Here is a 57217-nt window from a genome sequence, read left to right as displayed (position 1 = left end):
CAGCCGGTCCGGCGGCATGACGTGGACGCCGGCATCTTCTTCTCCGACATCGTGATCCCGCTGAAGCTGGCCGGCGTCGACGTGGACATCGTTCCCGGCGTCGGGCCTGTCCTCGGCGCCCCCGTGCGCACTGCCGCAGACGTGGCAGCGCTGCCGGAACTCACCGATGAGGCGCTGGAACCCATCCGTGAAGCGGTGGCCCTGACGGTGGCGGAGCTTGGATCCACGCCACTGATCGGGTTCGCCGGCGCCCCGTTCACCCTTGCCGCGTACATGGTGGAGGGCAAGCCGTCCCGCGACCACCTGGGCCCGCGGACCATGATGCACGCGGATCCCGAGACCTGGCAGGCGCTCACCAACTGGGCAGCAGACGCGTCCGGCAAGTTCCTCCGCGCCCAGCTCGAGGCCGGCGCCAGCGCGGGCCAGCTCTTCGATTCCTGGGCAGGGTCGCTGGGCCTGGCCGACTACCAGGCCAAGGTTGCTCCGGCATCGGCCAGGGCACTGGACCATGTCCGCGGACTCGGCGCCCCGCTGATCCACTTTGGCACCGGGACATCCGAGCTGCTGGTGGCGATGCGGGACGTGGGCGTCGACGTCGTCGGTGTTGACTACCGCCTTCCGCTGGACGAAGCCAACCGCCGGCTCGGCGGAACAGTTCCACTGCAGGGCAACATTGATCCGGCGCTGCTGGAAGCCCCCTGGCCCGTCCTGGAAGCCCACGTCCGCCAGGTCCTGGAGGCAGGATCCGGGGCGCCCGGGCACGTGGTGAACCTTGGCCATGGCGTGCCCCCCGAAACCAATCCCGAAGTCCTGACCCGGGTGGTGGAACTCATCCACTCAGTGGAGCCGTAGCCATGCAGGCATCCCGCAAACCCGCCGGCACGTCCGCAGCAGCGCCGGCAGGCCGGCCCGCCGGCGTTGTGGTTGGAGGGGGCATCTCCGGGCTGATCGCGGCCCGGGACCTTGCGCTCGCCGGTTTCGACGTGACAGTGCTGGAGGCGGCTGAGGACTTTGGCGGCTGCGTGGGAACCCACCGCGTCGCCGGGCTGGACCTGGACAGCGGAGCCGAGTCCTACGCCACCCGCTCTCCGGCCGTGCCGCAACTGCTCGAGGAACTGGGGCTGCAGGAGCGGATCGCTTCTCCGGATCCCTCCGGCGCCTGGCTCCAGCTAGGCGGTCCGGACCCCGCGAAGGCGGCCCAGCGGATGCCCCAGACCGGGCTGCTGGGAATCCCCGCCGATCCCCGCGCTGACGAGATCGCCCAGGCGATCGGCCGGACGGGCGTGGCACGGGCGGCCCTCGACCGCGTGCTTCCCATGGCGCCGCTGCTGCGCCGCGAGAAGGTCAGCCTGGGTGAGATTGTCCGGTCGCGGATGGGGGAGGCCGTTCTCAAACGGCTTGTCACTCCCGTGGTGGGAGGCGTCTATTCGGCGGATCCGGATGTCCTTGATGCTGATTCGGTGGCGCCCGGACTGCGCAAGGCCATGGCCGAGCACGGTTCGCTGGGAGCGGCCGTAGGTGCCATGCGCCGGGCGGCACCGGCCGGATCCACCGTTGCCTCCCTGCGGGGCGGCATGGGAACCCTCACCAGTACGCTCGTGGAGAACCTCCGCGAACTCGGCGCTACCCTGCTGGCCGGTACGCCGGCCACCGGCATTGAACGCAGCGGGACAGGATTTACCGTCACCACCGATGCCGGCACGCAGACCGCCGACGCGCTGGTCGTGGCCGCCGACGGCCCGGCCGCCGTGGATTTGCTCACGCCGTCGGTTCCGGACCTGGCGGCCTTCCGCCCGGGCCCAGGCCCCGGCGTCGCGCTGGTGACGCTGGTAGTAGACAAACCAGAGCTTGACGCAGCGCCGCGGGGGACGGGAGTCCTGGTTGCCCGTGACGCCGAATCCGTGCAGGCGAAGGCACTGACGCATGCCACTGCCAAGTGGCAGTGGCTGGCAGATTCAACCGGGCCCGGTACACACGTGCTCCGCCTGTCCTACGGGCGCGGTCTTGGGCCCGGGCAGGAAGCCGACGTGACTGCCCTGCGCCCGGACGGGGAACTGTTCGCCGCTGCCCTCGCGGATGCGTCGGTCCTGCTGCAGGTGCCGCTGGAGGAAGCGGACGTCATCGATTGGGATGTTGTCCGGTGGGTCGGTGCGCTGCCCTCGGCCACCGTGGGCCATGCGGACCGGGTGGCGTCCGTGCGGGCCGCCGTCGCGGAAGTCCACGGCCTTGAAGTTGTTGGCGCGTGGCTTGCCGGAACGGGCCTGGCGGCCGTCACTGCTGATACCCGTTACCGCACCGCGCACCTGGCCGAAGCCGTAAAATGGTAAAAATGTTCTACGCTTTGTAGAAGTTCCTTATTCGCCTAAGCCTGTCCAAACCGGCAGACTGTAAGTCATGAGTGAGTCCATGGGTCAGAACGCATCAGCCGAAGTCGAAACACAAGAACAGTTCTTCACACTTTGGACCGTTTTCAAGCGGTCAGACCTTCCGCGTGAAACCAGCGACGGCGCCCTGGGCGCTTTCGAGGAACTCGTAGGCAGCTTTGCTGCCGAGAACGTCACCCTCCGCGGAATCTACGATGTTTCCGGCATGCGTGCCGACGCAGACATCATGATCTGGCTGCACGGCGGCCAGGCCGAGGCGCTGCAGGCAGCGCTTCGCAAGGTCCGGCGCTCCGAACTGTTCGCAGGCACGGAGATCGCCTGGTCTGCCATGGGCGTCCACCGCGACGCCGAGTTCTCCAAGAACCACTGGCCGTCCTTCGCCCGCGGCATCGACCCCGAAGCCTGGATCTGCGTCTACCCGTTTGTCCGCTCCTACGAGTGGTACCTGCTGCCGGCCGAAGAACGCGGCGCCATGCTGCGTGACCACGGCATGCTGGGCCGGGACTTCCCGCAGGTCCTGGCGAACACCGTCGCTTCCTTCGCCCTGAACGACTGGGAGTGGATCCTGGGGCTGGAAGCCCCGAACCTGGTGGACCTGGTGGACATGATGCGCCACCTGCGGTCCACCGAAGCGCGCAACCACGTGCGCGAGGAAATTCCCTTCTACACCGGCCGGCGCATCTCCGCCGCCGAAGTAACCGAGGTGCTTCGATGACTTCCCTTTCAACCCCCGCAGGCTTTGATCCCCTGGAAGGCGTCAGCGAGGACGGTGTCATGGCCCCGGCCGAATACGACGCTATCCTGCTCGCCTCCTTTGGCGGACCGGAAGGCCAGGAAGACGTTATTCCGTTCCTGCGCAACGTCACCCGCGGCCGCGGCATCCCCGACGAGCGCCTTGAGGAAGTGGCTACCCACTACCGGGCCAACGGCGGCATCAGCCCCATCAACGAGCAGAACCGCGCGCTGAAGGCTGCGCTGGAAGGCGAGCTGGACCGCCGCGGAATCCAGCTCCCGGTTCTCTGGGGCAACCGCAACTGGGCCCCCTACATCAAGGACGTGCTGCAGGAAGCCCACGACGCCGGTTACCGCCGGCTGCTCATGGTCACCACCAGCGTGTACTCCTGCTATTCCTCCTGCCGCCAGTACCGCGAAGACCTGGGTATCAACCTGGTCGAGACCGGGCTGGACAAGACGCTGCGGGTGGACAAGGTCCGCCAGTACTTCGACCACCCCGGTTTCGTGGAGCCCTTCGTCGAAGGCGTGCGGGATTCCCTGGCCAAGGTACGCGAACAGCTTGCCGCAGCAGGCAAGGACAACGGGAAAATCGAAATCCTGTTCTCCACGCACTCCATCCCCACCGCCGACGCCGAGGCCGCCGGCCCGCGCGACGTCGAGTTCGAAGAAGGCAGCGCCTACGTTGCCCAGCACCTGGCAAACTGCCGTGCCATCATGGACCGCATCCCGGAAGCCGCCGGCCTGGACTGGCAGCTGGTCTACCAGTCCCGGTCCGGCTCCCCGCACACGCCGTGGCTCGAACCGGACATCAATGACGCCATCGACGAGCTGCCCGCCAAGGGCGTAGAAGGCGTCGTCATTGTGCCGCTGGGCTTCGTCAGCGACCACATGGAAGTCATCTGGGACCTGGACACCGAGGCCATGGAGACCTGCTCCGAGCTTGGACTGGCGGCACACCGCGCACCGACACCGGGCATCCACGAGAAGTTCGTTGCCGGCATCGTGGACCTGATCTGTGAGCGCACCGTTGAAAACAACATCGCCGACCGCCCTGCGCTGACGAACCTCGGCCCGTGGTACGACGTTTGCCGTCCCGGCTGCTGCGCCAACCTGCGCGGCGAAAAGCCGACCATCGCCGGCGTTGACTCGACGGTGGGAAGGCAGTAGTGGCGCACTCCCCGGTGCTGATTGGCACCCGCGGGTCCGCCCTGGCCGTCACGCAGACCACCACGGTGGCTAACACGCTGGCAGACCTGGGCGGCTTCGACGTTGACCTGGTCCGTGTCCGGACCGAAGGCGACGTGAACCGGGCTGCCCTGTCCCAGATTGGTGGCACCGGTGTCTTCGTGGCGGCGCTGCGGGAATCCCTGCTCGCCGGGGACTGCGACGTCGCCGTGCATTCGCTGAAGGACCTGCCCACCGCCGAGGCCGACGGACTCATCATCGGGGCCATTCCGTCACGTGTGGACGTGCGCGATGCACTCTGCGCACGGGATTCCCTGACGCTGGCGGAACTGCCTGCAGGCTCGAAGATCGGCACCGGCTCGCCGCGCCGTGCAGCACAGCTGCGGGCTGCCCGACCGGACCTGGAAATCATTGACATCCGCGGCAATGTGGACACACGCCTGGGCCGCGTAGCCGGGCTGGTGGAGGGCGCACCCGGTGACCTCGACGCCGTCGTGCTGGCAGCCGCCGGACTCAGCCGCCTGGGGCGCCTGGACATGGTGTCCGAGTTCCTGGACCCGTCAGTCATGCTGCCGGCACCGGGGCAGGGCGCACTGGCCGTTGAGTGCCGCACCGCGGACGCCGCCGAAGGGCCGCTGAGCCGGGCACTGGCTGCCTATGACGACTCGGCCAGCCGGATGGCCGTGACGGCTGAACGGTCCCTCCTGCAGCGCCTCGAAGCCGGCTGCACCGCCCCTATCGGTGCGCTGGCACGGGTCACCGATCAGGGCCTCGCGCTCGAAGCCGTAGTCTGCAGTGACGACGGCACGCAGGTGCTCCGCCGGTACTCGTCCACGTCACAGGCCGATGAGGACGGCGCACGGGCCCTGGGTATCCGGATGGCCGAAGAGCTCCTCGCAGCAGGCGCCGCGGACCTCACCAACCTGGCGTCCTAAGCAGCCGGAGACCGTACGCATGACCGGAGACAGCGGTATGGACACGCCGTCCGCAGCCGGACCCGGACCCCGCCCGGCGGAGAGCCTGGCCGGCGCGGAGGTTGTCCTGCTGCGTTCCCCGGACCGTGCCGGACCCATGGCAGGGGAACTGCGCTCCCGCGGTGCCTCCGTGCGGCTGATGCCACTGATCGATTTCCAGCGGCCCTCGGACACCGGACCGGTGTCCGAGGGCCTGCGCGGCCTCGGACAGGGGGAGTTCGACTGGATCATCGTTACTTCCGCAACTACTGTCCAGGCCCTCCGTGCAGCCGAAGCTGCCGGGAGCGCATTGGCCGTGCTCTGCCGCGGCACCCGCGTGGCTGCGGTTGGTTTAGGCACGGCCCGGGCGCTGAAAAGTGCGGGCATCGTTCCGGACCTGCTTCCCTCCGGGGACCAGTCTGCCCGCGGTCTGGCTGCGCTTTGGCCCGCTCCGGGACCTGGGCGGAACCGCATTTTCCTGCCGCAGGCAGATATCGCCAATCCTTTCCTGCGGACGTCCCTGTCCGCCGCCGGCTGGGACGTTGTTGCCGTGCCTGCCTATGAAACCGTGGACTACCCGGCACCCGAGGAGCAGCGGATCATGCCGCGGACAGGCGCGCCCGGAGCGCCCGGAGCGGAAGTGCTGAGCCCCGCGGACTACCGCGCCTGGACTGCGGCACGAGGAGGCGCTGAAGCGGCCCGAAACCACGCCGTCGTCGTCACCTCCCCGAGCACCGCGAGGCGGTTTGTCCGTGACGCCGGGCCGGATGGAACCGCGCTGCTCGTCGCCATCGGGGACCCCACGGCTGCCGAACTGGCACACCTGGGACATCCAGCGGCAGCCACGGCAAAGCATCCCACCCCCGCCGGCATAGCCGACGCCGTCGAAGCGGCACGTGCCGCCCAGAATTTTCAACACCCTGACCCGGAAGGCAGAGAACAGCCATGAGCTTCCCCCAGCACCGCCCCCGCCGGCTGCGGACCACACCGGCCATGCGGCGGATGACCGCCGAATACCGCCTGGACCCTGCCGAGCTCGTGCTTCCGGCCTTCATCCGCGAAGGCCTGTCCGAGCCGAACCCCATCACCTCGATGCCCGGCGTCCTGCAGCACACCACCGACACCCTGAAGCGCGCTGCCGCTGAGGCGGTGGAACTCGGCGTCGGCGGCATCATGCTCTTCGGCATTCCGGCAGAACGCGACGCCGCAGGCAGCGCCGGTACGGATCCGGACGGCGTGCTGAACAAGGCCATTGCGGATGTGCGCGCCGAGGTCGGAGACGACCTGGTGATCATGAGCGACGTCTGCCTCGATGAGTTCACCGACCACGGCCACTGCGGCGTGCTGGATGCGAACGGCGTCGTGGACAATGACACAACCCTTGAGATCTACGGCCGGATGGCCGTTGAACAGGCGCGTGCCGGGGCCCACGTACTGGGCCCCTCCGGAATGATGGACGGCCAGGTTGCCGTGATCCGGCAGGCCCTCGATGAAGCCGGGTTCCAGGACGTCTCCGTGATTGCCTACGCCGCGAAATACGCGTCAGCGTTCTACGGCCCGTTCCGCGAAGCAGTGGACTCGCAGCTCAAGGGCGACCGCCGCACCTACCAGATGGACGCCGCCAACCGTCGCGAGGCCCTTTTGGAAGTGGAGCTGGACCTCGAAGAAGGCGCCGACATGGTCATGGTCAAGCCGGCCATGAGCTACCTGGACATCCTTGCCGACGTGGCCGCGATGTCCCCGGTTCCGGTAGCGGCTTACCAGATCTCCGGTGAATACGCGATGATCGAAGCTGCGGCTGCGAACGGCTGGATCGACCGCCGCCGCGCCATCGAAGAATCCGTCCTCGGCATCAAGCGTGCCGGCGCCAACATCATTCTCACGTACTGGGCCGCCGAGCTGGCCGCCTGGCTGAAGGAAAGCAAGTAATGACCCAGACTGTCTCCTCTGAAGAGCTCTTCGACCGCGCCCGTGCCCTGATGCCCGGCGGCGTGAACTCACCCGTGCGGGCATTCGGCTCCGTTGGCGGTACCCCGCGCTTCCTGGTGTCCGCTAAGGGACCGTACGTTACCGACTCCGAAGGCCGCGAATACGTGGACCTGGTCTGCTCCTGGGGTCCGGCCCTGGTGGGCCACTCACACCCGGACGTCCTGGCAGCGGTGCACTCAGCCGTCGACCGCGGGCTCTCCTTCGGAGCGTCCACGCCGGCTGAGGCCGAACTTGCAGCCCTGGTGATGGACCGTGTGAAGCCCGTCGAGCGGCTGCGTATGGTCTCCACCGGCACCGAAGCCACCATGACTGCAGTCCGCCTGGCCCGCGGCTTCACCGGCCGCAACCTGGTCATCAAGTTCGCCGGCTGCTACCACGGACACCTCGACGGACTGCTGGCCTCCGCCGGGTCCGGAGTAGCCACGCTGGCCCTTCCCGGTTCTGCCGGCGTCACGGCAGCGACGGCCGCGGAAACCCTGGTGCTGCCGTACAACGACGTCGCTGCCGTAGAGGCCGCCTTCGCCGAGCACGGCGCGAATATTGCCGCAGTCATCACGGAAGCAGCGCCTGCCAACATGGGCGTGGTCACCCCGGCGGAGGGCTTCAACGCCGCACTGTCCCGCATCACCACCTCCCACGGCGCGCTGCTCATCCTGGATGAAGTCCTCACCGGTTTCCGCACCTCGCCGGCTGGTTACTGGGGACTGACGGGGGAGAAGGAAGGCTGGGCGCCGGACCTTTACACCTTCGGCAAGGTCATTGGCGGCGGCATGCCCGTGGCAGCCCTCGGCGGCCGCGCGGACGTCATGGAATACCTGGCCCCGCTGGGTCCGGTCTACCAGGCAGGTACACTCTCCGGAAACCCGATCGCCATGGCGGCCGGCGTCGCCACGCTCACCGCTGCGACGCCTGAGGTCTACGCGAACATTGACGCCCGCTCCGCGCAGCTGTCCCAGGCTGTCTCCGAGGCACTCTCCGCAGAAGGCGTGAACCACACCGTCCAGCGCGCCGGGAACCTCTTCAGCATCGCCTTCGGCACGGCGGAGCACGGGGTGCACGACTACGCGGACGCACTGGCCCAGGAGGCGTTCCGCTTCAAGCCGTTCTTCCACTCGATGCTGGATTCCGGGATCTACCTGCCGCCGTCCGTCTTCGAGGCCTGGTTCCTCTCCGGCGCGCACGACGACGCCGCGATGGACCGGATTCTCGCTGCCCTGCCGGCCGCAGCGAAAGCGGCAGCGGCCGCCCAGCCGTAGTACCCCCCCATCGAGATGACAGAAACTGCTCGTATCAGCTCTGATACGGGCAGTTTCTGCTATCTCGATGAGGGCGGCTAGCCCAGGACGTCCCGGCGGTTCAAAGCCCACACTGCCAAGGCCGTGAAGAGAGCGCAGGCAGCGGCGAGCAGCCCCAGGCCGGTGACATCGAAGCCTTCCGCCAGAGGGTCGTTACGGTAGGCCCAGGAATACGGTGAAAGGTTGCGCAGCCAGCCCAGGTCCGGGTTCTGGTTCGCCAGCGCGTTCATGACGTACCCCGCAGCCGCTACCGCGGCGGCGGTGCCCAGGGCCACGGTCCGGCGGCCGGTGAGGGCACCCGCTGCCATGGCAACGCTTCCGGACAGATACCCCAGTCCAAGCCAGGCCGCCTCCGCTGCCACCACGTCTGCGGCGTCCAGCCCGAGCTCGGAGGGGCCATTGAGGGCCAGCACCACCGCCGCCGTCGACACGGCAAACCAGAGCAGCCTGGTCAGGATCCCCAGCGCTGTCTCCAGCGCATAGTGAACCCGGCCGACGCCATGGGAAAGGACGAGTTCCAGCCGTCCGGATTCCTCGGCACCAGCTATTGCCGTGCTGCCCCAGGACACCGCAGCGGCAGTGACGAGGACGAACCCCAGGAGCCCGAAAAACGTGGCCTGGACGTAGCCCGGTCCGGAGAGGATGTCCTCGTAGCCGAGGGCATTGACAAGCTCCGGAGGCAGCGAGCTGATCAGGCTGCGCATGTCGGCGCCGTTCATGGAGGGGTAGAGCGGCAGGTACAGCAGCAGCACGGCAGCAAGGGCCAGGGTCCAGACGAGCGTGGAGCGCCACGTGTCGATGACCGTCCTGCGGAAGATGGGCAGGGGCCTTGGAGCCAGGGTTGCCGGCGGGCTCATCCCGGACCCCTTTGCACGTCCCGGGCAGCGGCGTCGGCGCCGCCGTACAGCTGCAGTACTGATTCCTCGAGGTCCGGCTCTTCCACCGACAGGTCCAGGATCCGGTGCCGGGCGAGCACCTTGATGAAGGCATCAACGCCGCCGTCGAGCGTGCCGCGGACACGGGCAGTGCCCGCCTGCCAGGTGACGCTTCCCCGCAGTCCCGCGGCGGCGAGTTCATTTTCCAGCATCTTCTCCGTCCCACTGGCCGGCGCCAGTGAAGCCCTGACATGGCGCAGGCGGTTGAGGCGCAGTGAGGCTACGTCCCCCTGCGCCACCACTTTGCCCAGCGACAGGACGGCAACCTGGTCAGCGCTTTGTTGGATTTCGCTGAGGACATGGGAGCTAAGCAGCACGGTGCGGCCTGAGGTGCGCACCTCGGCGACCATTTCCAGGAACTCGCGCTGGACCAGCGGATCGAGTCCGCTGGTGGGCTCGTCGAGGACCAGCAGGTCCGGGTCATGCATAAAGGCCTGTACCAGGCCGAGCTTCTGCCGGTTGCCCTTGGACAGGGTCCGAACCGGGCGGGAAAGGTCCAGGCCCAGACGCTCAGCGAGTGTTTCAACGCGTCCGGCAGGAACCGGTGCGCTGATCTGCGCGAAGTGTTCCAGCACTGTCCGTCCCCGGGCCCTGCTGCTGAGCCGGAGGTCTCCGGGAATGTAGCCGATCCGGCGCCGCAGGGCGGGGCCGCCGGAGCGGGGAGGAGTCCCCAGGACGAGGGCCTGGCCTGACGACGGCCGGATGATGTCCAGGAGCATCCGCAGGGTTGTGGTCTTGCCGGAACCGTTGGGGCCGATCAGTCCGAAGACACATCCCGGCTGGACCTTCAGGTCCAGTGAGTCGACGGCGGTGCGGGACCCGTAGCGCTTGGTCAGCGCGCGGGTTTCTATGACCGGCGGCATGCGGCACCTCCCACTCGGCAATGGACATCATGCTAGCGCCGATGCGGGCAGGTTGAACTGCCGAGATAACAGAAACTGCCCGTATCCGGACGGATACGGGCAGTTTCTGTCATCTCGATGAGGTGGGGTCCGGTGCTAGAAGGCCGGAGTCACGTCACCGTTCGGCCACTGCTCTTCGATGAAGGCCTTGACCTCCGGGGAGTGCAGCAGCTCTTCGAGCTTGTCGATCCGTGCGTCCTTGTTGCCGGTCTTCCAGACAAGCAGGTTGGCGTACGGGTTGTTCTCGAGGGACTCCACCAGCAGGGCATCATCGGTGTTCAGCCCTGCATCAAGGATGTAGTTGCCGTTGATGATGGCCAGGTCCACGGTGGGGTCGGAAAGATCGTTGACCAGCAGTTCAGGCTGGTTCTCCACGAAGTCCAGGTTCATCGGGTTCTGCTCGTCGGTCAGGGAGATGACCGAGGCGTCGTCCGGAACGTCCTTCAGCAGGCCAGCTTCCTCAAGCAGGCTCAGTGCCCGGGCCTGGTTGGACGGGTCGTTGGTGATGGCAACACGGGCGCCGTCCTCGACGTCGGCCATGTCTTCATGCTTTTCGCTGAACACGGCGTAGGGCTCAATGTGGATGCCCTCACCGTGCTCGAAATCGTAGCCCTGGTCAGCGATCTGGGCTTCGAGGTAAGAAAGGTGCTGGAAGTAGTTGGCGTCGATCGAGCCGTCGTCCAGCGAAATGTTCGGGGTCACGTAGTCATCAAAGGGAACTACTTCGAGGTCCAGTCCGGCGTCGGCAGCCAGGTTGTCCGCGACGTACTCCAGGATGACGGCGTGCGGCTGCGGGCTCGCGCCGACAGTCAGGGTGACCGGGTTGGCGGGATCGAGACTCTCAACAGCGCTGGAGGAGGATTCGGAACCCCCGCAAGCCGTCAGCGCCAGAGCCGCGGCCACGCCGGTGGCCACGAGTGAAAATGCTTTCCGCATCGGATGCGTTTCCTTTCGAAGGTCCTGCCGGTGAGTCACAGGCAGGCTGTTGTGCAGCTAGCGGCTACTGGCTGCAGGTCCCGTCCGGCGGCCAGCCGCCGGACGGGAAACTTGTGGGTGGCGACGTCAGGCGCGGGTCCTGGCATCCCCGGATGTCTGTGCGGAGCCCGCACCACCTGCCGGCATGGCAGGTGCCGCGGTCACGGCAGCACGGGAGGAACGGCGACGACGGCGGCCGGCGCCTGCTGCGGAACGGTGGTCCACGCGGCGGGCTGCGAAGTCTCCGGCAAGCTGGATGATCTGCACGATTGCCACAATGATCACGATCGTGACCACCATGACCGCAGTGTCGAACCGCTGCACGCCGTAGTTGTACGCCAGCCGGCCCAGGCCACCGCCGCCGATGATGCCGGCCATCGCGGAGTATCCCACCAGGGTCACCAGCGTGGTGGTGAGGGCGGCCACGAGGCCCGGCAGCGCTTCGGGCATCAGGACCTTGCGGATCACCTGCATCCGGGTGGAACCCATGACCAGCGCGGCGTCGATCTTCCCGCCCGCAACGTCACGCAGGGAGGTCTCGACCAGCCGCGCGAAGAAGGGGATGGTGCCGATGCTCAGCGGAACACAGGCAGCCAGGGGACCGATGGAGGAACCAGTCACGATCCGGGAGAACGGGATCAGGATCACCATCAGGATCGCGAAGGGGATGGACCGGGTGATGTTGACGATGACGTCGGAGAGGATCCGGTTGGTCACCGGCATGGGCCGCAGTCCGCCGGGGGCCGAGGTATGCAGGAAGATACCCAGCGGCAGGCCGATCAGCACGGTAAAGAAGCCGGAAACCCCAACCATCAGGAGGGTGTCGGTGATGGCTTCGGGCAGGGCCTTGGTGATGCCGGGGTTGTTGGCCAGTTCTTCAAACAGGTTCACGCCGCCACCTCCACTGAGACGCCCTGGCCGGCCAGGTAGGCCTGGACTGCAGCCATATCGATTCGTTCATCAAGCTGTACACGAAGCCTTCCGAAGCGCTGTCCGGAAAGGGTCTCGACGCTTCCTGCCAGGACATTGACGTCCGTGTCGAAGCGCCGGGTGAGTCCGGAGAGCACCGGCTCGGTGGCGTGCTCGCCCACCATCAGCAGTTCCACCACGGGCCCGCCGGGCACCGGGGGAGTGGGAGGCAGCGGGATGAGGGCCTTCGCCAGGCGTCCGCCCAGATGGGAGGCGACCTCCTGGAGAGGTCCGTGTTCAACGACGCGTCCGGCTTCAAGCAGCGAGACCGAATCGCAGATCCGCTTCACCACGTTCATTTCGTGCGTGATGATCAGGACGGTCAGTTCCAGCCGGTTGGTCAGCTCGGAGATCAGATCCAGGATCTCGTCCGTCGTGCGGGGGTCCAGGGCCGAGGTCGGTTCGTCACAGAGCAGGACATCGGGGTGGGCGGCAAGCGCGCGGGCGATACCCACCCGCTGCTTCTGCCCGCCGGAGAGCTGGGCCGGGTAGGCCCCGGCAAAGTCCTGCAGTCCCACCAGGGCCAGCAGTTCCGTGACGCGTTCGTCGATCTCCCGCTTGGGGGTGCCAACAAGCTCCAGGGGGTGGGCGATGTTGGCCGAAGCGGTGCGCGAGTCCATCAGGTTGGCGTGCTGGAACACCATGCCGATCCGGCGGCGCGCCAGCCGGATTTCGGAATCCTTGACGCTGGTCAGTTCCCGGCCGTCAATGGTGACGGTTCCCGACGTCGGGCGGTCCAGCAGCGTCAGGCAGCGGACCAGCGTGGACTTGCCGGCACCGGAGTGGCCGATGATGCCGTGAATCGAGCCCTTGGGCACGCTCATGCTGACCCCGTCCAGGGCAACTACATCGCGGGAGCCCTGGCGGTAGACCTTACGCAGGTCAGTAACTGTGATCATTCATCCTCAATGTCTGCTCAACGTTGATGGTGCTGTATGCGTGCAGGAAACAGTCCGGGGGAAGGGACGCCAATGGCCCGGCTGTGCGGGAAGTGCCTGCCAATCGCGTGACACGGGGCGCGTGATACCACGCCCGGGCGCCATCAGCGCCTGACACTGTTGTGAATAGGTCAATGTTACGCGGGTAATGCCCGCAGCCTGAAATCCGAGCTGTCTTCGGCGGCGGGGGAGCGGCGCTGGACTAGTACGGGGCCAGTTCGAGCACCAGCTGGCCGCCGGCTTCCTCTGCCAGGACGGGCACGGCCGCGGCCGGGACGGGTTCGATCCGCAGGGCATCCGCAGCCGCAAATGGTGCGGGGGAACCTGACGGGGCGGGCTTCAGCGGCCAGCTGCCGTCAATGACCGCCTCCGGATCACGACGCCGCAGGTAGGCCTGGAAGCTGGCCGCCTGGTCCGCGGCCCACTGCACCTGCAGGGCATGCATGGTCCCGGCATCCTGGCCCATGAGCGGATAGGCGCCGGCCACCGCGGCTCCCACCGCCAACGTGGCCATGACATCAGCGGCGGACGTGTGGGCATTCTCGAAGGCCACTGAGTAGTGTTCGGCCATGGCCGTCAGGGTCCGCTTGCCACGGCGGAAACGGTCTGCCTGCTTGTCCAGGATGTAGGGGTCGATCACGGGGAACGGCGTCGGCGCAGTGCATCCGTGCCGCTCCGCCTCCCGGGCGAGGACCGTGAAGTCGTAGGCGGCGTTGAACGCGAGAACAGGAATTCCGGCAGCGAACGTGTCCGCGAGGACGGTGCTGATCTGCCGGACCGCCTCAGCGGCGTGCATGCCTTCGCTGCGGGCCTTATCGGTGCTAATGCCGTGGATGGCGGCGGCCTCGGCCGGAATCTCGACCCCGGGGTCCACCAGCCACTCATGGTGCGCGAGGACGTTCCCGGACCCGTCCACCAGGATGATCGACGCCGTAACGATCCGCGCCAGCTGGGGATCCCGTCCCGTGGTTTCCAGGTCAAAGGACGCTCGGGGGAGTTCGTGCCAGCTCAACATGTAATCAAACCTACCGGCGGGCACTGACATAACCCCGAATCAGCGCGCCGGGCGTCGCTAAGCTGGATGCATGCGGGAGGACTATACGGAGGCGGTGCTGGCTGTTGCTGCGCTCATTCCGCCGGGACGGGTGCTGGCCTACGGAGACATAGCCGAGCTGCTTGGCGCGGGAGGCCCCCGGCAGGTGGGCTCGGCGCTGGCACAATCGGGAGATTCGGTTCCCTGGTGGCGCGTGATCCGCGCATCCGGTCAGCCGCCCGCCTGCCACGGGAACCGTGCCTGGACCCACTACCGGGAGGAAGGGACGCCGCTGCGGGGGCAGGCGGAGCCGGACGGAACAGGCTACCGCGTGTGTATCCGCGAGGCGCGCTGGCAGCCCGACGACGCCGGTTGGGAAGCTCTCGATGCGCTCCGGGAGGCGCTGGCCAGGGCCGGCGCTGAGAAGTCCGGCGGGGCAATGTCACCGGGGCATGGTGAAGTGGAGGTATGAGCATCAACCTGCGGCTGGTTCCGCCCGCGGCGGCCGGCCTGCCCGCACCGCATCTGAGCGCGGACCAGCGTGCCGCCGTTGAGCGTCCCGCCGGGAACGGCCCGCTGCTGGTCCTGGGCGCCCCCGGCACCGGAAAGTCCACGGTGCTGGTCGAAACCGCCGTACAGCGGATTGAGCGCGGCGGACTGGATCCGGCCGGTGTGCTGCTGCTGGCGCCGTCGCGCCTCGCGGCGGCAGCGCTGCGTGATGCGCTCTCTGCCCGGCTCGAGCGCACCATCAGCGCCGCACCGGCCCGCACCTGGGCCTCCTACGCTTTCGACGTCATCCGCCGGGCCAAAGCGGAAGGCCTGCTGCCGCATGTCACCCGCGCGCCCAAGCTGCTCTCCGGTGCCGAACAGGACGTCATCATCAAGGAACTCCTGGGCGGGCACGGACAGAACGGGGTGCCCCAGCTACCCTGGCCGGAGTCCCTGTCGCTCGCCCTGGGCACCCGCGGCTTCCGGCAGGAAATCCGCCAGCTCTTCGACCGCGTGATCGAACTTGGGCTGGCCCCGGAGGAGCTGCGGGAACTTGGCCGCCGCTACGGGAGACAGGACTGGGCTGCCGCGGCGTCGCTCTACGGCGAATACCGGGACGTCCTGGACCTTCGCATGCCCGAGGCGTTCGACCCCGCCGGGATCATCACCACCGCAACGGACATCCTTCTGAGCGAACCGGAGTTCCTGGCCGCCGAGCATAACCGGCTCCAGCTGATCCTCGTTGACGACCTGCAGGAAGCCAACGGAGCCATCCACCGCCTGCTCGGCGTGCTGGCCAAAGACCGCGACGCCGTGGTCACTGCCAGCCCGGACACGGTCGTCCAGGGGTTCCGCGGAGCCCGCCCGGAGCTGCTCGGCACTCTGGAGCAGGAGCTCGGCGCGGATCTGAGGACCGCAGTGCTCAGTACCCAGCACCGGATGGCGGGACCAGTCGCCGCCGCCTGGCACCGGACAGCTTCCAGGATCTCCGTGGTTCCGGGCCTTGCCCCTGCGCGAACCACTGCTGGACGCACGGACAGCGGCGAAGACGGTGAAGGCACGGAACGGGCCGGGAATGCTCCGTCCACTCCTGCGTCAGCGACGGCCCACGTGGTGGACTCGCCCATGCATGAACAACGCTATGTGGCGCAGCGCATCCTCGAAGAGCAGCTGCTCCGCGGACGCCGCCTCGAGGACATCGCCGTCATCGTCCGGACCGGCGGGCAGCTGGCCAGGATCCAGCGTTACCTGATCAGCCAGGGGATCGAGGTGCGGGTACCGGTGGCGGAAAAAGCTGTCCGGGACGAGGCCGCCGTGCGTCCCCTGCTGGACGCCTTCGCCGTGGTGCTCAACCCCGGCCTCCTGACGCCCGAGCTGGCTGTCTCCCTGCTGACCTCGCGGATTGGCGGCGCAGGTTCGCTGGATCTTCGCCGGCTGCGGCAGGCACTGCGCCGCGAGGAACTCCGGGCCGGGGGCGGGCGCAGCTCTGACGCCCTCCTCGTCGAAGCGCTGGTGGACCCGCTCTCCGATTCCGGGCTTGCGCTCGCCGGCCTGGGCTGGGAAGCCGGGTCGGCGAAACGGCTGTCTGCCATGCTGCGTGCCGGGAAACAGGCGGCCCAGCAGCCTGGGGCTACCGCCGAGACCGTGCTGTGGGCCCTGTGGTCCACGTCCGGCTGGTCAAAGAAGTGGGCCGAAGCTGCGCTGTCCGGAGGATCCGCGGGGCTCCGCGCCGACCGGGACCTGGACGCGATCATGGCACTGTTCCAGACAGCCGAACGCTACGTAGACCAGTTGCCGGGCTCCACGCCTGAGCAGTTCCTGGACTACCTGACCAGTTCCGAGCTGCCTATGGATACCCTGGCGGCCCGCGCACAGCAGCGCGACGCCGTCGAACTCCTGACCCCGGCCAGCGCAGCCGGCCGGGAATGGCCGGTGGTGATCGTCGCCGGCATCCAGGAAGGCGTCTGGCCCAACCTCCGGCTGCGCGGCGAACTGCTGGGCAGCGGAGACCTGGTGGCAGCCGTCGAGTTCCCCGACACCGATTACCGCAGGACCCGCAGCCCGCAAACGCTGATGCAGGGCACAAGGTATGACGAGCTGCGCAGCTTCTCCACTGCGCTTTCCCGTGCCCGCGATGTGCTGGTCTGCACTGCCGTGGCGTCGGAGGACGAGCAGCCTTCCCAGTTCCTGGACCTGGTGGATCCGCTTCCCGACGGCGTGGCCGTCCGTGCCCGCACGGAGGTCCTGCGGCCGCTGACCCTCCGCTCCCTGGTAGCGGAACTGCGGGCCCACGCCCAGCAGGCCCGGACCCATCCGGAGGACGCCGGCGAAGCGGCGCAGCACCTGGGGCGTATGCTTCGGCACCCCGTGCCGGTCCCTGGTGCACACCCGCGCACGTGGTGGGGCCTGCTGCCGCTCTCCAGCACCGGTCCGGTGCTTCCCCCGGAGGCGCCCATACCGGTCTCGCCCTCAAAGGTCGACGCCGTGACCAAGTCTCCGCTGAGCTGGTTCGTCTCAGCGGTTGGCGGAGAACAGGCCACCGACTTCGCCCGTTCGCTGGGAACACTGGTGCATGCGATCGCGCAGGAGATGCCTGATGCGACCGGTTCGGAGTACACGGAGGAACTCCGGCGCCGATGGCCCTCACTGGGGATGAAGGATTCCTGGGAAGGCAAAATGGACCTCAGGCGCGCCGAGGCCATGGTGGGTAAACTGGCGGAATACGTCATCGAAATGCGCAGGGGTGGCCGGAGCCTGGCCGCCGTCGAGAAAGACTTCGAGGCATCCATTCCGGTGGAGGTGCGCGGTGAAGTCCGCACAGCCCTGCTGCGCGGACAAATCGACCGGCTGGAAAAGGACGCCGCCGGGCGGGGCTACATCGTGGACCTCAAGACCGGGAAATCTGCCCCCAGGAAGGCGGACCTTGAGGGACATCCGCAGCTGGCCGCCTATCAGGAAGCGGTCCGGCAGGGCGCCCTGGAAGACGTTCCCGCAGTTCCCGGAGGCGCGGCACTGGTGCAGCTGGGAACCTCTGCCAAGGGCGTGTCCGTCCAGGAACAGCCTCCGCTGGGTCCGGAGGACAAGAGTGCCCTGGCCATGATCGAAGAAGCTGCCGCCCTGATGTCGGACAGCACGTTCGACACCGTTCATGATCCGGCCCGCAGCGGATACGGCGGCCACGGCTGCCGGCTGCCGGAAATCTGTCCGCTGTGTACCGAAGGAAAGCAGGTCACCGAATGACGCTGGATGTGAGCAGCAGTGTGGAGGCCGGCACAGGGTTCGTGCCCCAGTACTCTGCCCGGCAGCTGGCGGAGATGCTCCATGACGGTCCGCCGGAGGGCGTGCAGTACCCCACGGACGCACAGCGGGAGATCATCGAGGGGCCGCTTGAGCCCCTGCTGGTGGTGGCCGGCGCCGGGTCCGGCAAGACGAAGACCATGGCAGACCGCGTTGTCTGGCTGGTCGCGAACAAACTTGTGGCCCCGGAGCAGATCCTGGGCGTGACCTTTACGCGAAAGGCCGCGGGGGAGCTGGCAAGCCGCATCCGCGGCAGGCTGCGGCTGCTGGAACGGAAACTCGGCGAGGACAGCAAGGACGCCCAGCTCGAAGCGGCAGTGTCCACCTATCACTCCTACGCCAACGGAATCGTGAACGACTACGGCCTGCGGATCGGCGTCGAGCGTGATTCAGTCATGCTGGGCGGCGCCCAGTCCTGGCAGCTGGCCAACGAAGTGGTGGAGGCCTACACCGGCGATTACGAACACTTCACCGCCGCGAAGTCCACGCTGGTGAACTCAGTGCTGCAGATGGCCTCCGAGTGTGCCGAGCATCTCCTGACTCCCGCCCAGGTGCGTGCCGAGATCCAGGCCCATCTGGAGCAGGTGCTGGCGCTGCCGTACCAGGCAGGCAAGACAAAGGCAGCTGCCAAAGGTGTTCGGGACCTGGTGGGCAAGCTCCAGACCCGCATCTCAGTGACCGAACTCGTGGAGGCCTACCAGCGGGCCAAGGCCGAGCGGCGGCAGCTGGACTTCGGAGACCTCGTGGCCCTGGCCGCCCGGATAGCCAAGGAGATCCCCGAGGCTGCAGAAATGGAGCGCGCCAAGTACAAGGTGGTGCTGCTGGACGAGTTCCAGGACACCTCCCACGCCCAGATGGTGCTGTTCTCCACCTTGTTCGGCGACGGCACTCCGGTGACGGCAGTGGGGGATCCGCACCAGTCGATCTACGGTTTCCGCGGTGCCTCTGCCGGCCAGCTCGGGACGTTCCGGGAACACTTCCCGCGGTTCCTGCGCGAGGGCGGCCGGGCCCCCGCCGGCGTCGCCAACCTGTCTGTGGCCTGGCGGAACTCGACATCGATACTGGCAGCCGCCAACGCCGTTTCCGGGCCGCTGAACAAACCCGCGCCGTGGCCCGGGGCCAGGACGCCGCTGGACGTTCCGGAACTGGAGGCCAAGCCGAAACCTCCCGTGGGCGACGTGTTCCTGGGCCGGTACCTCAGCGAGAAAACGGTGACCCTTCCGGACGGAACGGTGAGCATAGGCGAAGCCGAAGCCCTCGCCGCGCAGATCGCGAACCTCCGTGACTCCTGGTTCCGGCACCCGAGCCATGAGACGGACGGGCGGGGCAATACGCTGCCGCCGACGGTGGCGGTACTGTGCCGCGGCAAGAAACAGTTCGACCCCATCCGCCGCGCGCTGGAAGACCTGGGCATCCCCGTGCAGATCGTGGGCCTGGGCGGCCTGCTGTCCACACCGGAGATCGTCGACCTGCTCGCCGTACTGCGTGTGCTGAGCGATCCCGGACGTTCCGATTCGATGCTCCGCATCCTTGCCGGGGCGCGCTGGCGCATTGGGCCCGCGGACCTCATGGCCCTGGCCGACTGGTCAAGGCACCTCGTCCGGGTCCGCGAACGCGCCATGAACGTCCGGGAAATCGCGGATGTGCATGGACCTGACGAAGGCGGTGCCGCCGTCGTCGAAACCGACCTTGCGGAGGCCGGCAGCCTGGTTGAGGCGGTGGACTACCTGCCGAAGCCCGGCTGGACCTCCAGCGCTGGCCGCTCGCTCACGCCCGAGGGGTTGGAACGGCTGGGCCTGCTGCGGGACGAGCTGCGGGAGCTGCGCGCTTATGTGGGGGAGGACCTCACGACGCTCATCGGCGAAGTGGAGCGGCGCATCCTGCTGGACATTGAGGTTGCGGCCAAGCCCGGCATCAGCATCCACGAATCCCGGCGGAACCTCGATGCCTTCATTGACGCTGCCGCGACCTTCAGCGCCTCGGCGGACCGCGTGGACCTGGCCGCGTTCCTGGCCTGGCTGGAAGTAGCGGACGAGGAGGAGAACGGACTCCCTGTCACCGCCCTGGAAACCTCGCGGGAAGCTGTCCAGCTGCTGACCGTACACGCCTCCAAGGGCCTGGAATGGGACGTGGTAGCCGTGCCCGGCCTCTCCGAGGGCCAGTTCCCGAATGACAAGGACTCGCGCTGGAGCAGCGGCAACGCCGCTGTTCCGTGGAACCTGCGCGGTGACGGGCCGGACCTGCCGCAGTGGGACTGGGAGCAACCGGACCAGAAGTCCTGGCTGGACGCGGAGAAGCTTTTTGCGGACGACGCCCGGGCCCATGCGGAGCGTGAAGAGCGGCGCCTCGCGTACGTGGCGTTCACCCGCGCGAAGGACATTCTCTTCTGCACCTCAAGTGCCTGGGGCGGTGGACGGAGCAAACCCACCGAGGCCTCGCGCTACCAGCTTGAATTGTATGAGCTCGGCAAGTCCGGTGCGCCCGGATTCCATCTGCTGTCCTGGCTCGAACCGGAAGACCAGGGGGATGAGAACCCTGCCAATGCAGTAACAGAGCGGGCCAGCTGGCCCAAGGACCCGTTACCGGCGCAGCGGCGGACAGCGATGGAAGCGGCAGCAGCGGCGGTCCTCGCCGCAGCTGCTGCCCCGGCGCAGACCGCTCTTGACCCCGAAGACACCGCGGCCGGCGAGCAGCCCGGTTCCGGCAACGTAGAAGCTGAGGGTGTCTTCGAACCCCGGCGCTGGGGCAGGGACGTTGAACTCGTCCTGGCGCGGCACCATGCCCCGGACGAGGTGATGGACGTTGAACTCCCCGCCCACATCTCGGCCTCCATGCTCGTGGACCTGCAGGACGATCCCGGGGCCGTCACACGCCAGCTGCGCCGCCCCGTCCCGCGCGAACCGGGAATGGCGGCACGCAAGGGAACCGCGTTCCACGCGTGGATCGAGGAGTACTTCGGCCGCAGCGGCATGCTGGACATTGACGAGTACCCGGGTGCAGCCGACGCATATGTGGACGAGGCTTACCAGCTCGACGACATGGTGGCCACCTTCGAAGCATCTGAATGGGCGTCCCGAACCCCTGCCTACATCGAGGTCCCCGTCGAAACGCGGGTGAATTCAGTGGTGGTCCGCGGCCGCATCGATGCAGTCTTCCAGGATGAGGACGGCGGCTGGGACCTGATCGACTGGAAGACCGGCGCTCCGCCATCGAAGGAAAAGCTCGCGGTCCGCTCGGTGCAGCTGGCGGTCTACCGGCTGGCCTGGTCCCGGCTGAAGGACGTTCCCCTGGAGAAGGTGCGTGCAGCGTTCTACTATGTGGCCGCGGACAAGGTCATCCGTCCGCACAACCTGCTGGGGGAAACCGAGTTGGAGCGGATCATTATCGACTCGGCCGGGCAGGGAACGGCCTGACACATGACAGTGCCGCCGTCCGGCAAGGACGGCGGCACTGTCATGTGTTGCCGGAAACGTGCCTAGGGGGTGGCCCTGCGGAGTGTTCCGTAGGAGCCCGCTGCCAGGACAACCCCGGCGAGCAGCAGCCAACCGGTGAGGGCGAGCGGCGTGAGCTGGACGAACCAGGCGCCCACGGCCGGCCAGGAATCCGTCCACGTGGCCACCGCCACTCCACCGAGAATGAGAAGACCGAAGGCGGTCAGGGACGCTACCAGGCCAAGAACCCGCCAGCGCTGGTACACGGTAGCGAACCAGAACCCGAACATGAACAGCAGGATTGTCAGGGCGAAGTAGAGCAGGATCTGCGCAAACCAGGGCGATTCAGCGATCCAGGGAAGGGCGAAGATATGCCCGTCCACGCCCCAGCCGTCGGTAGCCTGCTCCGCCAGGCCCAGCAGCCAGTAAATGACGCCCACGGCCATCGACAGTGCGGTGTACAGCCCCAGCGTCCCCAGGTAAAACGAACGGCGGCTCACGCTCATTGCCTGTGAGAAGGGGAAAGCCAGCATCATCGACTGCACGCCGATGGCGAGGAAGTACCACATCAGGGCCTGGCCGGAGAAGGCGAGCCGGGTGGCGCCGTCGTCATTCGGAATGACGGCCAGGATGGCCAGGGCCAGCCCGGTGGAGGCCACGAGCACAATCGCCGGGACGCCAAGATAGATCCACTTGTTCACCATCTGCATGCGGGCAACGGCCCAGGCGCGGTTCATCGTGCCACCTCCACGTTCGTGTCCGCTGCGGCGGGGGAACCGAAGCGTTCGTTGGCTTTGAGGGTCCGTCGGATGATCAGCTGCTGCAGCGAGACTGGTGCAAGTTCAAGTCCCAGGGACTCCGCCCTCTCCCTGTCCCCGGCCTGCAGCGGTGCATCAACCGTGACCGAGGCCAGCGCCCCGAGCCCCTCCCGGCGCAGAACGGGCCGTCCGGCAACGAACTCCTCCACGACGGTTGATTTTCCGGCTACCGCGAAGGCAGAGCCCGTGATGGCCTCTACCTCGTCATCCATCACGATCCGGCCGCGGTCGATGACGATGACGTGCTCCAGGAGGTTGGCCACCTCATCGATCAGGTGTGAGGACAGAATGATGGTGCGCGGATGGTCCGCGAAATCGGTGAGCAGGCGGTCGTAGAAGAGCTGGCGTGCCACGGCATCCAGGCCAAGGTACGGTTCGTCGAAGAATGTCAGCTCGGCACGCGAGGCCAGCCCGATGATCACGCCCACCGCTGAGAGCTGCCCGCGTGAGAGTTTCTTGATCCGGTGTTTTTTTGGGTTGGGCAGCTGGAAGTCTTCCAGCAGGCGGTCGGCCAGCGGCGCGTCCCAGTTCGGGAAGAAGAGGGACGCGGCGTCGAGGGCGTTCCTGATAGTGAAGTCGTCCGGGTATTTCTGCGACTCCCGCACGAAGCACAGCCGGGAGAGGATCTGCTCGTTCTCGAACGGGTTTCCGCCGAATACCCGGACTTCCCCTGAGCTGGCAAATCCCTGGGCGGTCAGGATGGACATCAGGGTGGTCTTTCCCGCGCCGTTGCGGCCCAGGAGCCCGTAGATGCGGTTTGGGGCGATGTCGAGATTGACGTCGTCAAGGGCCAGCTGGTCCTTGTAGCGGCGCGTTAGCCCGCGGGTTTCTATGACGTTCATGGTGCCGGGGTCCCTTCGTGTTCAGCGGCACTGCGATGGATGAGGGCGGTAAGTTCCTCCACTCCGATCCCGAGCTTCCGGGCTTCGCTATGGAGAGGCTGCACGTACTGGCGGTAGAACTGGTCCTGCCGCTTGGCGAGGACGGTTTCCCGGGCGCCGGGTGCCACGAACATTCCAATTCCGCGGCGTTTGTAGAGCAGCCCTTTCTCAACCAGCAGGTTCACGCCCTTGGCGGCCGTAGCCGGATTGATCCGGTAGAACGCCGCGAACTCATTGGTGGAGGGCACCTGGCCCTCTTCAGGGAGCACTCCGTCGAGGATGTCCCCTTCGATCCGCTCGGCGATCTGCTGGAAGATCGGCTTGCTGTCATCGATCACTGAATCCTGCTCACCTTCGCTGGTTAATTACTTGACCAACTAACCACACAACCTCGGGAGGGTCAAGCGCCGGTTCGCATCAGTTTCATTGCACACAAAAAACCCGCCTGCGGCGGCAGGCGGGTTTTTGTGTAAAGGATTGAGGGGGCAGCCGCTCGTGCTGATGTGTCCTAGGGCTTTGCGGCGTCCTTGCTGTCTGCGGTGGCCTGACCGGCCTCCGCATCCGTCCCGGTGCCCGCGCTCTCGGAGAGCAGCGGAAGTGCCGACGTTGCCGGCTCGGCCTCGGCAGCGGCGCTGCCGGACCCGGACGGAACGGGAGCCGCAGCATCCGTTGTTCCGCGTTGCTCGGTGCTGCCGGGGGATGCGGCAGAAACGGACGCGTCCTTCGTATCGGCTTCCTGGGCAGGAGCTTCAGCTGCTTTCTGTTCCGGAATAGGAGCAACACTCACCTTTCCGCCTCGGCCGCTGTCCTGGTCAACGGGACCCGCGTTACCGGCCGGGGCCGCAACGGCCGCGGTTGCTGCGGTGGCCGGGGATGCTCCGGGGGCCGGGGATGCAGCCGGAGCAGCGGACGGCGCCGCCGAGTCCGCCGGCACCACGGGAGCATCAGCAGCTTCCTGCTCGGCAGCTTCCTGCTCGAGGATGTCCGCCTCCAGGGTGGCCAGCATCTCCTCGGCCTCTTCAACCATTGACTGGTTCTCGGCAGCGATGCCGCGCACCAGCCACTGGGCCAGGGCGAACTCCGCTGACAGGGCGGCGCGCCTGATCAGGTGGGGATCAACGGCGTCGGGCCGTGCCTCGACGTATGCGTGGTGGACGGTGTCCGTGAAACCGGAATTGTTCGCCGCGATCAGCCAGGCGAAATCGTCGGCGGGATCGCCGATCCGAAGGTCGGTCCAGCCGTTCACCGCGCTGACCCGTCCTCCCGAGACCAGCAGGTTGTCCTCGTGCAGGTCTCCGTGCACCACGGTGGGGCTAAAGCGCCACAGCGCCACGTCTTCCAGGGCGTGCTCCCAGCGGCGCAGCAGGGTCGCCGGGATCTTGCCGGTCGTCGCAGCCTGGTCCAGTTCGTTGAGCTTGCGCTGACGGAACTCGTTGGCGGTGTAGCTGGGCAGGTCCGCGTTGTTCACCAGCGACTGCGGCAGGGCATGGATCGCAGCCATGGTGCGGCCAATGTCTGCTGCCAGTTCGGCCCCGCCGCCGGCAAGTTCGTCTATGTCCCGGGTGGAGCCGGGCAGGTGGGAATACACGAAAGTGCACAGCTGGCCCTGGCGGACGGTGCCGGCAACGTAGGGGAGGGCGAAGGGCAGTTCCGCCCGGACGCCGGGAACGAAGGCACGCAGGACCAGCAGCTCGGTCTCCAGGCGCATGCTGGCCTCAACGTGCTTGGGCGAACGCACCCGCCACTGTTTGCCGGCGTCGTCCACGAGGAGAGCGGAATCGAAGTCCGGGGCGTCGTCGGGCGAACCGGCCACGCCGGTAAGCGCCAGCGCCGGTACGGCGGCGCTGGCCAGGGCTGCCAATTCCATGGGTGTGCGTTTCACACCTTCAACCGTAGGGGCAGATGTGTTGGGAGTAACCCATAGGCACCCGGCGAGTCGGAAGAGCGTGAGGAAAAACTCAGGGTTTGGCGCCCGGGTATCCACCGGCAGCGGACGGCTTTCTGATTGGGGTCCCGCAGTAAGTACGGTAGGGGTATGAGCAGTCCGTTACGCACGCCAGAATCCCCGCAGCTTGGACGGCTGCCGCTTGCGCGGGGCGCCATCGACCGCGGCAGTGAGCGCAGGACCTCCGAGGAACTCTTCGCGGAAATCCGGGACCTTGAAACTACCCGCGTCCTGTACTTCTCCCTGGGCAAGGCCCTTGTCCGCGAGGACGCCCTGGTGCTGGACCCTCCAGGGCCGGACGGGTTCGGCGAGGAACCGGTATACCTTGGCCGGACGCTGGAGGACGGCACGGTTCCCGCGGGCGCGGACATAGTTATGGTGACCCTTGCCGAGCCCGACCCTGCCATGGAACGCGCCGGTGCCAGGTGGGCAGGCCTGCGGGACGTCGCGGTCATCCTTGGTTCATTGGATGCGGGACTGTTCGTCGAGGCCTGCGCCGTCGCCAACTGGCATGCCACCCATACCCACTGCCCGCGCTGCGGCGCCCCAACCCGGATGGAACAGGGCGGCTGGGTCCGCCGCTGCACCGAAGACGGCAGCCAGCACTTCCCACGCACGGATCCCGCCATCATCGTCGCCGTGACCGACCCAGCGGACCGGATCCTCCTGGGCCGCGCCGCAGCCTGGCCGGGCAACCGCTATTCGACCCTTGCCGGCTTCGTTGAACCGGGGGAGTCGCTGGAAGCCGCAGTGATCCGCGAGGTGGCGGAGGAATCCGCCGTCGTTGTTCGGAATCCGCAGTACCTGGGCTCCCAGCCGTGGCCGTTTCCGTGTTCGCTGATGCTGGGATTCTGTGCCGAGGCGGACGGCACTGAGCCGCAGGCCGACGGCGTCGAAATGGCAGATGTCCGCTGGTTCACACGCAGGGAACTCACCGAGGCCGTTGCCGCCGGTGAAATCGGCATACCGTCCTCCATCTCGATTGCCCGGAACCTGATTGACCGCTGGTACGGCGGACCCGTTCCGGAGCCGGAGGCCGGGGAATGACAGTAGACACACTTGAAGCCCGTATCCTCGCGGGGCTCGACGACGAGCAGCGGGAAGTTGCAACCTCGCTCACCGGTCCGTTGTGTGTGCTGGCGGGCGCCGGCACCGGCAAGACCCGGGCCATCACGCACCGCATGGCTTACGGCGTCCACTCCGGCCTCTACAAGCCGCAGCAGGTACTTGCCGTTACCTTCACCGCGCGCGCTGCGGCAGAGATGCGCACCCGCCTGCGGGACCTCGGCGCCGGCGGAGTGCAGGCCAAGACCTTCCACGCGGCGGCGCTGAAGCAGTTGCAGTACTTCTGGCCGCAGACTGTCGGCGGTCCGCTCCCGGGGCTTCTGGACCACAAAGCCCAGCTGATCGCCGAGGCAGCCCGCAGGCTCCGGCTCTCCACTGACCGCGCGGCGATCCGCGATGTCGCCGCCGAAATCGAGTGGGCCAAAGTTTCCATGCTCACGCCGGACAGCTATGTGCGTGCCGCGGCAGGCAGGGATGCTCCTGCCGGATTCGACCTGACCACCGTCTCCCGCATCTTCCAGTCCTACGAGGATGTCAAGGTGGACCGCAACGTCATCGACTTCGAGGATGTCCTGCTGATCATTGTGGGCATCCTGCAGGAGGACCAGCGGGTGGCGGCGACTGTCCGGGACCAGTACCGCCACTTCGTGGTTGACGAGTACCAGGACGTCTCGCCGCTCCAGCAGCGGCTGCTGGACCTGTGGCTGGGGGAGCGGGACGAACTCTGCGTGGTGGGCGATGCGAGCCAGACCATCTATTCCTTCACCGGGGCAACCTCGCGGCACCTGCTCGAGTTCACCCACCGATTCCCGGGCGCCGACGTCGTCAAGCTGGTGCGCGATTACCGCTCCACCCCGCAGGTGGTGAATCTCGCGAACCGCATCCTGGCTGCCCGAACCGCCGAGGGCGAGCGCTCGCGGAACGCGCCGCCGTGGCCCGAACCGCTGGAACTCATCGCCCAGCGCCCCGCGGGCCCTGAGCCGGTCTTCACGGAGTGCTCCGATGACGAAGCCGAAGCGGGGTACGTTGCCGGACGCATCCGCAAGCTGCTTGACGACGGCGTCGAGGCCAGCCAGATCGCCGTCCTGTTCCGCACGAACGGGCAGTCGGAAGCCTACGAACAGGCTTTGGCCAGTGCTGGGATCGGGTACCAGCTGCGCGGCGGAGAGCGGTTCTTTGCCCGCCGCGAAGTGCGTGATGCCATGCTCCAGCTCCGTGCCGCAGCCCGGTCAGTGGGCAACGAACCGGTGCCGCAGCTGGTAAGGGATATCCTGGCCAACCTCGGGTACACCGCTGACCCGCCCGCCGGGGGAGGGGCAACCCGGGAAAAGTGGGAATCGCTGGCAGCCCTCGTCGCGCTCGCTGACGAACTCCACGCCAACCGGACCCAGGACCCGGACAGCATCTTCACACTGGCTGACTTCACCGCCGAACTCGAGGAGCGGGCCGCGGCCCAGCATGCCCCAAAGGTCCAGGGAGTGACCCTCGCCAGCCTGCATTCCGCCAAGGGCCTCGAATGGGACGCCGTGTTCCTGGTGGGGCTGAGCGAGGGCCTCATGCCGATTTCCTTCGCGGACACACCCGTTGCCGTCGATGAGGAACGGCGCCTGCTGTATGTGGGCATCACCCGTGCGCGCGTGCACCTCTCCCTCTCCTGGTCCACCGCCCGCACCCCCGGCGGCAGGGCCAACCGCAAGCCGTCCCGGTTCCTTGACGGACTTCGTCCGAACACTGCCCGCGACGCCGGTGCGCCCCGGCAGGCACGGCAGACACGGAAGAAAGTCACGGGACCGGCCAAGTGCCGCGTCTGCGGATCCCTCCTTACCAGCGGGGCCGAACGCAAGATGGGCCGCTGCGGGGACTGCCCGGCAACGTATGACGAAGCCACATTCGAAGCCCTGCGCGAGTGGCGGCGGGAGGCCGCTGCTGAATCCGGGGTTCCGGCTTTCGTGGTCTTTACCGACGCCACACTCGTTGCGATTGCCGAAGACAAGCCGCCGACCCTGAACCGGCTGGCGACGCTGCCCGGTGTTGGCCCGTCCAAGCTTGAACGCTACGGTGAGGCCGTGCTGCAGGTCCTGGCCCAGAGCCCCCAGCTCTGACGCGGGGCCGGCTGCCAACCTGCCCGGTTTAGGCCGCAGCGGCAGACTGCAGCCGGCATCCGCAGCCGGGATGGAAATCGAGAGACTCAAGGCCCACATGGCCGTCAGCGGCGCGGAGCTGGAGCACCGCGGACCACGTGACGGGTTGGGCAACGCCGTCGATGAAGCCCAGTGCCTGCGCGGCGGCCGCTGACGCCGCCAAGGCCGCCGATGCCGTTTCCTCGCCTCCGGGACCTGCGTCCCGGGAGGCCTCCCGCGCATCGGCAGACAGCACGGCCGCCGATGCATACCAGCCCGGATCCGCGTCGCCCCGGTGCCTGTCCAGGCAGCCCAGGCACGGCGTCGTTCCCGGGACTACGAGTGGTCCCACCTGGTATCCGTACTGCTGGACAGCCACCGCCAGGTGCGGGTGCTCAAGCTGGCCCGCAGACGGCGTATGCCGCGGCGCGGGCTGGTCCGACGCGAGGATGGTTAGGTTGGCAGCACTCCGCGGACCGCTGGCCGGCCAGGGAACCTGCAGGACGCGCACCGTCGGATCGATCCGGTAGAGCTGCCTCTTTAAGGCCTGGTAACGCGGCATGCCAATGTCAGTGAGGGCATATGCAGGGCCGACGTCGCTGGGGGAGACAACGGCCGGATCGCCCAGCAGCACGGTGCCAATCCCGGCAGCAGTGAGGATCCTTGACGCCAGGGCCCCGCACCGTCCCAGACCCAGCAGCTCCACGACGGCGGCACCACGCAGCGCGAGCGGATCCAGGGCATCCCGGCCGTAGACGGCGGAGAGGCGTTCGGCGTCGGGCCGCAGGCGTTCCTCGCGCAGCGGCGGCAGGACGCGTCGCCTCTCGGGCTGCGCCAGGAGCACAGGGGCCAGCACCCGGAGCAGTTGTTCCTGCCGCTGTCCGTCCAGTCCGGCTGCGGCTCCGGCCGCCGGTTCCGCGCCGTCGGACACGCCCTGCCGCAGGGCGTTGATGAACGCGTGGTCCCCAGGGGTCAACCCGGCCAGCAGAAGGGCACCTTCACCAAGTCCAAACTGCCTGCGGTCAGGACCGAGGTCCAGGACGTAGATACCCGGGTTGATCCGCATACCGTCTCCTTCGGTCATGGATGTGCTTGTGCCGGAGCACCATGTAAGCACGGACGCGATCGGAGCGAGGGAGTTTTCCACAGGTTTCCGAAGGGTCGGCGGCGGAGAATACTGTGGAGACATGCCTTCTCCATCTGTTCCCGCCACCACACGGGCCGGACTGCCCATCGAAGTCCGGCGTTCGGCACGCCGGAAGCGGACGGTGAATGCCGTGTTCCGTGACGGCGTCGCCGTCGTTTCAATCCCCGCACACTTCACCAAGAAGCAGGAGGCGGAGTGGGTGCAGCGCATGGTGGACAAACTGGAGACCCGGACGGCGGCGGCTCCGGCGGCCGATCCCGCGGCAGGCGGCTCAGGGCTGGAAGAACGCGCGGCAGAGCTGTCCCGGCGGTACCTCAACGGCGCCGCGCGGCCCGTCTCCGTGCGCTGGGTGGCCAACCAGAACTCACGCTGGGGCTCGGCGACGCCTGCGCGGGGAACGATCAGGCTTTCGGACAAGCTGATAGGCATGCCCGGCTGGGTAGTGGACTACGTGCTGCTGCACGAGCTGGCACACCTGCTTGAGCCGTCGCACGGCCCAAGGTTCTGGCGCCTGCTTGAGTCCTACCCCCACACGGAGACAGCGAAGGCCTACCTGTCAGGCGCGGCCTATGCCAGTGCCCGGGGGCTCAAGGGGGACATGGCCGAGGGCTAGGCAGCCGGCCCGGCTTTCCCGCCGCCGTCGCTGCCCGGCTCATCTTCGCCGGGATCTTCTCCGGGCTCCGTTGCGTCCCCGGAAGCGTCAGCAGAACTGCTGCCGTCGGCGGCTTCGTCTGCCGGGGGTTCGTTGAATCCGCCCTCAAGCAGGCGGCGCAGGGCGGCGTCGACGTCGGAATCCGACGCATCGAGCAGTTCCCGGCGCTTACCGAAACCGGCCGGATCGTCCAGGTCCTCGGAGGTGGGCATGAGGTCCGGGTGCTGCCAGATTGCGTCACGTCCGTCGATGCCGCGCTCTTCGCGCAGGAGCGCCCAGAGTGCGGATGCATCGCGCAGCCTGCGCGGTCGCAGCTCGAGGCCTACCAGTGACGCGAACGTGTGCTCGGCCGGGCCGCCGCTGGCGCGGCGGCGGCGGATCATTTCCCGCAGGGCTTCCGCGGAGGGAAGGTTCGAGGTTGCCGCAGCGGTGACCTCATCCACCCAGCCCTCAACCAGTGCCAGGGCGGTTTCGAGCCGTTCGAGTGCCGCGGCCTGGGCCGGGGTGCGCTCGGGCTGGAAGACTCCGCCGGCCAGTGCTTCCTGGATCGATTCCGGATTGGCCGGATCGATGTCCCGGGCCACGTCTTCGATCTTGGACATGTCGATGTGGATGCCGCGTGCGTAGCTCTCGATGATGCCGAACAGATGCGGGGCCAGCCAGGGTGCATGGGCGAACAGCCGGGCATGGGCTGCTTCGCGGACTGCCAGGTAGAGGCGCACCTCGGCGTCGGGGACATCCAGGCCCTCGCCGAACGCGGTGACGTTGGCGGGCAGGAGTGCCATGGTGCCCTCGGCGAGGGGGAGGCCAATGTCAGTGGAGCTGAGCACTTCCCGGGACAGTGCGCCCACGGCCTGTCCCAGCTGGATGCCGAACATTGCCCCGCCCATGTTTGCCAGCATGGAGGAAGCGCCGCCCATCATGGACTTCATCTCCTCGGGCATCTGGGTGGTGATGGCGTTGGACAGGGCCTGGGAGATGCTCACGGCCACGGGCTCGGTCAGACGGCGCCATGAATCCATGGTGGCCTCCACCCACTCAGCGCGGGACCATGCCCTGCCAAGGCTGGTGGTTGAGGGGAAGTCGGTCACCGGATCGAGCCACATCTGCGCAACGTGGAGTGCTTCATCCACCTCTTTTGCCTGTCCCGGCGTCACGGAGGGGTCCCCGCCGGCTGCCGCGACCCGCCGGGCGTTGTCCTTCGCCAGCTGCCAGTTGACCGGCCCTTCGGACGGGGCACTGAACATCGCCTGGACCTGCTGGAAGATCATGGCCATGGCGTTGGGGTCCGAGGGGAGTCCGGCGGCCTTGGCCAGCTCCTGGGGATCAATGCCGCCGGCCTGTCCGCCGCCAAAGAGGCGGGCGAGCATCTCGGACAGCGGATCCTGGGGAGTGTCCCCGTGGTCAGAGGGATTTGAGCTCATGGGTACCACCGGTCCTGTGGAAGTTCTAGTGCAATGGCAGCCAGTGGGTCACCGGCTGCGTGGATTCCCACGTTACCGGGCCGAACAGGGCACTGTCCCGCATTCACCGGATCCGTTCGCTGTTGGCAAAGGAGCACGTGGGAGAATGGCCCAAGACATCGTGCAGGGCCGGGAAAACCGGGCGTTCCACGGCGTTGATCATCTTCCCCATCCCGGCGCCCGGCCGGGTACCGGCCAGGCGCCGCAGGAAAGGACAGCCGATTGCGTTCCCCGAACGATGAATCCTCCGCTGGTAACGAGACGGAAGGCGCCGGAAACGGCATCCCGGCTGCAGCCGCGCGGCCGTCACGGCGGTCGCCGCGCCGGCGGGCACTGCTGGTGGCCGGTGGAACCTCCCTGGTCCTGGGCGCTGCCGGGCTGGTCATTCCAGCACCCTTCGTCCTGGAATCGCCCGGCCCCACTTTCAACACCATCGGGGAAATCGGTGACAGCCCGCTCATCACCATCGACGGCGAGCAGACCTATCCCACTGCCGGGGAGCTGGCGCTGACCACCGTGTTTGTGTCCGGCGGCCCCAACGGTGCCGTGAACATGGGCGAGGTAGTTGCGTCCTGGCTCAATCCCGAGGATGCCGTACTGCCGGTGGACTTCGTTTATCCGCACGGAACTACCCGCGGGGAGATCCAGGAAGGCAACGCCGCAGCCATGACGTCCTCCCAGGAGTCAGCCGTCGCGGCTGCCCTGGACCAGCTGGACATTCCCTTCACCGAGGAACTTTCAGTCGCCGGCATCATGGAAGACGCACCCGCCGAGGGGGTCCTTGAAACCGGGGACGTCCTCCTGTCGGTGGACGGCACCGAGGTGACCGGTGTCGAATCGCTGCGCGAATCCCTGAACGGGACGGAAGGCTCGCCCGCCCGGATCGCCATCCGCCGGGACGGGACTGAACAGACCGTCGAGGTGACGCCGGTGCTGGGGGAGAACGGCACCTACCAGATGGGGGCCTACCTGAGCATCGACTACACCTTCCCGTTCGACGTCGCCATTGCGCTGGAGAACGTTGGCGGCGCGTCCGCGGGAATGATGTTCGCCCTGGGAATCATCGACAAGCTGACCCCGGGGGAGCTGACCCAGGGCCGCAGCTTTGCGGGCACCGGAACCATCGACGCCGACGGCCAGGTGGGGCCGATCGGCGGCATCGAACAGAAGATGGTGGGTGCGGCTGACTCCGGCGCGGAATTCTTCCTCGCACCAAAGGCCAACTGCGACGACGTCGTCGGAAACATACCCGAAGGACTGGAGGTAGTCAGCGTGGAGACTCTTGACGAGGCCCTCACCGCCGTGGAGACCCTTGCCTCGGGCCGCGGCGCGGACGGCCTGGCACGCTGCACGGACGCCGGCTGAAGCCCCGGCAGACGGCTGCCGGGCCTCCGGATCGAATCACGATCCTAATAAGGTTCGTTCGCCGGTGCCTTATAAGTGGCAGTGCGCGGGATTAACAGGGCAGAATAAGGAACCACGGCAAGAAACGGGCAGGCCGTCGGACACAGGGGTCGTTAGTTGCTTTGCTACCGAGGCAGCAGATCCGTAACTCGCCGAGCTGTCGCAGGTGCCGTGAGCCGACGTACCGAACGATGAGGTAACTGTGACTTCCGGACCTAATGGCCCATTTTCCCGACCGAGCCCCAGCACCACCCGTCGGCGGCGCAGCCCGCTGATTGCCACCCTGATCGTCGTCGCCGTACTGGTGATCGGGTTTGTCTACTTCTCCCAGGTCTACGCCGACGTGCTCTGGTACAACCAGCTCGGCTTCCTTGAAGTCTTCGTCAAGGAGAACCTGACCCGGATCGCCCTCTTTGCGGCGGCCTTCGTGGTCATGTCCGTCTGCGTCTACTTCAGCATCCGCGCCGCGTACTCCTCCCGGCCGATCTACGCCCCGGACAGCGCGCTGCAGGACAACCTGAACCGCTACCAGGCCCAGCTTGAGCCCGTCCGCAAGCTCCTGATGATCGGTATTCCGGTAGTGGTGGGCGGATTCGCCGGCACGGCCGCCATGGCCATGTGGGAGCAGGCGCTGCTGTTCTTCAACCGCAAGGACTTCGGGCAGACCGACCCCGAGTTCAACATGGACTTCAGCTTCTACCTGAACACGCTGCCGTTCATTGGTTTCATCGTCGGCTTCCTGATTTCAGTCGTCGTGATCAGCGGCATCGCCGGACTGCTCACCCACTACCTCTACGGCGGTATTCGCCTGGAGGAGAAGGGCGTCTTCGTCAGCCGCCCGGCACGTATCCACATTGCCGTGATTGCCGCTTCCTTCCTGCTGCTGCAGGCCGTGAACTTCTGGCTTGACCGCTACAACACCCTCCTGAGCACCTCCGGCTCCTGGACCGGCGCGCTGTACACGGACGTCAACGCCGTCATCCCGACGAAGGCGATCCTCGCCGTCGCCTCGGTGATCGTGGCGGTGCTGTTCATCCTCTCCGCGATCATCGGCCGCTGGCGCCTGCCCATCATCGGCACGGCCATGCTGGTCATCACCGCGATTGTTGCCGGCGGCGTGTACCCCTGGATCGTCCAGCGCTACCAGGTTGTTCCCTCGGAACAGACCCTTGAGCGCGAGTACATCCAGCGCAACATCGACCTGACCCGCGAAGCCTACGGGCTGGCCGACACCGAGGTGATCGACTACGACGCGACTGTCGACGCCAACGCGGGCGCCCTGGCAGCCGACGCCGGAACCACGGCGAACATCCGCCTGCTGGACCCGAACGTCGTCTCCGACGCGTTCGGCCAGCTCCAGCAGTTCCGCCAGTACTACCAGTTCCCGGAAACCCTGAACGTTGACCGCTACGACGTAGAGGGCGACGTTCAGGACACCGTCATCGCGGTTCGCGAACTGAACATCAACGGCGTTCCCGACGGCTGGGTGAACGAGCACATCCTGTACACCCACGGTTACGGCGTGGTCGCCGCCCGAGGATCGACGGTGCAGGCTGACGGCAAGCCCAGCTTCATGGAATCCGGGATCCCCTCCACGGGTGTGCTCGGGGACTACGAGCCGCGTGTCTACTTCGGCGAGTCCTCCCCGGACTACTCCGTGGTCGGCGCTCCCGAAGGCACTGCGCCGGTTGAAATCGACCGCCCGCAGACCGGCAACGCTGAGGACGACACCCAGACCACCTTCTCCGGCGAGGGCGGACCGAGCGTTGGCAACCTCTTCAACCAGCTTGTCTACGCGATCAAGTTCCAGTCCACGGAACTGCTGCTCTCGGACTTCGTCAACGAAGAATCACAGATCCTGTACGACCGTGATCCCCGCGAACGCGTCGAGAAGGTAGCTCCTTACCTGACCGTTGACGGCAACGCCTACCCGGCCGTCGTCGACGGCCGCGTGAAGTGGATCGTGGACGGCTACACCACCAGCCGTTACTTCCCGTACTCCACCCAGCAGGAGCTTGCTTCGGCAACCACCGATTCCCTGACCGGCGGCGCGTCGGCTGCCCTGCCGGCAGACCGGGTGAACTACATCCGCAACGCCGTGAAGGCGACCGTCGACGCCTACGACGGCTCGGTCACCCTGTACGCCTGGGATGAGGAGGACCCGCTGCTGAAGGCCTGGCAGGACGTTTTCCCGTCCACGCTCAAGCCGTACAGCGATATGTCTGCGGACCTGATGGCGCACGTCCGCTACCCGGAGGACCAGTTCAAGGTCCAGCGTGAGCTGATGGGCCGCTACCACGTCACCGATGCAGAGTCCTTCTACAAGAACGACGACGCGTGGTCCGTTCCGTCCGACCCGACCCGGACAAACTCCGACGTCAAGCAGCCGCCGTACTACCTCTCTCTGCAGATGCCGGGGCAGGACAGTCCCGCGTTCTCGCTGACGACTCCGTTTATCCCGTTCGTAAGCCAGAACGGCGAAGCCCGCAACGTGCTGTACGGCTTCCTCGCAGCCGACGCAGACGCCGGAACCGGTACCGACGGCCAGAAGGCCGAGTCCTACGGAACTCTGCGGCTGCTCGAACTGCCGACTGACACGGCGGTGCCCGGCCCCGGCCAGGCCCAGAACCGTTTCAACTCGGATCCGACGGTCTCAAACGCGTTGAACCTGCTCCGCCAGGGTGCTTCCGAAGTCATCAACGGCAACCTGCTCAGCCTGCCTGTGGGCGGCGGCATGCTCTACGTGCAGCCCGTCTACGTCCAGTCCTCCGGTGCCTCCTCCTACCCGACCCTCCAGCGCGTGCTGGTGAACTTCGGCGAGAAGGTTGGCTTCGCCCCGACCCTGGACGAAGCACTTGACCAGGTCTTTGGCGGCGACTCCGGAGCCGTCACCGGTGACCAGGAAAACGTCGGGAACACCCCTGACGACGGAACCACCCCGGCGCCGTCGGAGACCACCGCCCAGGCCGATCTGGAGACTGCACTGTCCGACGCCGGCGCAGCGATCCAGGAGGGCCAGGAAGCACTCGCCAACGGCGACTTCGCAGCCTACGGCGCGGCACAGGACAAGCTGAACGCGGCGATCCAGCGGGCCATCTCCGCGCAGGACAAGATGGCCGGCGCCGCGGCCGGTGCCGCTGACGGCTCTGCCGATTCGGGTGCCGACTCCGGAGAGGAAAACTCCGGAGAGTAGTCCCGTGAGTTGCGGCTCCTCCCCGCGGCCGGTAAAGTAGATACCGCGCCGCGGGGTGGAGCAGTTCGGTAGCTCGCTGGGCTCATAACCCAGAGGTCGCAAGTTCAAATCTTGCCCCCGCAACCACGTGAAAGACCCCCGTTCGGTTTCCGGACGGGGGTCTTTCCTTGTGTCCAGGCAGGGGCCGGGGCAGGGCAGGAGGGTTTTCGCCGCTGCCTGCGGGGTCTGCCCTTTTCGCGCGGCTCACGGGACCTATGCCGACGCATCCGGGCAGCTGCAGGTCCTTCCCTCTGCGGGGGGAGGACCACCGGAAATGCCGCAGGCCGGTGTCCCGCGCGGGACACCGGCCTGCGGCCGAAAGGCTGGGTAGGGCTAGTTCTGCTCGATAGCCGACTGGTTGGCGGCAGACGCCTTCAGTGCGGCGAGGCGGGCCTCCACCTCGGTCTGCTCACCGAGGTCCTCAAGGGACTCGAACTGGGCATCCAAACTGGACGCGGCCAGTTCGTTGGCGCCCCGGACGCGGGCTTCTTCGCGGCGGATTTTCTCCTCGAAGCGGCCGACCTCCGAGGTGGGATCCATGACATCGATGCTCTTGATTGCGTCGTGCATCTGGTTCTGCGCGGCGGCGTTGCGTGAACGGGCGATGAGCTCGTTCCGCTTGGACTGCAGCTGCTGGAGCTTGTCCTTCATCTGGTTCAGGCCGGTCTTGAGCCGCTCAACGATCTCTTCCTGGGAAGCGATGGTCGGCTCGGCTCCGCGTGCCTCGTTCTCGGATGCCATCTGGCGCTGAATGGCAACCTTGGCCAGGTTGTCGAACTTCTCCGCGTCGGTAGTGTTGCCGCTGGCCCGGAATTCGTCTGCCTTGCGTGAGGCTGCAAGGGCCTTATTGCCCCAGCTGCGGGCATTCTCCAGGTCCTCGTTGTAGTCGTCCTGAAGCATCCGCAGGTTGCCGATGGTCTGGGCGACGGCGCTTTCGGCCTCGGCGATGTTGTTGCTGTAGTCGCGGACCATCTGGTCAAGCATCTTCTGGGGGTCTTCCGCCTGGTCCAGAAGCGCGTTGATGTTGGCCTTGGCCAGCTGGGCGATCCGCCCGAATATGGACTGCTTTACCATCTGTCTGCCTTTCGCATTCGTTCACGTAGTGCGTGGTTGTGCTGTTGCCAGCCTGTCAAAATCCGTGTCCGGCGAAAACCCGCCGCGGGAGTTTCCGCCGGGCTAGAAGTTTCCTCCCGAGGAGCCGAACCCGCCGCCTCCTCCGCCGAAGCCTCCGCCTCCGCCAAAGCCGCCGAACCCTCCGCCGCCCCAGCCACCGCCGCCGCCGGAGCCGCCCCGCAGGATGGAGTCGATGAGGATGCCGCCGAGTATGGCGCCGCCGAGTCCGCTTCCGCCGCCCCGGCCGCCGTACATGCCACCGCCGCCGCCCCAGCCACCCATGCCGCCGAAGCCGTCCACGTCCTGCTGGGCCATCTGGGACGCCTGTGCTGCAAGGGCATTGGCCTGCTGGGCATAGGCGAGGGCGCTGACCGGGTCTGACGACTGCAGTGCGATGGCCTGCTGGAGGTTCCGCTCGGCTTCTGCGAGCCGGGTGCGGGCCTCGCTGCCCACGCCTCCACGCCGGGCACGGATGTAGTCCGAGGTTCCTGCGATCTGCGCCTGGGCGGACATGATGGTGTGCTGGAGCGCATCGCGTGCACGGCGTTCCTGTTCCTGACGGTCCCGCAGGCCCTCCAGGGACGCATCCAGCTGTGCGTTGGCGGCTTCAAGCCGTCCCAGCAGGTCCACCGGGTCGTACTTGCCGCCGCGTGCGGCGGCCACCGCATCCAGTGCCTGCTCCACTCCGGCTATCGGGCCGGCGAGGGCCGGCTGGGCGCCGCCCTGCGAGAACGCACGGGCCTGGGCCAGATCCTGGCGGGCATCGGCGACGGCGCGGTCCAGTTCGGCCGCAGCCGAGTCCAGTCCGCTGCCGGTACGGTCAATGGCGTCCAGCAGGACGTTGGCCTGGTGCACGCTCTCCTCCGCTGCCCGGACGGCGAGGACTGCGGCGGAGGTGTCCCCGGACTGGATTTTCTCCTGCGCGGTGTCCGCTGCGTTCTCGACGAAGGCCAGCCGCTCCCGGGCCTGGTCGATGTTGTCCCGAACCTTGACGAGTGCGGCGTCGCTGTAGCGGGTTTCGAGTCCGTCGAGGGCCGCACGGGCGGAGTCCAGCCGGGCTGCTGCCGCCTGCGCGGATTCGCGCGCGGTTGCCAGCGCAGCGGGCGCATTGCGTTCAAGTTCCCGGAGCGCGTCGAAGTCTTCCTTATGTGCCTGCAGGGAGTCGTTGACTGCCTCGCACCGCCGGATGATGTCCTTGAGCCAGGTGCGCTGCTGCTCCTCGGTGTCCGGGATTTCGTCGTCAAGCTGCTGCTGCATCTTGAAGGACTCGCCCATGTGGGCGCGCGCCACAGCGAGGTCGTCGGTGAAGGTGGAGACGGCGTCGTCCCCGTACTGAGCAGCGGCGAAGGCAAGCTCCTGCTCGCTGGACTTGATCGCGTCGTCTGCAGCGATGAGCAGGCTCCCGGCCCGCTTGCGCAGGTCTGCCACGCTCATGGCATCCAGCGGATCCTTTGGCGCGGTCTCTTCCCGGCTGGCTACTGCGCGGCGTTTGCCGGAGCGGCTGCGGACCAGGAAGAAGACTGCGAAGGCGCCAACAAGCACGACCGCTGCGACGACGAAAGCCGGCACCAGGCTGCTGCTGCCGCCGGTGGAGACTTCGCCGCTTCCGCCGCCGGCTATGTCCTCCAGCGACTTGGCGGCGTTGACGGCTGCGGCAGTCCAGTCCTCGGACGTAATGTTCTGGTTGCCAAGCAGCGGTTCCGTCGCGGCGTCGATCATGGCGTTGCGGCGCTGTTCATTCAGGACGGACTGGTCCCCGGTGGCCACCTCGATCTTGCGTTCCTCGGTGGCGATGCTCAGGAGGGCTTCACGCGAGCCCATGCCCTTCGACGTAACAACATCCTGCGCCCATGCGGTGGGATCGCTTGGATCCGTGAAGCTGTCAACGAACACCACGTAAAGCGTGTAGCCGGTACTCTGCTGCACATCGCTGATGGCCTGCTGCACTTCCGCTGTGCCGCTGCCCAGGGAGCCGTTGGCGTCCACCAGGTACTGGCCCGGCGGAATGGTGACCGGAGGATCGGCATGGGCCGCCGACGGCGCGAACACCGCCAGGGCGCTCAGAGCCAGCACGGCTGCGAGCCGTTTCGTCCTCAACCGCATAAATGAATCCTTAGTCTGTCCGTGCGCTGCACTTGGGTACGGTTTCCTGGCTGCCGGGCGGATATGGCTCTGATTCTATGGGTGCCCGCACTGCCAGTCCACAACGAAACCGTATCCCATCAGTCTGGACGTTTCCTCTGGCTAACGCTGTTGACTAGGGCAGACGGAGGCTGGAGCGGGGGAGGTCCGGAACGCCGTGCCATTCGGGAAATTCCCAGCAGACATTCAGAAAGCTCGTGCCTGGGACACAGACTCCCCTGCGATAGTGGATAGGTCGATACTTGTGGGTACACCGAATTTTCGAAAGGACGGCCCATATGAGTGAGCACCTCGGGGGCACTGAAGACCCGCAGCGGCCGTTGCCTCCCCGCCCGCCGGTCCCGCCGACGTCATCAGCTTCGGAGGGGGAGAACCCGCCCCGCACCGCAGCGGACACCACACGGCTCCCGGCGGGGGACGCGAACCCCGTGCCGGAAGCCGGTGGCGCGCATCCCGCGTCTGGAGCCGGCGGTCCCTGGCCGGCGCAGCAGGGCCAGCGGCCGGAGCCTGAGGCCCGGGAACAGGCCTCTTCCGGTGCTTTCAACACGTCCGGCTACAACAGCTCTGCCGGTCCCGCTCCGCAGACCCCGCCGGCTTCCTACCAGCCCGGGAACACCGGACCGTCCGGCGGCGGCTATGGCGGCGGCTACGGCGGGCACTACGGCAGCCCGGGACCACAGCAGCCTTCGTCCGGGGGTCGCCGCCGGTACGGAACCGGCACGATCGTCACCGCCATGCTCATTGCCGGGCTCCTCGGCGGAGGCGTAGCAGTCGCGGCTGACGCCATCCTCGATGACGGTTCGCCGACGGCCGGGACGACCGGCCAGTCCAACACCGTGGTGGTCAATGACAAGGACAACGTCAATGCGATTACCGCTGCCGCGGTCAAGGCCTCGCCCAGCGTGGTGACGATCGAAGTCACGGGATCGGGTTCCTCCGGCAGCGGCTCCGGCATCATCCTGGACGACCAGGGGCACATCCTGACCAACACCCACGTGGTTACCCTTGGCGGTACGGTGGCGGACCCCAGCATCGAGGTCCAGACAGAGGACGGCAGGGTTCTCTCGGCCACCGTGGTCGGAACCGACCCGCTTTCGGACCTGGCCGTGATCAAGGTGGATTCGAACAATCTCACTCCGGCGACCCTCGGCGACTCGGACAACCTGAACGTGGGCGACTCCGTGCTTGCCATCGGCGCCCCGCTTGGCCTGGCCGGAACCGTCACGGACGGCATTGTGTCAACCCTGAACCGCACCATCAGCGTGCAGTCCTCGGCAGCACCTGAATCCAATTCCGACTCGGCTCCGGAGGATGACGGGTTTGGGTTCCGTTTCGCCCCGCCGGACGGTTCATCCCAGAACCAGAGCTCGGCGTCGAACTCCATCTACCTCAACGTGATCCAGACGGACGCAGCGATCAACCACGGAAACTCCGGCGGTGCGCTGGTCAACACGGACGGCGAGGTCATCGGCGTGAATGTGGCGATCGCTTCGGCATCGTCCACGTCCAGCGGAGAGGACAGCGGAAGCATCGGCGTCGGATTCGCCGTTCCCGCCAGCTACGCCCAGCGCGTGGCGGACGAGATTATTTCCAACGGGTCCGCCACGCACGGATTCCTCGGAGTGTCGGTGACTCCGGCGACCGAAGGCTCGTCCTCCTTCACGATTGGCGCGCAGGTCGCGGACAACCCGGCCAGCGGCACGCCGGCCGCGCGCGCAGGGCTGCAGAAGGGCGACGTCGTCACCTCGGTGGATGGAATTCCGATCACTGACGCGCAGTCGCTCACCGCGGCCATCCGCATGCAGGCGGCCGGTTCCAAGGTCACGATCGACTACGTACGGGATGGGAAGAGCCAGAGCACCGACGTAACCCTCGGGAACTCAGCAGACCAGTAACCGAACACCGGCTCCCGCACTGCTCCGCCCCGCCTGCCGTCCGGCAGGCGGGGCGGAGCCTTTCGGCGGGCATGACCTCAGGGAAGGTGCTCCCGGCAGCAATTCGGGAGGAACATTCGAGGCCGGGGGCCGCGTGTGATTAGCTTTAAGCTGTCGCCGCCGAGAAGCGGGGGATGCCGGAACGCACACCGGCGCAATCTTCCTACAGGAAAGGCCGGAATGCAGGAGTCAGCCAACAGGCCGCTGAACATTGTTGTTTTGGTGAAGCACGTCCCGGACACCCAGTTTGACCGCCGTCTCGACGGACCGGACCACACCCTTGACCGTTCCGAGAGCATTCTCTCCGAGCTTGACGAGTACGCGCTCGAAGCCGCTCTCCAGCTGGCAGAGGAACGCGGCGGAGATAAGGGCGGGAACACAGTCACCGCCCTTACCATGGGCCCATCGGCGGCAGTAAACGCCGTGAAGAAGTCGCTGCAGATTGGTGCCTACAAGGGCGTGCACCTGTCCGACGACGCGCTGGAGGGCTCCGATGCCGCAGCCACCTCGCTGGCGCTGGCTGCCGCCGTCCGGCACCTGGAAGCAACCCAGGGCCCGGTTGACCTGGTTATCACCGGCATGGCCTCCACCGACGGTGAAACCTCGCTGGTTCCCGCGCAGCTAGCCGAACGCCTCGGGTACGCCCAGGTGACCTTTGCGTCCGAGCTCCAGACCGTGGCCGGTGAAGGCGGTCCAGTCCTGCGTGCCCGGCGCGACGGCGATTCCTATTCCGAGATCATCGAGGCACCGCTGCCGGCAGTCGTCTCGGTCACCGACCAGGCGAACGAACCGCGCTATCCGAACTTCCGCGGCATCATGGCCGCCAAGAAGAAGCCGGTTACCGTGCTCTCGCTCCAGGACGTAGGCATCGATCCGGCGCAGGTGGGCAAGGAAGGCTCCTGGACGTCGGTTGCGGCTTCCGCGCCGCGGCCCGCACGCGGTGCCGGCACCATCATCACCGACGACGGGAACGCCGGCGTCAAGCTGGTGGACTACCTCGCTTCCCAGAAACTCATCTAGCACGTCCCTTACGGCGCCGCCGCGCCCGCACACCTAGGAGAGCGCCCCATGGGCTCCGTACTGGTATTTATCGACGTTCCTTCCCTTCCCCTTCCACGCGCCGGCCGTGAACTGCTGGCCATCGCCGCCTCGCTCGGCAGTGCCGAAGTGGCCGTGCCCCGGCCGCTGGCCGACGACGCCGCTGCGGCGCTGGGTGCCTGCGGCGTCACCCGCATTTACGAACCTTCGCAGGAACTGCCGGATGTGCTGGTGGCGGCCAAGGCTGCGTTCCTCGCCGAGGCTGTGCGCGCCGCCAACCCCGACGCCGTGCTGCTGGGCAATTCCTTCGAGGACCGCGAAGTCGCGGCCCGGGTGGGCATCAAGCTCGGTTCCGGTGTGATCACCGATGCGGTGGCGGTGGCTCCGGACCTGTCCGTGACCAAGTCAGTGCTTGCCGGTTCCTACACCTCCACCTGCCGGGTCCAGACCGGCACTCCGATCATCACCGTCAAGGCCAACTCGGTGGAACCCGCCGAACCCGGCGACGGCGCCGCTCCGGAGCGCAGCCTGGTGGCAGTCCCGGAAACCGGCCCGGCCGCAGCGGTGGCTGAGCGCTCCGAGAAACGGGTCAGCGGACGTCCCGAGCTTTCCGAGGCCCGGGTCATTGTGGCTGGCGGCCGCGGCGTTGACGGAGACTTCGGCCCCGTGGAAGAACTCGCGGACGTGCTTGGAGGGGCTGTTGGGGCTTCCCGTGCGGCAACGGACGCGGGCTGGATCGAGCACTCGGCCCAGGTGGGCCAGACCGGCAAGACCGTCTCACCGCAGCTCTACATCTCAGCGGGCATATCCGGCGCCATCCAGCAGAAGGCCGGAATGCAGACCGCCAAGGTGATCGTTGCCGTGAACAAGGACCCGGATGCCCCCGTCTTCGAGATCGCGGACTTCGGCATTGTGGGCGATTTGGCCACTGTGCTGCCGCAGGCCGCCGAGGAAATCCGGAAGCGGCGCGCGTGAACGGTTTCCCCGGATCCGCGCCCGGACGTGTCCTGGCGTTCGCGGCGCACCCGGATGACATCGACTTCGGTGCCGCCGGCACGCTGGCCACGTGGGCCGTTGAGGGCACCGAGATCTCCTACTGCATTATGACTTCCGGGGATGCCGGCGGCTTCGAAACCGCCGGCAGGGAAGACATCAGTGCCAGGCGGAACGCCGAGCAGCGCGCCGCGGCCGACATCGTGGGGGCAGGGGAGATCCACTTCCTGGGCGAGCGGGACGGATTCCTTGCCGTGAGCCATGAGGTGGTGGGCAAGGCAGTGGAGCTGATCCGCCAGGTGCGTCCCGACGTCGTGCTTTCAATGCATCCGGAACGCAACTGGGCCCGGATCCAGGCCAGCCACCCGGACCACCTGGCCTGCGGTGAGATTGTTACCCGTGCGGTGTATCCGGCGGCGGAGAATCCGTTCGCCTACCCCGAGCTGGAACAGGGCGGACTGCACGCCTGGAAGGTACCGTGGCTGGTCTTCTACGGCGCTCCGCGTGAACGCGAGAACCATGCCGTGGACATCACGGCGCAGGTGGACACCAAACTGGAGGCCGTGCGGGTACACGCCAGCCAGCATCCGGACCTGCCCGGAATGGAATCCGCGGTGCGGTCATTCCTGCAGGAGAACGCGGCACGGCACGGCCTGCCCGAGGGTACCAGTGCTGAGGTTTTCCACGTGGTGGGGGTAAACACCCCCGCCACCATCGCCGGTTTCTAGGGCTTGACGGCCGTCACAATCAGGGTGTCGGCGTTGAGCGTGTATTCTTCCCCGAGTTCTGCCAGGAACGCATCGCGGACCCGGCCCGCGGCGTCCCGGTCTTCCGGAAGCAGCAGGCGCAGCGGGCTGCCCATCACCATCGACCAGGCCAGGTCCTGGCTCAGCAGCACCGGCACGGATGTGTGTACGGCGCTGACCTCCTGCAGGCCAAGATCCGACAGCCATTGAGAGGCTTTCTCCGGTGTGTTGATGCGGAGCATGTTGTCCCGGGAAGACTCGCTGGTGTCCGGAAGGTCCACGCCCTCCGCGGCGCAGTGCCGGAAAAGGGCGGACGTGAATTCAGTCAGCGCGCCCTCGGCCCAGGTACTGAAGGCCAGCCGGCCGCCGCTGCGCAGGAGCGAAACCAGATGGCGTACCCCGGCATCCATGTCCGGCAGGAAGAAGACGGCGTAGCCGCACAGGATCACGTCATACTGCGTGTCGGGACGGAACGCCAGGACATCGCTCTGGGAGAAGGCAACGTTCTCCAGCGAAAGCGTCTTGGCCTTGGCAGCGGCAATCTCCAGCAGTTCCGCGGAGAGGTCCACAGCGTCCACGATCGCCCCCGGGCCGGCGCTCTGGGCTGCCGGAACCGTGATTGAACCGCCGCCGCAGCAGGCATCCAGGACGCTTTCATCCAGCCTGACGTCCGCCGCGGCAACCAGGGCGTTGCCCATTGGATTCCACAGGGAGGGGGCCATGCGTTCAAAATCGCCGGCTCCGGCGTCGAAGATCCTGGCAAGGGGCTGCTGCTCGGGCATGGTCTGTCCTTCGGCTTAGAGCTGGGCGCCGGCGAAGCCGTGCTGTCGCCAGGCTTCGTAGACGGCAATGGAAGCGGAGTTCGCCAGGTTCAGCGACCGCAGGGACGGAAGCATGGGCAGCCGCAGCCGTGCAGTCACCCGGGGATCGTGTTTGACGTCCTCCGGCAGCCCGACGGACTCCGGGCCGAAAAGCAGCACGTCGCCGGGCTGGTAGGCAATGTCCGTGTAGGTGGTGTCGCCGTCGGAGGTAAAGGCGTAGACCCGCTCAGGGCGCAGTGCCTCGAAGGCGGCTTCGAGGTTCGGATGCACGTGCATCACGGCGAGGTCATGGTAATCCAGGCCCGCCCGGCGCAGCTTGGAGTCCTCGAAGTCGAAGCCCAGGGGCTCCACCAGGTGCAGCTCGGCACCGGTGATCGCTGCGAGCCGGATCGCGTTGCCCGTGTTGCCCGGAATTTCAGGGGTATGGAAAAGGATGCGGAACACGTCTTTATCCTATGCCCGCGCCGCTACTGGTTCGTCGCATCGAGCAGGGCCCCCAGCACGGGAAGCAGGACAGTGTTCGGCTGGGGCCCGGTACTGAAGAACCGGCGGAGGTCCCGTGCCAGCGTTCCGGGATTCACGACGTCGACCGGCGCTGACCCGGGCAGGTTCGGAGGGGAGTCGATAATTGGCTCGAACGGGTTCTGGTTAGGGCTGTGCAGGACAAGCCAGCCTGAGACCCGCACGTCGGGGAACTTCTCCTGCAGGGTCCGGACCGCGTCAGCCAGCCGGAGCGAACCTACGGTTCGGCCACGGTGGCGAAGCTGCTTCCCGTCCCAGTACCAGGCGCCCGGGGACGCCATGATCGAGTCAATGACGGCCATCCGGTAGCCGCCGAGCAGGACGTGTCCAATTTCCAGGTTGCCGCCGCGCGGGCCACTGTCCGGGATGCGCAGGGAATTGACGAGTCTGCCTGCCGGGTAATCCGGCAGCAGGGAGTTCGCCAGCAGCCCGATCGTAAGGTTCTCCGCGTCGAAGCGGGATCCGGCAGAGGAACCCATGCGCTTGAAGAGTCCGGGCCTCTCGGGTTCCCCGTTGACCTGGCGCCCAATCATGGCCAGCGGAATGGCGGGAGGGCGCTGCGGCGTGAAATCGGGTACGAAAACCGGCGGCTTGCCGAAGTCCGGGTTGGGAACAGATTTGCCGGCGGCGGATCCGCTGGTGCCGGCGGGACGGACCGGGGAGGAACCGGAAACGGGGCCCGCCGAACCGGCCCGGCCCAGCCGACGGTCGTAGGCGGAACGCTGATCCGGGTCGGAGAGCACCTGGTAGGCCTCGGAGACCAGATGGAACAGCTCGCTGCTTCCACCCTGGTCCGGGTGGGCACGGCGGGCAGCCTTCCGATACGCGGACTTGATCTCGTCAACGGTGGCGGACGGCGTGAGCCCCAGTACCTCGTACAGCGATTGGGCTGGGGGAGTCACTGCTGGTCCTTTCGGTAGCAAATCGGCCTCCGCGGCAGCGGATACCAACATTTTCTCGGTCGAGTCCTGCGGCGCAGGCACCGATATAACGCTGCAGGACGCGGAATAGTTCGCCGGAGCCCGGTCCTGTTCGCTCCCGGTGGAGCCCCAATTCTAGCGGCTGGAATCCGCGCTCCCGTGCGGCTGTCCGGGTGCGGAAGGGTGTGCCCGGGCTGCCGAAACCCGGTACCGGACCACACCGCGGGGACCGGGCGCTAGAATTGTCTGGTGCCCGTGTACCTCGACCACGCGGCGACCACGCCGATTTCGGCTTCGGCCCTCGCCGCACTCACATCCGAACTGAGCCGCAGCGGCAATCCCTCTTCGCTGCACGGCTCCGGCAGGCGCGCCCGGATGGTGGTGGAAGACTCCCGGGAATCGCTGGCGGCGGCACTTGACTGCCATCCCTCCGAGGTCATCTTCACTTCCGGGGGCACCGAGGCGGACAACCTGGCGGTCAAGGGCCTGTACTGGTCCCGTCGGGACGCTGATCCGGGCCGGAACCGCATCCTCTGCTCGCCGGTGGAACATCACGCCGTGCTGGACACCGTGGAGTGGCTCCAGAAGCACGAGGGCGCCGAAGTGACCTGGCTGCCGGTGGATTCCGAAGGCGTCGTGAGCCTGGACGCCGTGCGCCGCGAACTTGAGGAACATGGGGCGGAAACCGCCCTCGTGACGCTGATGTGGGCGAACAACGAGGTAGGAACCCTCCAGGACATCCCGGCCCTGGTGGAACTGGCGCATTCCTACGGCGTGCCGGTTCATTCCGACGCCGTGCAGGCCTTTGGCGCCGTACCCCTCAGCTTCCGCGAGTCCGGCCTGGACACCATGGCGGTCAGCGGGCACAAGATCGGCGGCCCGGTGGGCGTTGGCGCGCTTGTGGTTGGACGCGCCGTCAAGCTCACCCCGGTGCTGCACGGCGGGGGACAGGAGCGGGATATCCGCTCCGGCACCCTGGACAAGCCCGGCATCGCCGCGTTCGCTGCCGCAGCCCGGGAAGCCACGGAGAACCTGGCCGAAGAAAGTGCGCGCCTGCGCACCCTGCGCAACTACCTGATTGCCGCCGTCGAACGCGCCGTTCCCGACGCGGTGCTGCGCGGACCGCGCGACGACGAGGATGGTACCCGCAGGCTTCCCGGCAACGCCCACTTCACCTTCCCCGGGTGCGAGGGCGATTCCCTGCTTTTCCTCCTGGACCTGGCAGGAGTAGAGTCGTCCACCGGCTCGGCGTGCACCGCCGGGGTGCCGCGTCCGTCCCATGTGCTGCTGGCCATGGGACTGACCGAAACCGAGGCCCGCGGCGCCCAGCGGTTCAGCCTGGGGCATACATCCACCGCCGAAGACGTTGATGCACTAATAGATGCCCTGCCCGAAGCGTACGAACGGGCCAAGAAGGCCGGCATGGCGGGCAATGAAAGCAGCATACGAACAGCAGGAACGGGTTTTTAGCTCATGAAGGTTTTGGCAGCAATGAGCGGCGGAGTCGACTCCGCCGTGGCCGCAGCACGGGCAGTGGAGGCAGGGCACGACGTCGTCGGGGTCCACCTGGCGCTGTCCCGCATGCCCGGTACCCTGCGCACCGGCAGCCGCGGATGCTGCACCATCGAGGACTCGCGTGACGCCTGGCGGGCGTGCGACATCCTGGGTATTCCGTACTACGTCTGGGACTTCTCGGAGCGGTTCAAGGAAGACGTTGTTGATGACTTCGTCGCCGAGTACGCTGCCGGCCGCACACCGAACCCCTGCATGCGCTGCAACGAGCGGATCAAGTTCGCCGCGCTGTTGGAGAAGGCACTGGCGCTGGGCTTCGACGCAGTCTGCACCGGCCACTATGCCAAGGTGATTACCGATGCCGACGGCAACCCGGAACTGCATCGTGCCGCGGACTGGGCAAAGGACCAGTCCTACGTGCTTGGTGTCCTGACCCACGAGCAGCTCAAGCATGCGATGTTCCCGCTGGCTGACACTCCGTCCAAGGCCGAGGTGCGGGCCGAAGCAGAGCGCCGCGGCCTCTCCGTTGCCAACAAGCCGGACAGCCACGACATTTGCTTCATTCCCGACGGCGACACCCGCGGCTGGCTCGAAGAACGCATCGAGATGACCGAGGGCGAGATCGTAGACCCCACGGGCGAGACGCTCGGCACGCATCCGGGCGCCAACGCCTTCACCGTAGGCCAGCGCAAGGGCCTGAAGCTCGGCCGCCCCGCGGCGGACGGTAAGCCGCGCTTCGTGCTGGAGATCCGGCCGAAGGAAAACAAGGTCATCGTGGGACCGGAGAAGCTGCTTGAAATCGACCAGATGCGCGGCATCAAGGTTTCCTGGGCGGGCTTGCCCATCCACGAGGTGGAAACCGGGGAAACCTTCGAGTGCACCGCGCAGGTCCGCGCCCACGGCGATCCCGTGCCGGCGACCGCCTGGATGGAATCCGGTGAAGAAGGACGCAGCGAACTGGTGGTTCGGCTGAAGGATCCGATGCGCGGGGTGGCCCCCGGGCAGACCGTGGTGATCTACCAGGGCACCCGGGTGCTGGGCCAGGCCACGATCGACTCGGCACGTTCCCTGCAGTGGGACCCTGCCGCGGTCTCCTAGCCCCGCCCGCCGTAACGTGCACCTGCGTGCCGGAGGCTGGACCCTAAACTGGATTCATGAGTACTGCACCAGCTGACGATTTCGACCCCACAGCCAGTTCCCTGTCCGGGAAGGTGGCAGACGAGGTCATGGCCGAGCTGCTTGCCATGCGCAGCAGCATCGACAATATCGACGCCACGCTGGTCTATCTCCTGGCTGAACGCTTCAAGGCGACGCAGCGGGTAGGACACCTCAAGGCCGAGCACCACCTGCCGCCCGCGGACCCCGGCCGCGAAGTTGCGCAGATCGCCAGGCTGCGGCGGCTTGCCGAGGACGCGAACCTCGATCCGGCCTTTGCCGAGAAGTTCCTGAACTTCATCATCAGCGAAGTCATTCGGCACCACCAGGCCATTTCCGAGACCCGTAACGGCGGCAGCAGTGCAGAAGGAGCCTGAGCAGGCTGCTGCGCCCGTTCCGGCGGGCGTCAGCGCAACGGCGCAGGGAACCTGGCCCGGGACCGACCCGCTGGAAGCCGCAAAGATCATCCGCGGTGAACTGGGCGAGCCGCACCTGCCGTTCCTGGTCGAATTGCCTGCCCGCGGCGTCGGAGCCGATCCAGTGGGACGGACCGCAGCCATCCTGGTCGACCTGCCGGTGGACCTGCAGCCGCATGGCTGGCGCCTGGTGGACCGCCCGGGAATCGACTACAGGCGGGCTGAGTCCCTGCTGGCCCGGGACATCAATACCCTGGCAGACATCATCGGCGTGGAAGAGAATCCCGGCTCCAGGCTGAAGGTTTCCCTGCAGGGGCCGCTGTCCCTCGCCGCTGGACTGTACCTGCATAACGGAGAACGCGCCCTGTCCGACGCCGGCGCGCGCCGGGAGATCACCGAGTCGCTGGCCGCAGGTGCGGCGGAGTATGTTCGCCGCGTCGCCGCCGTCGCCCGCGGTGCAGCGCTCACCGTCCAGCTGGACGAACCGCTCCTGGACAACATCCTGGACGGCCGCATCCCCACGGCCAGCGGGTACCGGACCCTGCGCTCGGTTCCGCCGCATGAAGCGTCCCAGGCCTGGCACCTGCTCCGGGAATCCCTGCGTGCCGCAGGAGCCGCCGAAGTGGTCCTGAACCTGCCCTCTGCCCGTCACCGCGCCTCCGGCTCCGGCCTGGACCTCGCACTGGGTGCGGGTGCCGACGGCGTCGCACTTCCCCTCAAGGGGCTGGACAACGGCGACTGGGAAGGGATCGCGGAGGCTGTCGAAGCCGGAAGGCACATCTGGCTCGGCGCCCTGCCGCTGCCTTCGGCAGGAGAGGCTCCCCGGCAGGTGACGGCCCTGGTGCAGGACATTACGGCAGGATGGCAGAGAGTGGGACTCCCGCTGCGGGACCTGCCGGCGCTGGGCATCATGCCGGCCGGCGACCTGGCGGAGCTCGCGCCGTCCGCGGCCCGGCGCGTACTTGAACGCCTCACCCAGACAGCATCTGCGCTGGACCAGCTGGCCGCCGAAGGCTAAGCGCCGGACTAGAGCCTGCGCTCCCATTTCTCGGGTTCGGCGTCCGGTGGCAGGACGCCGTCGAACTCCCGGTACTCGTAGGTAAAGCTGCCGTCGTAGACAAAAACCGTGCCGAGCTGGCGCTGGCGGACGATTGTCCGGATGCGGAAGTGACCGGCGGATTCATCCCACCACTGCTCGGCGTGGGCATCCGCGCCGGCCAGCACCGGTACCGGCAGCCGCAGCCGGCCCAGGAACAGCCGGGTATGCGGAGAATGCATGTGCAGCCGGCCGTCCTGCGACACCGAAAGATCCAGGTCCGTGGCCAGGTTCCGGCGACGTCCGACATAGTCGGTCAGGCCGGTTGGGGACGTCAGCGAGGTGGTGTCCTCGAAGATCCGGTCCGCGCGGTCGAACCTGAATGTGCGGACCGCGGTGAGCGACGAGCGCCCGAACGGGTCAATGTGCGGGTAGTTGCTGATGGTAAACGGGACGCGGCGGCCGAAATCCGGAAAGAATGCATTCGCAACGGGAATGGCGGAGAGCAGTGGCCGCAGCGCCGGGCGCGGACTGCCGGCGACGTCGAAAATGCCGGTGCCGAAGCCATACCTGCCCTCGCCGGGCTGCAGCGAAAAATAGTCCTGCAGCTGCGGCTGCAGGCGGCCAAACGCGGCGCCGAGCGCCCGCTGGTAGACGGAACCATCACTCATCCACCCAGCCTACGCCGCCGGTTACCGCCGCGCCCGCGGGCAGCAGCCTAGAGCCGCCCGGAAGCCTTCAGCCGGATGTACATGTCCGCGAGTTTCGGCGGCAGTTCATGCGGCGGTTCATCCACGACTTCCGCGCCCATGGATTTGAGCTGGGCGGTCACTGCCGCACGGTCCAGCAGGGCCCTTTCCGCGGCCGCGGCGCGGAACACCGCCGAGGCGGACGTCCGGTGCGCCCGCAGCTCATCCAGGGCGGGGTCCCGGACCGAGGCGACTACCACCACGTGCTTGGCGAGCAGGGCAGGCAGCACCGGCAGCAGGCCCTCCTCCACTGCGCCGGCGTCCAGCGACGTAATCAGCACAACCAGTGAGCGACGGGAGGACACCGAGGCGACCAGTCCGGGAAGCAGGGAAAAGTCGGCTTCGATAAGTTCCGCGTCCAGCGGGGCCATGGCCCCGGCGAGGCGGCTCAGCAGGTTGGCCTTGGCCGCTGAATCCACGCGTGCCCGGACCCGGCGGTCAAACGCCGCGAAGTCCACGCGGTCACCGCCGCCCTGGGCCAGCATGCCCAGCAGCAGCGCTGCCTCGATGCCGGTGTCCAGCCGCGGTTCGTCCAGGATACGGGCCGCCGCAGTCCGGGAAGTGTCCAGCAGCAGGATGACCCTGCGGTCCCGTTCCGGCCGCCAGGTGCGCACCACGGTGTCCCGGCGCCGCGCCGTCGCCCGCCAGTCGATGGAACGGACATCGTCGCCGCGGACATAGTCGCGCAGCGAGTCGAATTCGGTGCCTGCGCCGCGCAGCTGCACAGAGGCGTTGCCGTCTATTTCGCGCAGCCGGCGCAGCTTTGCCGGCAGGTGGCGCTTGGAGCGGAACGGCGGCAGCACGCGCAGGGTTCCCGGGTACGGGACGGTGCGCTGCCTTGCGGCCAGGCCCAGTGGTCCAAACGAGCGGATGGTTACGGCTGCAGTGTGCAGGTTACCCCTGCGTTCCGGCCGCAGGGTGCCCGGTGCCCGGCGTGCTTCACCCGCGGGAACCGTGACACGGCGTTCGGAACGCAGCTGGCCCGCAGACGGCTGCCAGGCGTCCCTGACGGCAGCTCGCAGCGTCCGGCTCGATTCATTGCGGAGCACCAGGGCCGCCGGCACGTCTTCATCCAGCCGGGCACTTTCGGGAAGCTCGCGTTCCAGCCGGGTCTCCAGCGGCGGTGCCGCCAGGGCCAGGTCCACACCGGCGGCTGCCGCCGTCAGGGCCAGCCATGCCAGGATGGTTCCGGTGCCGGGGAAGAGCACGACGGCGACGGCGCCCAGTGCGGCCAGGATGACCAGGCGGTGGGAAATCGCCATCTGCTAGCGGGGGACCGGAACGGTGGCGAGGATGCTGCCGAGCACGTCATCAACGCTGACGCCGTCCATCTGGGCTTCGGGGCGCAGCGCCACCCGGTGGCGAAGCGCAGGCAGCGTCAGTGCCTTGACGTCATCCGGGGTGATGAAGGATCGGCCGGACAGCCAGGCCCAGGCCCGTGCGGTGTTCAGCAGGGCCGTGGCACCGCGCGGGGATACTCCGAGCTGGAACGACGGCGCAGAGCGGGTGGCGCGGACAAGGTCCACGATGTAGCCCAGGACTTCGGGGGAGGCATCCACCCTCGCGACGGCCTCCCGGGCCGCCCTGAGATCCTGCTCGCCGGCGACCGGACGCACGCCGGCCGCACTGAGGTTGCGGGGATCGAAACCGCTGCCGTGCCGGCGGATCACTTCGATCTCATCCTCCCTGGAAGGAAGGTCGAGTGTCATCTTCAGCAGGAAGCGGTCCAGCTGTGCCTCCGGCAGGGGGTAGGTGCCCTCGTACTCCACGGGGTTCTGGGTCGCAGCCACGAGGAAAGGGTCAGGGAGGTGGCGGGAGACGCCGTCGACCGTGACTTGCCGCTCCTCCATGGCTTCCAGCAGGGATGCCTGGGTCTTCGGAGGAGTCCGGTTGATTTCATCTGCCAGCAGGATGTTGGTGAAGACCGGGCCTTCGCGGAAGCTGAACTCGGACGTGCGCCCGTCATAGATCAGCGATCCCGTTACGTCACCGGGCATGAGGTCCGGGGTGAACTGCACCCTCTTGGTGTCCAGGGACAGCGCGGCGGCCAGGGTCCGGACCAGCAGCGTCTTCGCTACGCCCGGGACGCCCTCCAGGAGTACGTGCCCGCGCGCCAGCAGGGCGATGATCAGGCCGGTCACCGCGGCATCCTGCCCCACCACAGCCTTGGCCACTTCCTGGCGCACGCTGTGCAGGGCCTGCCGTGCGTGTTCTCCCGAGTCCGGCGTATTGGCCTGGACGCTGCCCGCGGCGGTGGGGTCGGAAACCGATGGGTAGTTCTGGGTCATGGTTCGGTGATCTCTTCCTCTAGGTAGGTAAGTTCCTGTGACCAGGCCACCAGATCGCTGTCACTGACGGGCCGGTGCCGATTGAGCAATGAATCGATTTCAGCCGCGGAGCGTCCTGTGCTGCGCGCTGCCGCCTGTACAACGTCGGCGGCAGAGCTGCCGGGGCCCAGCCGGAGGCGGGCGGCCAGGCGCACCATGGTGCCGGCCCGCAGGCTGTCCGCTGCCCGGTCCAGGGCCCGGCTGTCCTGGTACAGCCGGGCACGCCCCTCGGCGGTTTCGGCGGCACGGACAACTACGGGCATGGGTTCCATGGCCAGCGGTCCCAGCCTGCGGCCGCGCCAGAACGCCGCCAGGGCAGCCACCACCAGCGTCCATGCGAGCAGTGGATCCACCCAGGCCGGGAGGAGGCTGAAGGGACTCGCCGGTGCGTCGCCGGCCGGGATATCCGCCGGTACCGGCAGGTACCAGACCAGTGTCTCGGCACTGCCCAGGGACCACAGTGCCAGGGCAGCGTTCCCGTTCTCGGCAATGGATTCGTTGGCGAGCAGTCCGGTGTACCCCAGGACGGCGGCTGAATGGACTTCGGATTCGGCGAAAAGTCCGGCAGCCGGTTCGCTGCTGCCGGTCACGGTGAAGCAGGTTAGGGGGCCTCGGTAGGCGAGTCCTCCCGCGGAGACCGTTCCGGCGGCCTCGGCGGCCGGGGCGGAACAATCGGCGTCGACGGTACCCGCATCTATGATGTCCTGGGGCACGAGGCCGGCCTGCGAGATGTCCGGGGCCAGGGCCATCAACTGCGCGAACGTTGGTTCCACCAGGATGCTCTTTTGGGCTTCGTCCCCGAGTTCGCCGAGCTGCTCGCCGGAGAGGTACTCGTTGGGGTCAAAGAGCAGCAGGGCAGCGCCGCCCTCGCCCAGCAGGCCAAGGGCTTCGGCATAGTCTTCCGCCTCCACCACGTTGACCCCCTGTGCCTGCAGGACACGGACCGCAGCCTGGGCGCCTTCCGGAGCGGCGTTGGAGGCGGAGAGCCTGGCTCGGTCCGCGTCCTGCGACGTGAGCAGGGTCAGCACGACGCCGCCAAGAAGGACAAACGAGAGAATGATCCATAGACGCCAGGCGCGCAGCCGGCTCCGCAGGGCGGACGAGGCGGCGGCCGATCCTGCGCTGGTCCGGTCGGTGTGTTCCGGCTGTGCGGCCGGAGGAGCGGCGGCGCTCACTTCGGCACCGCCAGGGATGGCAGCGCGGCAGCATCCGCGCCGGCAGGCTGGGCGCGGAGCAGCCCGGCGTCCAGCTCGGCGGCACGCCGCACGTCGGCCTCAGCCGCTCGGCTGCCGCCGTAACGGATCTCGTCAAAGCGCCGGCTGAGCCAGAGGATCTCTTCCGCTGCGGCCGGGAAAACGGCGGACAGGGCTGCACCTGCCTCATGGGCCGTCCGGCCGGGACGCGGTTCGAGGATGACCCTCTCCTCCGCCGTGCGGAGGATCGCCCGCAGCCGTTCGGTCAGGGCGGTGTCCCAGTCCCCGGCCCCTGCGGCTTCCTCGGACAGCGAGCGGTGGAAAGAAGCATCCTGGTCCGCGCCGGTCTCGTCGAACAGGCCGGCCGGGCTCTTCCGGGCATTCAGCCTCGGGCGGACCACCAGGATCGCCAGGACAAGGATGACCAGGGCGCCGAGGGCAAGCAGGATGATGCCGGCTGGGGCGCCAACGCCCTGGATGCCTGAAAGGAGCTCCTCGAGGAACTCCAGGATCCGGGCCACTGCCCGTTCCATAAAGCCCGGCTGGGCGTCCTGGTACTCGGCTTTGGAAAGCTCGTCCTGCAGCCAGCGGCGGGCCTGGTCGGCGTCGGGCTCCACCGGCACCTCGCGGAGCGGGGGAGCGAAGATCGCTGTCCTCATGCAGCCCTAGGCCGTACCGGTGTACGGGCCCTGGGGCCATTGTCCGGAACCGGCCGGCGGCAGGTTCCTGCCGGGTACGAAATCCGGTCCGGAGGCGGCCGCAATTTCCTGGTCCTTCATCAGGGTCACGTCGAACCCTTCCCGGCGCATCCGCAGGTCAATGTAGAGCAGTGACGTGACGGCTGCCTGGAAGGCGTAGCCGATGGCACCGAAGAAGGCCGAGACGGCGGTGGTGAGCACCAGCACCGGCAGCACGGCGGTCAGATCGTCCGCGCCGGCTTCCGCCGAGCCGAAAGAAGCGAAGAGCGTGATCAGCATGGTGATGGGAGTGCTGATTACAGAAACAATGATGGAGACGATCACGCTGGTCAGCAGGAGGATTCCGAAGGTGCGCCACCAGTTGCCCCGGGTAAGGGCCCAGGACCGTGCGATCGAGGCAAAGACCCCGCGCGGCTCGGCCACCAGGGCGGCAGGTGCCAGGGCCAGCTTCACGGACAGCCAGGCGAAGACGGCGACGACGCCGAGGACGCCGACCACCGTCAGGAAAATCCCCAGCGGGCCCAGGAACTCGATGACCAGCACCAGAACGAAGATGAACGCGACTACGCCGAGGGCGGCTGCGGCGAACATCAGCAGGCCGAGTCCGGCCAGCCTGAGCATGGACCCCTTGGCCAGGCGCCAGGTCTGGCCGAAACCGGTCTTGAGGTTCAGGATGGCCCGGGCCACCGGGATCACCAGCAGCCCCTGCATTAGCAGGATCCCGATGGCGGAGACGATGGTCAGGGCCGTTCCACCGGTGAGCGCGGTGGTCCCCAGGGACAGCGCCTGCTCATCGGTCAACTCGGATTCAAGTCCAATATCGCTGATCGGGGCCAGCAGGGACTGTCCGAAGATAACCGTCAATACCGCGATGACGGCCTGGATGAGCACCGCGATGCCGAAGGTGGCTGCAGGGTTGCGCCGGCAGGCCTGGAAGGCTCCGTCCATGATTTCACCCAGCCCGAGGGGACGCAGTGGAATGACACCGGGCTTGGGCGGAGCGCTGTACTGGCCCTGGGAATATGGGCCCTGCTGGTAGCCGCCGGGCGCGCCCGGGCCGTATGGGCTGCCGCCGTAGGGGCTGGACCAGCCGGGAGGCGCGGGCTGCCCATAGGGTGGAAGGGGCTGGCCGGGTTGCTGCTGGCCCCACTGGGGCTGCTGTCCCCACTGTGGCTGCTGGGACCAGGGGGCCTTAGGTGGCTGGGACGGCTCGGAGCCGGATCCGGGACGGGACGCGCCGCCGGGCTCTGGTTCGTTGTGATTGTCCTGACTCATGGTTGTCCCCCGCCTCTGTGGTACTTGGTTCTGTTTCTCCTAGTCCGACTATAGTTTCTGGACGCCCTGACCGGGACCCGGCGGGCCGTGGCAAAAATATGCCCTTGGGGATGATAGGGATAACATGGGCTATTCCGGCATGCCTCGTATGTGACTGCCGCATGTCCGGTGAGAGCGCACGTAATGGCGTGGGTGCCGAACAGCCCAGGACGTCGAATGCCCTGGCGGGCGGGAAGTAACGGGGAACAGGAAAGCATGAAGGCACGGATACTGGTCGTAGACGATGACGAAGCGCTGGCCGAAATGATCGGCATTGTTCTTCGCAACGACGGGTTCGACCCCGTTTTCTGTGCAGACGGGGCCCAGGCCCTCGAGGTTTTCCGTGGATCC

General features: G+C 67.3%; 47 protein-coding genes, 1 tRNA gene and 1 pseudogene (2 of these 49 running past the window's edge). 26 read left to right on the top strand and 23 right to left on the bottom strand.

What is annotated here, in order from left to right; translation table 11 throughout:
• The 8 genes from hemE to hemL form a co-directional block, all read left to right on the top strand.
• Positions 1–852: the 3' portion of a uroporphyrinogen decarboxylase gene (gene hemE, locus GD628_RS01255; RefSeq protein ID WP_091603044.1), read on the top strand. Its footprint begins 210 nt before the window's first position; 852 of the gene's 1062 nt are visible here — the last part of the coding sequence; the start codon falls outside the window, past its left edge; the stop codon is at positions 850–852.
• Positions 853–854: 2 nt separating this feature from the next.
• The gene (gene hemG / locus GD628_RS01250; RefSeq protein ID WP_152273600.1) at positions 855–2327 is read left to right on the top strand and encodes a protoporphyrinogen oxidase; all 1473 of its coding nucleotides are present in this window, start codon (positions 855–857) and stop codon (positions 2325–2327) included.
• A 67-nt stretch (positions 2328–2394) separates the two neighbouring features.
• Positions 2395–3099, top strand: a complete 705-nt coding sequence (gene hemQ / locus GD628_RS01245) for a hydrogen peroxide-dependent heme synthase (protein ID WP_091603050.1) — start codon at positions 2395–2397, stop codon at positions 3097–3099.
• On the top strand, positions 3096–4286 hold the full coding sequence (locus GD628_RS01240; RefSeq protein WP_091603053.1) for a ferrochelatase: 1191 nt from the start codon (positions 3096–3098) through the stop codon (positions 4284–4286). Before hemQ ends, GD628_RS01240 begins: the two co-directional genes overlap by 4 nt.
• Positions 4286–5239 (top strand): hydroxymethylbilane synthase, encoded by a 954-nt coding sequence (gene hemC, locus GD628_RS01235; RefSeq protein ID WP_176697547.1) that lies wholly within the window; start codon positions 4286–4288, stop codon positions 5237–5239. The genes GD628_RS01240 and hemC overlap by 1 nt, the downstream gene beginning before the upstream one ends.
• A 19-nt stretch (positions 5240–5258) precedes the next feature.
• On the top strand, positions 5259–6206 hold the full coding sequence (locus GD628_RS01230) for a uroporphyrinogen-III synthase (RefSeq protein ID WP_193313166.1): 948 nt from the start codon (positions 5259–5261) through the stop codon (positions 6204–6206).
• Positions 6203–7186 carry a porphobilinogen synthase gene (gene hemB, locus GD628_RS01225; protein ID WP_091603059.1) on the top strand — a complete coding sequence of 328 codons (984 nt, stop codon included), beginning with the start codon at positions 6203–6205 and terminating at the stop codon, positions 7184–7186. The genes GD628_RS01230 and hemB overlap by 4 nt, the downstream gene beginning before the upstream one ends.
• Positions 7186–8502 carry a glutamate-1-semialdehyde 2,1-aminomutase gene (gene hemL / locus GD628_RS01220; RefSeq protein ID WP_152273598.1) on the top strand — a complete coding sequence of 439 codons (1317 nt, stop codon included), beginning with the start codon at positions 7186–7188 and terminating at the stop codon, positions 8500–8502. The genes hemB and hemL overlap by 1 nt, the downstream gene beginning before the upstream one ends.
• A gap of 77 nt (positions 8503–8579) precedes the next feature.
• Here hemL and GD628_RS01215 read toward each other — a convergent pair whose 3' ends face one another.
• From GD628_RS01215 to GD628_RS01190, 6 genes and pseudogenes are all read right to left on the bottom strand, one after another.
• Entirely contained in the window at positions 8580–9398 is an 819-nt protein-coding gene (locus GD628_RS01215) for an ABC transporter permease subunit (RefSeq protein WP_091603065.1), read from the bottom strand.
• On the bottom strand, positions 9395–10339 hold the full coding sequence (locus GD628_RS01210) for an ABC transporter ATP-binding protein (protein WP_152273597.1): 945 nt from the start codon (positions 10337–10339) through the stop codon (positions 9395–9397). The genes GD628_RS01215 and GD628_RS01210 overlap by 4 nt, the downstream gene beginning before the upstream one ends.
• Positions 10340–10474: 135 nt before the next feature.
• Positions 10475–11314: a MetQ/NlpA family ABC transporter substrate-binding protein gene (locus GD628_RS01205; protein ID WP_152273596.1), complete on the bottom strand. Its 840-nt coding sequence runs from the start codon at positions 11312–11314 to the stop codon at positions 10475–10477.
• A 252-nt stretch (positions 11315–11566) separates the two neighbouring features.
• Positions 11567–12244, bottom strand: a pseudogene (locus tag GD628_RS01200) (methionine ABC transporter permease); the annotation flags it as partial.
• Positions 12241–13221, bottom strand: a complete 981-nt coding sequence (locus GD628_RS01195; RefSeq protein WP_091603078.1) for a methionine ABC transporter ATP-binding protein — start codon at positions 13219–13221, stop codon at positions 12241–12243. The gene GD628_RS01195 and the pseudogene GD628_RS01200, both read right to left, overlap by 4 nt.
• 241 nt (positions 13222–13462) lie before the next feature.
• Positions 13463–14275 (bottom strand): 3'-5' exonuclease, encoded by an 813-nt coding sequence (locus GD628_RS01190; RefSeq protein WP_152273594.1) that lies wholly within the window; start codon positions 14273–14275, stop codon positions 13463–13465.
• Positions 14276–14345: 70 nt separating this feature from the next.
• Between GD628_RS01190 and GD628_RS01185 the strand changes: the two genes are divergently transcribed.
• The 3 genes from GD628_RS01185 to GD628_RS01175 are packed head-to-tail and all read left to right on the top strand — an operon-like array spanning position 14346 to position 21492.
• On the top strand, positions 14346–14765 hold the full coding sequence (locus GD628_RS01185) for an MGMT family protein (protein WP_091603084.1): 420 nt from the start codon (positions 14346–14348) through the stop codon (positions 14763–14765).
• Positions 14762–18022 (top strand): ATP-dependent helicase, encoded by a 3261-nt coding sequence (locus tag GD628_RS01180; RefSeq protein ID WP_152273593.1) that lies wholly within the window; start codon positions 14762–14764, stop codon positions 18020–18022. Before GD628_RS01185 ends, GD628_RS01180 begins: the two co-directional genes overlap by 4 nt.
• On the top strand, positions 18019–21492 hold the full coding sequence (locus GD628_RS01175; RefSeq protein ID WP_152273592.1) for an ATP-dependent helicase: 3474 nt from the start codon (positions 18019–18021) through the stop codon (positions 21490–21492). The genes GD628_RS01180 and GD628_RS01175 overlap by 4 nt, the downstream gene beginning before the upstream one ends.
• 62 nt (positions 21493–21554) lie before the next feature.
• Here the strand turns inward: GD628_RS01175 and GD628_RS01170 are convergent, their stop codons facing one another.
• The 4 genes from GD628_RS01170 to GD628_RS01155 form a co-directional block, all read right to left on the bottom strand.
• The gene (locus GD628_RS01170; RefSeq protein WP_152273591.1) at positions 21555–22247 is read right to left on the bottom strand and encodes a hypothetical protein; all 693 of its coding nucleotides are present in this window, start codon (positions 22245–22247) and stop codon (positions 21555–21557) included.
• The gene (locus GD628_RS01165; RefSeq protein WP_091603096.1) at positions 22244–23170 is read right to left on the bottom strand and encodes an ABC transporter ATP-binding protein; all 927 of its coding nucleotides are present in this window, start codon (positions 23168–23170) and stop codon (positions 22244–22246) included. The genes GD628_RS01170 and GD628_RS01165 overlap by 4 nt, the downstream gene beginning before the upstream one ends.
• On the bottom strand, positions 23167–23547 hold the full coding sequence (locus GD628_RS01160) for a GntR family transcriptional regulator (protein WP_091603099.1): 381 nt from the start codon (positions 23545–23547) through the stop codon (positions 23167–23169). The genes GD628_RS01165 and GD628_RS01160 overlap by 4 nt, the downstream gene beginning before the upstream one ends.
• A gap of 170 nt (positions 23548–23717) precedes the next feature.
• On the bottom strand, positions 23718–25091 hold the full coding sequence (locus GD628_RS01155) for a macrolide 2'-phosphotransferase (protein WP_152273590.1): 1374 nt from the start codon (positions 25089–25091) through the stop codon (positions 23718–23720).
• A gap of 153 nt (positions 25092–25244) precedes the next feature.
• Here GD628_RS01155 and nudC point away from each other — a divergent pair, with 153 nt between their 5' ends.
• Both nudC and GD628_RS01145 read left to right on the top strand, forming a co-directional pair.
• Entirely contained in the window at positions 25245–26201 is a 957-nt protein-coding gene (nudC, locus tag GD628_RS01150) for an NAD(+) diphosphatase (protein WP_091603104.1), read from the top strand.
• Positions 26198–28321, top strand: a complete 2124-nt coding sequence (locus GD628_RS01145; protein WP_091603108.1) for an ATP-dependent DNA helicase UvrD2 — start codon at positions 26198–26200, stop codon at positions 28319–28321. The genes nudC and GD628_RS01145 overlap by 4 nt, the downstream gene beginning before the upstream one ends.
• 28 nt (positions 28322–28349) lie before the next feature.
• On the opposite strand, the gene GD628_RS01140 is transcribed toward GD628_RS01145, so the two are convergent.
• Complete coding sequence (locus GD628_RS01140; RefSeq protein WP_193313165.1) at positions 28350–29423, bottom strand: ThiF family adenylyltransferase; 1074 nt, start codon at positions 29421–29423, stop codon at positions 28350–28352.
• A 103-nt stretch (positions 29424–29526) separates the two neighbouring features.
• Here GD628_RS01140 and GD628_RS01135 point away from each other — a divergent pair, with 103 nt between their 5' ends.
• Positions 29527–30099 carry a M48 metallopeptidase family protein gene (locus GD628_RS01135; protein WP_091603778.1) on the top strand — a complete coding sequence of 191 codons (573 nt, stop codon included), beginning with the start codon at positions 29527–29529 and terminating at the stop codon, positions 30097–30099.
• Here the strand turns inward: GD628_RS01135 and GD628_RS01130 are convergent.
• Positions 30096–31562 (bottom strand): zinc-dependent metalloprotease, encoded by a 1467-nt coding sequence (locus tag GD628_RS01130; RefSeq protein ID WP_152273588.1) that lies wholly within the window; start codon positions 31560–31562, stop codon positions 30096–30098. The two genes, GD628_RS01135 and GD628_RS01130, sit on opposite strands and share 4 nt — an antisense overlap.
• Before the next feature lie 261 nt (positions 31563–31823).
• Between GD628_RS01130 and GD628_RS01125 the strand changes: the two genes are divergently transcribed.
• From GD628_RS01125 to GD628_RS01115, 3 genes are all read left to right on the top strand, one after another.
• Positions 31824–32966 carry a YlbL family protein gene (locus GD628_RS01125; RefSeq protein WP_226802291.1) on the top strand — a complete coding sequence of 381 codons (1143 nt, stop codon included), beginning with the start codon at positions 31824–31826 and terminating at the stop codon, positions 32964–32966.
• Between the two features lie 241 nt (positions 32967–33207).
• Positions 33208–36198, top strand: coding sequence for a UPF0182 family membrane protein (locus tag GD628_RS01120; RefSeq protein ID WP_420837562.1), 2991 nt, complete (start codon positions 33208–33210; stop codon positions 36196–36198).
• Between the two features lie 49 nt (positions 36199–36247).
• Positions 36248–36324: transfer RNA gene (locus GD628_RS01115), tRNA-Met, on the top strand.
• Between the two features lie 246 nt (positions 36325–36570).
• Here the strand turns inward: GD628_RS01115 and GD628_RS01110 are convergent.
• Positions 36571–37311 (bottom strand): PspA/IM30 family protein, encoded by a 741-nt coding sequence (locus tag GD628_RS01110; protein ID WP_091603118.1) that lies wholly within the window; start codon positions 37309–37311, stop codon positions 36571–36573.
• A gap of 102 nt (positions 37312–37413) precedes the next feature.
• The gene (locus tag GD628_RS01105; RefSeq protein WP_152273587.1) at positions 37414–39453 is read right to left on the bottom strand and encodes a TPM domain-containing protein; all 2040 of its coding nucleotides are present in this window, start codon (positions 39451–39453) and stop codon (positions 37414–37416) included.
• 317 nt (positions 39454–39770) lie between these two features.
• Here GD628_RS01105 and GD628_RS01100 point away from each other — a divergent pair, with 317 nt between their 5' ends.
• From GD628_RS01100 to GD628_RS01085, 4 genes are all read left to right on the top strand, one after another.
• Entirely contained in the window at positions 39771–41387 is a 1617-nt protein-coding gene (locus tag GD628_RS01100; protein WP_091603124.1) for a S1C family serine protease, read from the top strand.
• A gap of 219 nt (positions 41388–41606) precedes the next feature.
• Positions 41607–42446 (top strand): electron transfer flavoprotein subunit beta/FixA family protein, encoded by an 840-nt coding sequence (locus GD628_RS01095; RefSeq protein ID WP_176697549.1) that lies wholly within the window; start codon positions 41607–41609, stop codon positions 42444–42446.
• A 48-nt stretch (positions 42447–42494) separates the two neighbouring features.
• A complete protein-coding gene (locus tag GD628_RS01090; RefSeq protein WP_152273586.1) occupies positions 42495–43439 on the top strand; it encodes an electron transfer flavoprotein subunit alpha/FixB family protein in 945 nt (314 codons plus the stop codon).
• Positions 43436–44185: a PIG-L deacetylase family protein gene (locus tag GD628_RS01085; RefSeq protein ID WP_152273585.1), complete on the top strand. Its 750-nt coding sequence runs from the start codon at positions 43436–43438 to the stop codon at positions 44183–44185. Before GD628_RS01090 ends, GD628_RS01085 begins: the two co-directional genes overlap by 4 nt.
• Here GD628_RS01085 and GD628_RS01080 read toward each other — a convergent pair.
• The 3 genes from GD628_RS01080 to GD628_RS01070 are packed head-to-tail and all read right to left on the bottom strand — an operon-like array spanning position 44182 to position 46448.
• The gene (locus GD628_RS01080) at positions 44182–44985 is read right to left on the bottom strand and encodes a class I SAM-dependent methyltransferase (RefSeq protein ID WP_152273584.1); all 804 of its coding nucleotides are present in this window, start codon (positions 44983–44985) and stop codon (positions 44182–44184) included. The two genes, GD628_RS01085 and GD628_RS01080, sit on opposite strands and share 4 nt — an antisense overlap.
• A 15-nt stretch (positions 44986–45000) precedes the next feature.
• A complete protein-coding gene (locus GD628_RS01075) occupies positions 45001–45468 on the bottom strand; it encodes a tRNA (cytidine(34)-2'-O)-methyltransferase (RefSeq protein WP_091603136.1) in 468 nt (155 codons plus the stop codon).
• 23 nt (positions 45469–45491) lie between these two features.
• Positions 45492–46448 carry a J domain-containing protein gene (locus tag GD628_RS01070; protein ID WP_176697550.1) on the bottom strand — a complete coding sequence of 319 codons (957 nt, stop codon included), beginning with the start codon at positions 46446–46448 and terminating at the stop codon, positions 45492–45494.
• Between the two features lie 267 nt (positions 46449–46715).
• Here GD628_RS01070 and GD628_RS01065 point away from each other — a divergent pair, with 267 nt between their 5' ends.
• The 4 genes from GD628_RS01065 to GD628_RS01050 are packed head-to-tail and all read left to right on the top strand — an operon-like array spanning position 46716 to position 50567.
• Positions 46716–47936, top strand: a complete 1221-nt coding sequence (locus tag GD628_RS01065; RefSeq protein ID WP_152273582.1) for a cysteine desulfurase family protein — start codon at positions 46716–46718, stop codon at positions 47934–47936.
• Positions 47937–47939: 3 nt separating this feature from the next.
• The gene (gene mnmA / locus GD628_RS01060; RefSeq protein WP_091603145.1) at positions 47940–49076 is read left to right on the top strand and encodes a tRNA 2-thiouridine(34) synthase MnmA; all 1137 of its coding nucleotides are present in this window, start codon (positions 47940–47942) and stop codon (positions 49074–49076) included.
• Positions 49077–49132: 56 nt separating this feature from the next.
• A complete protein-coding gene (locus tag GD628_RS01055) occupies positions 49133–49510 on the top strand; it encodes a chorismate mutase (protein ID WP_091603148.1) in 378 nt (125 codons plus the stop codon).
• Positions 49494–50567 carry a uroporphyrinogen decarboxylase/cobalamine-independent methonine synthase family protein gene (locus GD628_RS01050; RefSeq protein WP_152273581.1) on the top strand — a complete coding sequence of 358 codons (1074 nt, stop codon included), beginning with the start codon at positions 49494–49496 and terminating at the stop codon, positions 50565–50567. The genes GD628_RS01055 and GD628_RS01050 overlap by 17 nt, the downstream gene beginning before the upstream one ends.
• A gap of 8 nt (positions 50568–50575) precedes the next feature.
• Here GD628_RS01050 and GD628_RS01045 read toward each other — a convergent pair whose 3' ends face one another.
• Genes GD628_RS01045 through GD628_RS01020 form a run of 6 tightly spaced genes read right to left on the bottom strand, consistent with a single transcriptional unit; the run spans position 50576 to position 56827 of the window.
• Positions 50576–51256, bottom strand: coding sequence for a DUF4166 domain-containing protein (locus GD628_RS01045; RefSeq protein ID WP_152273580.1), 681 nt, complete (start codon positions 51254–51256; stop codon positions 50576–50578).
• A 47-nt stretch (positions 51257–51303) separates the two neighbouring features.
• Positions 51304–52596, bottom strand: a complete 1293-nt coding sequence (locus tag GD628_RS01040) for a DUF58 domain-containing protein (protein WP_152273579.1) — start codon at positions 52594–52596, stop codon at positions 51304–51306.
• A gap of 3 nt (positions 52597–52599) precedes the next feature.
• Positions 52600–53622 carry an AAA family ATPase gene (locus tag GD628_RS01035; protein WP_091603159.1) on the bottom strand — a complete coding sequence of 341 codons (1023 nt, stop codon included), beginning with the start codon at positions 53620–53622 and terminating at the stop codon, positions 52600–52602.
• The gene (locus tag GD628_RS01030; RefSeq protein ID WP_152273578.1) at positions 53619–54836 is read right to left on the bottom strand and encodes a DUF4350 domain-containing protein; all 1218 of its coding nucleotides are present in this window, start codon (positions 54834–54836) and stop codon (positions 53619–53621) included. The genes GD628_RS01035 and GD628_RS01030 overlap by 4 nt, the downstream gene beginning before the upstream one ends.
• Complete coding sequence (locus tag GD628_RS01025) at positions 54833–55513, bottom strand: DUF4129 domain-containing protein (protein ID WP_152273577.1); 681 nt, start codon at positions 55511–55513, stop codon at positions 54833–54835. The genes GD628_RS01030 and GD628_RS01025 overlap by 4 nt, the downstream gene beginning before the upstream one ends.
• 6 nt (positions 55514–55519) lie before the next feature.
• On the bottom strand, positions 55520–56827 hold the full coding sequence (locus tag GD628_RS01020) for a DUF7847 domain-containing protein (RefSeq protein ID WP_152273576.1): 1308 nt from the start codon (positions 56825–56827) through the stop codon (positions 55520–55522).
• A gap of 255 nt (positions 56828–57082) precedes the next feature.
• Here GD628_RS01020 and mtrA point away from each other — a divergent pair, with 255 nt between their 5' ends.
• Positions 57083–57217 carry the 5' end (the start) of an MtrAB system response regulator MtrA gene (gene mtrA, locus GD628_RS01015; RefSeq protein ID WP_091603171.1) on the top strand. It continues 543 nt past the right edge of the window, so 135 of the gene's 678 nt are visible here — the first part of the coding sequence; it begins with the start codon at positions 57083–57085; its stop codon lies beyond the right edge, outside the window.

The sequence above is a fragment of the Arthrobacter koreensis genome (genome assembly GCF_009193255.1).
Classification (GTDB): domain Bacteria; phylum Actinomycetota; class Actinomycetes; order Actinomycetales; family Micrococcaceae; genus Arthrobacter_B; species Arthrobacter_B koreensis.
Note: the sequence above shows the minus strand (reverse complement) of the source record. Positions and strands in the feature narration are given on the sequence as shown.

What these genes read in the sequence shown, in the direction of transcription:
- GD628_RS01185 (WP_091603084.1), top strand. Translation starts at nt 14,346, where the DNA reads ATGCGGGAGGACTATACGGAGGCGGTGCTGGCTGTTGCTGCGCTCATT.
- GD628_RS01100 (WP_091603124.1), top strand. Translation starts at nt 39,771, where the DNA reads ATGAGTGAGCACCTCGGGGGCACTGAAGACCCGCAGCGGCCGTTGCCT.
- GD628_RS01055 (WP_091603148.1), top strand. Translation starts at nt 49,133, where the DNA reads ATGAGTACTGCACCAGCTGACGATTTCGACCCCACAGCCAGTTCCCTG.
- GD628_RS01045 (WP_152273580.1), bottom strand. Translation starts at nt 51,256, where the DNA reads ATGAGTGATGGTTCCGTCTACCAGCGGGCGCTCGGCGCCGCGTTTGGC.
- GD628_RS01135 (WP_091603778.1), top strand. Translation starts at nt 29,527, where the DNA reads ATGCCTTCTCCATCTGTTCCCGCCACCACACGGGCCGGACTGCCCATC.
- GD628_RS01025 (WP_152273577.1), bottom strand. Translation starts at nt 55,513, where the DNA reads ATGAGGACAGCGATCTTCGCTCCCCCGCTCCGCGAGGTGCCGGTGGAG.
- GD628_RS01180 (WP_152273593.1), top strand. Translation starts at nt 14,762, where the DNA reads ATGAGCATCAACCTGCGGCTGGTTCCGCCCGCGGCGGCCGGCCTGCCC.
- GD628_RS01020 (WP_152273576.1), bottom strand. Translation starts at nt 56,827, where the DNA reads ATGAGTCAGGACAATCACAACGAACCAGAGCCCGGCGGCGCGTCCCGT.
- GD628_RS01195 (WP_091603078.1), bottom strand. Translation starts at nt 13,221, where the DNA reads ATGATCACAGTTACTGACCTGCGTAAGGTCTACCGCCAGGGCTCCCGC.
- GD628_RS01140 (WP_193313165.1), bottom strand. Translation starts at nt 29,423, where the DNA reads ATGACCGAAGGAGACGGTATGCGGATCAACCCGGGTATCTACGTCCTG.
- GD628_RS01110 (WP_091603118.1), bottom strand. Translation starts at nt 37,311, where the DNA reads ATGGTAAAGCAGTCCATATTCGGGCGGATCGCCCAGCTGGCCAAGGCC.
- hemQ (WP_091603050.1), top strand. Translation starts at nt 2,395, where the DNA reads ATGAGTGAGTCCATGGGTCAGAACGCATCAGCCGAAGTCGAAACACAA.
- GD628_RS01040 (WP_152273579.1), bottom strand. Translation starts at nt 52,596, where the DNA reads ATGGCGATTTCCCACCGCCTGGTCATCCTGGCCGCACTGGGCGCCGTC.
- GD628_RS01210 (WP_152273597.1), bottom strand. Translation starts at nt 10,339, where the DNA reads ATGCCGCCGGTCATAGAAACCCGCGCGCTGACCAAGCGCTACGGGTCC.
- GD628_RS01230 (WP_193313166.1), top strand. Translation starts at nt 5,259, where the DNA reads ATGACCGGAGACAGCGGTATGGACACGCCGTCCGCAGCCGGACCCGGA.
- mnmA (WP_091603145.1), top strand. Translation starts at nt 47,940, where the DNA reads ATGAAGGTTTTGGCAGCAATGAGCGGCGGAGTCGACTCCGCCGTGGCC.
- hemL (WP_152273598.1), top strand. Translation starts at nt 7,186, where the DNA reads ATGACCCAGACTGTCTCCTCTGAAGAGCTCTTCGACCGCGCCCGTGCC.
- GD628_RS01165 (WP_091603096.1), bottom strand. Translation starts at nt 23,170, where the DNA reads ATGAACGTCATAGAAACCCGCGGGCTAACGCGCCGCTACAAGGACCAG.
- GD628_RS01130 (WP_152273588.1), bottom strand. Translation starts at nt 31,562, where the DNA reads ATGAGCTCAAATCCCTCTGACCACGGGGACACTCCCCAGGATCCGCTG.
- GD628_RS01080 (WP_152273584.1), bottom strand. Translation starts at nt 44,985, where the DNA reads ATGCCCGAGCAGCAGCCCCTTGCCAGGATCTTCGACGCCGGAGCCGGC.
- GD628_RS01170 (WP_152273591.1), bottom strand. Translation starts at nt 22,247, where the DNA reads ATGAACCGCGCCTGGGCCGTTGCCCGCATGCAGATGGTGAACAAGTGG.
- GD628_RS01240 (WP_091603053.1), top strand. Translation starts at nt 3,096, where the DNA reads ATGACTTCCCTTTCAACCCCCGCAGGCTTTGATCCCCTGGAAGGCGTC.
- GD628_RS01090 (WP_152273586.1), top strand. Translation starts at nt 42,495, where the DNA reads ATGGGCTCCGTACTGGTATTTATCGACGTTCCTTCCCTTCCCCTTCCA.
- GD628_RS01145 (WP_091603108.1), top strand. Translation starts at nt 26,198, where the DNA reads ATGACAGTAGACACACTTGAAGCCCGTATCCTCGCGGGGCTCGACGAC.
- GD628_RS01035 (WP_091603159.1), bottom strand. Translation starts at nt 53,622, where the DNA reads ATGACCCAGAACTACCCATCGGTTTCCGACCCCACCGCCGCGGGCAGC.
- GD628_RS01215 (WP_091603065.1), bottom strand. Translation starts at nt 9,398, where the DNA reads ATGAGCCCGCCGGCAACCCTGGCTCCAAGGCCCCTGCCCATCTTCCGC.
- nudC (WP_091603104.1), top strand. Translation starts at nt 25,245, where the DNA reads ATGAGCAGTCCGTTACGCACGCCAGAATCCCCGCAGCTTGGACGGCTG.
- hemB (WP_091603059.1), top strand. Translation starts at nt 6,203, where the DNA reads ATGAGCTTCCCCCAGCACCGCCCCCGCCGGCTGCGGACCACACCGGCC.
- GD628_RS01190 (WP_152273594.1), bottom strand. Translation starts at nt 14,275, where the DNA reads ATGTTGAGCTGGCACGAACTCCCCCGAGCGTCCTTTGACCTGGAAACC.
- GD628_RS01175 (WP_152273592.1), top strand. Translation starts at nt 18,019, where the DNA reads ATGACGCTGGATGTGAGCAGCAGTGTGGAGGCCGGCACAGGGTTCGTG.
- GD628_RS01205 (WP_152273596.1), bottom strand. Translation starts at nt 11,314, where the DNA reads ATGCGGAAAGCATTTTCACTCGTGGCCACCGGCGTGGCCGCGGCTCTG.
- GD628_RS01095 (WP_176697549.1), top strand. Translation starts at nt 41,607, where the DNA reads ATGCAGGAGTCAGCCAACAGGCCGCTGAACATTGTTGTTTTGGTGAAG.
- GD628_RS01105 (WP_152273587.1), bottom strand. Translation starts at nt 39,453, where the DNA reads ATGCGGTTGAGGACGAAACGGCTCGCAGCCGTGCTGGCTCTGAGCGCC.
- hemG (WP_152273600.1), top strand. Translation starts at nt 855, where the DNA reads ATGCAGGCATCCCGCAAACCCGCCGGCACGTCCGCAGCAGCGCCGGCA.